The sequence below is a fragment of the Kitasatospora sp. MAP5-34 genome (assembly GCF_029894335.1).
Taxonomy (GTDB): domain Bacteria; phylum Actinomycetota; class Actinomycetes; order Streptomycetales; family Streptomycetaceae; genus Kitasatospora.
In genome coordinates, this window is sequence record NZ_JARXZC010000047.1 from 1 (window position 1) to 57671 (window position 57671).

Here is a 57671-nt window from a genome sequence, read left to right on the forward strand (position 1 = left end):
AGCGTCCCCGGCTTCACGTCCGCGTCCGCATCCGGGATGGTGACGGTGTCGTCGGTGGCGGTCCAGGATTCGACGAGTTCGCGGATCTCGGTCAGGCCGGTGTCCTGGCCGACCGGGGAGGCGCCGGCCCGGCAGAGCTTGATGCCGTTGTACCGGGCGGGGTTGTGGGAGGCGGTGAACATCGCGCCGGGCAGGTCCAGGCGGCCGGAGGCGTAGTACAGCTGGTCGGTCGAGCAGAGCCCGATCTCGACCACGTCCGCGCCGTACGCGGCCGCGCCCTCGGCGAACGCCCGCGACAGGGACGGCGACGACGGCCGCATGTCATGGCCGACCACGATCGCCGACGCGCCGGTCACCCGCACGAACGCCGCACCGAACGCCCGCGACAGCGACTCGTCCCACTGGTCCGGCACCACACCCCGGACGTCGTACGCCTTCACCAACTGCTTAAGGTCCCGCACTACCGCTCCCACCAGGATCTTCCGGGTACTCGACCGAACGAGGGCAGCGTACCTGGCGGCAAGGGTGCGGAAAGTTCAGTTCTCCGGGGAGCGAAGCACCCGGAGGTGCCCTCGGCGGCCGGCTTCGCCGGGGCCGGCCTCGGGGGGGCGGCCCGGGCGCGGGGCGCGGTCCTGCGGGCGGGCGGCTTCGCGGACGGCGTTGGCGAGGGCTTCGAGGTCGTCGCTGGAGCGGCGGACCGGGCCGACGTCGGGGGCGAGCCGGACGACCTCCCAGCCGCGCGGGGCGGTGAGGCGCTCGGCGTGCTCGGCGCACAGGTCGTAGCAGTGCGGCTCGGCGTACGTCGCGAGCGGGCCGAGGACGGCGGTGGAGTCCGCGTAGACGTACGTCAGCGTGGCGACGGCCGGTCGGCCGCACGCGGTCCGCGAACAACGACGTACAGAGCTCACGAGGGTGGACGGTACCGCACTACCGGCCGGGCCGCGAAGACCCGCCCCCGGCGAGTGTCCCGTGTCGCCCACGCGGGGCTGTCGGGATGGTCCACTTCCGGGGCCGCAAGGGCTACTCTCGACACTGATATGGAGAGCTCTGCACACCGATCACCGGCAGATCCACCGCAGCGGCGCAAGCATCGCGACCGCCACGGGCGCGGCCTGCGCGGACCGCTGGCGCCGCCTCAGGTGCCGATCTCGCTCACCCGCTCCGAGCTGTTCGACGACTACGTACGCGAGTCGGTGGAACGTCTGGAGCGGCGCTGGCCGCAGCTGGTGGACGTGGAGTTCGCCGTCCAGGAGGTACCGCTGCCCGAACGGGGCGCGGCCGATCCGGAGAGCGTTCCGCTCGGCCGGTTGATCCCGGCGAAGCAGGGCAGCAAGAGCCGGATCGTGGTCTACCGCCGCCCGGTGGAGATCCGCGCCAAGGCGCGGGAGGACCGGGCGGCGCTCGTCCACGAGATCCTGATCGAGCAGGTGGCCGACCTGCTCGGGCTCTCGCCCGATGCGATTGATCCTCGGTTCGACGAGGACTGAACCCGCAGCCGTAGCAGGGGCACGAGGGGGTGTGCGAGATCGGAGGCTGCGGGTCGTTGCCTTCCGATTCGCGCAGTTCCTCGCGCCCCTGAGGTACCCAGGTGCCTACTTGATCAGGACCCCCGGGTCCTGATCGGCCTGGGGTACCTGGACCGTGCTGTGGTCGTCGCGGAGGGGCTGGATGGTGAACATCGGGATGTTGTTGACGTTCACCGCGAGCATCCGGGCCGCGACCACCGGGCCGCCCGACTCGGTCTCCACGGTGAGCCCGAAGACGCCGTTCAGGCCGGCGGGCTCGGGTACCTGCATGCCGACCGTCGCGCCGGCCGGGATGCTGACCTCCTGGGAGGCGGGGGTGCCGCCGCCGCTGCCCGCCGACACCGACACCTTGACCTTCGCCGCGTCACCGCTGGAGGTGAGGTAGAGCGTGCCGGCGCCGCCGCCCCGGTTCTCCGCGATGCCGGCCCGCTGCCCGATCAGTGCGCTGCCGGTGATCCAGGCCGCGTCCGACTTGCCGTTCTGACTGCGGTCGACCCGGATCGAGGCGACGATCGGGGTCGGGTGGGCCGGGTCGCTCGGGGTCAGCCGTAGTGCGCCGACCTCGCCCCGGTTGACCTGTTGCGTGGTGCCACCGACAACCTGCTGCAGGTCGGTGGCGGCGATCATGCCGGCCTTGACGTGGATGGTCTCGTGCCCGGCGGGAGTGAACCAGCCGTTCTTGCCCGAGATCTGGATCTTCAGGTCGGCGTCGTCGTCACCGGGGGCGACGATCACCAGGCGCGCCGCCGACATGTCGGCGGGCAGCCCGGGCAGGACCACCGAGGAGGTGGGTTCCACCGAGGCGGGGATCCAGTCGGCACCCTTGGTGCCGTCCGTGGCGTGCACCGCCGCGCCGACCCGGCCGCTGCGGGCGATCACGTGCAGCGCCAGGTCGTTGACGTTCTGGGCGAAGGTCGGCAGCCGCAGGTCCTGCGAGCTGCCGGCCGGGAGGGTGATGCCGGTGGCGGCGTCGTTGTCGATCGGGCCCTTGTCGCCGTACAGCTTGAGGTCCACCACCGCCGGGACGCTGTCGGCGTTGACCAGGCTCACGTAGTCGACCCGGTCGCCCGCCGTGCTGACGCCGGAGAACCAGAAGCTGGTACCGGCCGGGGTGCAGTTGATGCCGGACATGCCGACACCCGACTGGTCGGTGACGGTGGTGGTCTGGGTGACGCTGAAGCCCGGGGCGTACCCGCCGGTGGCGACAGCCAGCGTGCCGGGGGCGGTGTCACCGGTGGCCGCCGGTCCGGTGGCCGGGACGCCGGGCTTGGTGAGCACCAGCCGGGAGCCGCTCGGCGCTCCCCCGGGCGTGCCGGAGGGGGCGGGCGAGGCCGCCGGGGTGGCCGGGGGCTGCGCCACGTCCGAGAGGTAGCCCGCGCCGCCGGTGGCCTTGGCCCCGGCCGGGCTGAACAGGGTGTACGAGGTGCTGCCGGTGAGGCCCTGGAGGGGCTGCGGGCAGACCAGCGAGGTGCGCTCGACCTGCGCGGTGGTGGCGGCTCCCTTGACGGCCGCGGCCGCCGGGGTGACCGGTGGGCGCAGCTCGGCGATGCCGAACACCGCGGCGAGCACCACGGCGGCGGCCAGCAGCGACTGGCCGGTCCGGGCGCCGCCGCCGGTCAGCGCGGTCGCCTTGAAGGACGGCCGCTCACCCCCGGACTCGTCGCGGGAGATCTTCAGCTTGGGGGCCTTGAGGCTGGGCTTCTTCATGAGGGCGGGTCAGCTCCCCGTTCCGTTGTGGTGCGGGTGACCGCCGTTGCCGTACGTGCCGTCCGGGTCCTGCGGGTCGTAGTACTGCTGCTGCTCGGGGTAGTGCTCCTGGTACTGCTCGGGCTGCTGCTGGTACGGCGGCTCCTGGTACGGCTGCTGCGCGTACGGGTCCGCGTACTGCCCCTGGTAGGGCTCCTGGAACTGCGGGTACTGCTGCTCCTGGTAGGGCTGCTGCGCGTACGGGTCGGTGTACTGCTGCTGGCCGTACTGGCCCTCGACGTGCTGCTGGGCGGCGTACGGGTCCCAGGTGTACTGGTCCTGGCTGTACTGGTCCTGGCCGTACTGCTCCTGGCCGTACTGCTGCTCCTGGTACGGGTCTGCGGCGGCGTACGCGGGCTCGGGTTCGGCCTCGGGCTCGGCCTGCTGCGGGATGACACCCGCGTACACACCGCCCTCGGGTTCGCCGGGCTCGCCCTCGCCGTCGGCGCGTTCGGCCATCCGGCGGGCGCGGCGGCTGCCGGGCAGCGGGGCCTGTGCCTGGGCGGCGGCGGCCAGCGCGGCGGCGGCGACCACCTCCTCGGGGAGGTCGTCGTCGTTGTGGTTGCGGCGGCCCGGCAGGGCGAGCACCAGGACGGTGGTGCCGAGCAGCAGCTGCAGCCAGACCCAGCCGGTGTGCAGCAGGCTGCCCGACCGGGTGACGTCCAGTTGTCCGCCGGTGGCGGGCAACTCGAAGCCCTGGGCCCAGCCGTCGACGGGCGCGGTGGCCTTGAGAGCGGTGCCGTTCAGGGTGGCCTGCCAGTCCGGGTCGGCGCTCTCGGCCAGGCGCAGCACGCGCCCCGCCGGGCCGGCCGGGATGGTGGTGTCGATGTCGTGGACTCCGGACGGGACGGCGACCGGGACGCCGCCCGGCGTGGTGATCACCGCGCGGGTCGCCGGGAGGCCGGTGACCTGCCAGAGGGCGACGCCGTTCTCCTGGTTGAGCTTGGTCAGGCCCGGAGTGGTGTCCAGGACGTCGCTGACCTTGGCGATCATCGGGTCCTTGACCTCGACGTACCCGACTCCGTACCCGGCCAGGGTCTTGGCCTGCTCGCCGCCCGAGCCGGCCAGCAGACCGCCGACCAGCTTGGTGAGCGCGCCCTGCGCGGCGTCGGAGCTGTCCACGGTGCCCTCGGCCTGGCCCAGGGTCAGGCCGGCGCCACGGACCACGGTGAAGTGGACGGCGGTGGCGGCGGCGTCGCCGGTGAGGACGAGGGTGCGGGGGCGGCCGTTGGTACCGGCCTCCTCCGCGATGAACGCGGGGACCTGGGCGTCGGCGGCGCGGCGCAGCGGACCGTCGGCTCCGGTGCCGGCCCACCAGACGGCGGTGCCGAGCGGGGCCAGCACGGCGCTGGCCACCACCAGGGCGGCGACGGGCTGACGCCAACCGAAGGCGATCCCGGCCACTCGCGCGTTGGCGCCGTCGGCGCCGATCGCGGCGGCCGCGAGCAGGGCCACACCGGCGAGCAGCGTCGAGGGCCCGGCCCAGGCGGCGACGGCGGGGCCGCCGGAGGCCGGCGTGACGCCGGTGCCCGCGACGGCGACGCTGAAGAGCAGACCGGCCGCGGCGGCACCCCAGGCGGCGAGCACCGCGCGGCGGCGGTCGGCGCGCAGCAGGGCGGCGAGGGCGGTGAGCACGACACCGGCGGAGAGCCAGACCGGCGGGACGCCGGAGCCGCCGGGGTTGACCAGGATCAGCCCGAGCGGGGTCGCGGCCGAGCCGTTGAAGCCGGGCAGCCCGGCCTCCAGCAGCAGCCGGGACGGGTGCGCCAGGACTCCGAGCGACCAGGGGGCGAGCACCAGGACCGGTACGCCGAGGATCACCAGCACCCGCAGCCCGAGCAGCCGCAGCGCGGCGACGCCGGAGCCGAAGGCCCCGCCGCGCAGCACCGCGTGCAGCAGGGCGGCGAGCGAGAGCGGTACGGCGATCGCCCAGGTCAGCGGGACGAAGGCGGTGCTGATCGTGAGCATCAGCACCGCCATCCAGGCGCTCCGCCAACCGGGGCGGGCGCCTCGGGCGGCGGTCTCCTTGCGGATGCCGAGACCAGCGGTGACGGCGGCGGCGCGGGCCAGCGGCGGGAGCAGCACGGCCAGTACGGCGGTGCCGATCCGCCCCTCGGCGAGCGCGCCGGCGGTGGCGGGCAGCAGGGCGTAGGTGGCACTGGCCCAGGCCCGGACGATCTTGGACGCGATCAGCGGGCGGGAGACCAGGTAGGCGCTGACGGCCGCGAGCGGGATGGAGAGCACCAGGAGCAGGGTGATCGCCAGATCCGCGTGGTCGAACAGCAGCCAGGAGAGCACCGAGAGCACCGCGAGGTACGGCGGCGAGGCGGCGGTGGAGCCGGTGCCGACCGGGTGCCAGCTGTCTGCGTACATGTTCCAGATGCCCGCCGCGCCGTCGGAGGCGGGGAGCAGGGCGCCGCCGAACAGGCTGCCGCTGCCGATCAGGTTGCGGCAGGCGATCAGGGCGAAGACCAGCAGCGCGGTGAAGAGCAGCGGGGCCGGGCGGCGGGAGAGCTTCTTGAGCAGCGTGAACTGCTCCACCACCAGGTCGTCGGCGTCGTCGTCGCCGGGGCCCGACTCGGCCGTGCCGTGGCGTCCGGCGCCGGACTCGTCGCCGCCACCGCCGATGCCGAGCGCACCGATGGCCTGTTCGACGGCGAGCCGGGTGGTGGCGCCGGGGGCGGGGAAGAGGGTGCGGTCGTCGAGCGCGTCACCGCTGCGGGTCCTGGCGCGGCGTTTGCGGGCGGCCAGGATCCGGGGCAGCCGGACGAGTTCGTGCCCGAGACCGGCCAGTTCGTCGAAGGCCTGGCGCGGGTCCTTGCCGATCAGGTCACCGAGGACGCGCAGCAGCGTGCCCAGGACCAGCCGGAGCAGGACGTACGGGAAGAGCAGGCCCCGGGAGTTGGCGAGCAGCGTGAAGACCGCGCCGGCCTTGTCGAGCCGGTGCGGGTGGGCGGCGCCGCAGTCGATCGAGCGGCGTTCGCGGCTGGCGGCCTCGGCGTGCCGCAGGATGGCGTCCGGGGCGACCACGACGCGGTGGCCGGCGGCGTTGACCCGCCAGCAGAAGTCGGTGTCGTCCCGCATCAGCGGCAGCGCCGGGTCGAAGCCGCCGAGCTCCTCGAAGACGTCGCGGCGGACCAGCATGCCGGCGGTGGAGACGGCGAGTACCGGGCGGACCTGGTCGTGCTGACCCTGGTCCTGCTCACGGCGGTCGAGACCGGTCCAGCGGCGTCCCGAGCGGGCGATGGTGACGCCGACCTCGAGCAGCTGCCTGCGGTCGTACCAGCTGCGCAGCTTGGGGCCGATGACACCGGCACTCGGCGTGGAGTCGGCGACCTGGAGCAGGCGGCGCAGCGCGTCCGTCTGCGGTTCGCAGTCGTCGTGCAGCAGCCAGAGCCACTCGATCGGCTGAGTTTCGCGCGGTCCGCCCTGACCGAGGTCGTGCTCGGCGCCCAACGGGTCGCCGAAGTCGTCCCAGCCACCGGTGACCGGGTCGTACCCGGACGGGTCGAGGCTGTACGGGAGGTCCTCGGGACGCAGCGGCGGGCTGCTCTGGACGGCCTGGGCGACGGCGGTGCCGAAACCGGCCCGGCGGCCGAGGATCAGCGGGCCGGACGGCGGCAACCAGTCACCGAGGGTGTCCTGGAGCAGTTGCGGAGAGGCGTCGGTGGAGCCGGTGTCCACCGCGAGGACACGCTGAACCTGCCGGTCCTGGCCGAGCAGACCGGCGAGGGCCTGCGGGAGCCAGCGGGCGCCGTCGTGCGAGACGATCACCGCCGTGACGAGGTGGCGCGGGTACGCGGGCGGCCTGGCAGCGGAGAAACCGCTCTGGTGGCTGTGGACAGTCATCGAGTGCGCAGGCCCCAGGTTTCGATAGATGCAGCCGGTGGATGCAGCCGGTTGATTCAGGGTTGTCGGCAGTCCTGATGCGAGGCATCCGGATGGCGCACCACACTAACCGCTCCGGGTGTACGCGGTCCTCCCGGAGTCTGCGCAGCGGCCGGTGCGCGGGGGTGGGGCGGGTGTCGGCACCGGTTCGAGTGCTGGTGAAGACGCCGGCGGAGACGCTGGTGAAGATGTTTGGTGGGGGAATGCGTCGGGGAATGCGAAAGCGCCCCACCGTCGTGGTGAGGCGCTGGCACAACTGCGGTGGTGGAGCCGGTCAGACGGCGCTCTTCTTGAGACGGCGGCGCTCCCGCTCGGAGAGGCCTCCCCAGATGCCGAAACGCTCGTCGTTGGCCAGCGCGTACTCGAGGCACTCGGAGCGGACCTCGCAGGCGAGGCAGACCTTCTTGGCCTCGCGGGTGGAGCCGCCCTTCTCGGGGAAGAAGGACTCGGGGTCGGTCTGGGCGCACAGCGCGCGCTCCTGCCAACCGAGTTCCTCGTCCTCCTCCTCGATGCCCTCACCGATCAACAGCTCAAAGAGCTCGCTCATTTGGCGCGCCTCCTCTGCCCCTTGTGGCATCCCCGTGGTGTTGCCGTTGCCTGGAGCGGCGGAACGACACGAGTGAAATTACATGTGCGTCACTCTGGCTCAGTCAAGCCGAGCTCTGGTATTGGGCCAAGGATTCACTCCCCGGAACCAAGGAACTACGATAAGTATACATATTCGGACATTTGGCATTTTCAGCCCTGATTAAGGCTCAACCGTCCGCAACCACCCACCGGCTGACTTGCAGTCAACACGGACCTCCGGTGCTCTGACCACCCCCCGAACGGGGGGACGTCGAACAGTGGTGGCCCGGTTGCCGGGTCATCGGGCTGCTTTCCCGGCGATCTTCGCATTGAAACCTAGAGGGTGATTTATCACCCCATCCGGTGGTTCGTCGCTGATGTGACCCGAATGTCCCCCGACTTGGCTTGACACTGCCGCCCCTCTTGCGGTCTGCTTGCTCCCATGTCAGAGTTCGCCACCCACCGAAGCCGCCAGGTCGTGCTTCGTCGTGCCGTGAACTCGCTCTGTTGTCGCCTCTGTCGCTGTATCTAGGCGCTCGCGTCCCACCGCGCGCCGCCCAGCGAACATCGAGGCCGCCCGCGCGACAGTCCCCCCTGAACTTCGCGGATCGGCTGATCCCTCACCCCCAGCCATCCGAGGACCATGTCATGCGAACGCCCCGCATCCGTAAGCGCAACCGGGACCGCAACCGTGATCAGCACCGTGATCACCACCAGGCTCAGCGCCGGTCCGGCCACATCGCCGCGCCGCGCCGCGCCTGGACCGACGGCCTGAGCGACGTCAGCATCGCCGGCGACCCGCTCGCCTTCCCGCACCTGGCCCGCACCGACCTGCCGCAGCACCCGACCACCGTCGCCGGGTACGCGCGGCTCGTCCGCGAGATCGCCGCCGACACCGCCCGCTGGGCGCCGCTCGTCCGGTACGACGCCCTCACCCGCTGGTACTCCCGGCTGGAGACCGGCCCCGGCTACGAGGTCTGGCTGCTCAGCTGGCTGCCCGGCCAGAGCAGCGGTTTCCACGACCACGGCCGTTCCTCCGGGGTGATGACGGTCGTTCAGGGCGAACTCGTCGAGCGCTCGCTCACCCGCGCCGGCGAGGACTCGCGGGCCCTGCTCCCCGGCGGGCAACGGGTGTTCGCCTCCGGCTACCTGCACGAGGTCGTCAACGCGGCGCTCGAACCCGCCGTCTCCATCCACCTCTACTCGCCCGGCCTGGTGGAGATGAACCAGTACGCCTCGGCCGTCCCGGAGTGGCAGCCCGAAGCCTTCTGACCCACGCCCTGCCTGGCAGGATGACCTCATGCGCATCGTGGCACTGGCAGGCGGAATCGGTGGGGCACGCTTCCTGCGCGGCCTCAAGAACGTGATCGGACCCGAGGACGAGATCACCGTCATCGGGAACACCGGCGACGACATCCACCTCTTCGGGCTCAAGGTCTGCCCCGACCTGGACACCCTGATGTACACCCTCGGCGGTGGCATCAACGAGGAACAGGGTTGGGGCCGGGCGGACGAGACCTGGTCCATCAAGGGCGAGATGAAGGCGTACGGCGTCGGGCCCGAGTGGTTCGGGCTCGGCGACCGGGACTTCGCCACCCACATCGTCCGCACCCAGATGCTGGCCGCCGGCTACCCGCTGAGCGCCGTCACCGAAGCGCTCTGCGAGCGCTGGCAGCCGGGGGTGCGGCTGCTGCCGATGAGCGACGACCGGGTCGAGACGCACGTCCGGATCACAACTGGCGACACAAGCGGCTCCGCCGCGGGGTCCGGCACCCGGGCGGTGCACTTCCAGGAGTACTGGGTCAAGCTGCACGCCGCCGTCGACGCCGAGGCGATCATCCCGGTCGGCGCCGACACCGCGAAGCCCGCCCCCGGCGTGCTGGAGGCCATCGCGGCGGCGGACGTGATCCTGCTGCCGCCGTCCAACCCGGTGGTCAGCATCGGCACCGTCCTCGCCGTGCCCGGCATCCGGCAGGCCGTCAGCTCCTCCCCCGCGCCGGTCGTCGGACTGTCGCCGATCGTCGGCGGCTCGCCCGTACGCGGGATGGCCGACAAGGTGCTCGCGGCGGTCGGCGTGGAGACCACCGCCGAGGCGGTCGCGCTGCACTACGGCTCCGAACTCCTCGACGGCTGGCTGGTGGACACCGCCGACGCGGCGTCCGTCGCGGCGGTCGAGGCCGCCGGGATCGCCTGCCGGGCGGTGCCGCTGCTGATGAGCGACGCCGAGGCAACCGCCGCGATGGCGCGGGCCGCGCTGGAGCTGGCCGAGCAGGTACGGGCGTGAGCCTGGAGATCCTCCCGGTCGGCGGGATCCCCGAGATCACGGCCGGTGCGGACCTCGGGGGGCTGATCGCCAAGGCCGGCGAGTTCGAGGACGGCGACATCCTGCTGGTCACCTCGAAGATCGTCAGCAAGGCCGAGGGCCGCCTGCTGCAGGCCACCGACCGGGAGGCGGCGATCGACGCCGAGACCGTCCGGGTGGTGGCCCGGCGCGGGCCGGTCCGGATCGTCGAGAACCGGAACGGCCTGGTGATGGCCGCCGCCGGGGTGGACGCCTCCAACACCGCCCCCGGCACCGTGCTGCTGCTGCCCGAGGACCCGGACGCCTCCGCGCGCGTCCTGCGGGCCCAGCTGCAGCAGCTGACCGGCCGTCGGCTCGCGGTGGTCGTCACCGACACCTTCGGCCGCCCCTGGCGGAACGGGCTGACCGACGTCGCGATCGGCGCCGCCGGGCTGGCCGTCCTGGAGGACCACCGGGGGCGCGTCGACAGCCACGGCAACGAGCTGGCGATGACCGTCACCGCGACCGCCGACGAGCTGGCCGCCGCCGCCGACCTGGTCAAGGGCAAGGCCGCCGGCACCCCCGTCGCCGTGGTCCGGGGCCTGCCGCACCTGGTCACCACCGAGGACGGCGACGGCACCCGGCCGCTGATCCGTCCCGCCGCCGACGACATGTTCCGGCTCGGCGCCTCGGAGGCCGTCCGTGAAGCGGTGACGCTGCGCCGGACCGTCCGCTCCTTCACCAACGAGCCGGTCGACCCGGCGGCCGTCCGACGCGCGGTCGCCGCCGCCGTCACCGCGCCCGCCCCGCACCACACCACGCCCTGGCGCTTCGTCCTGCTGGAGTCCGCCGACGTGCGGGAGCGGCTGCTCGACGCGATGCTCGCCGCCTGGCAGCACGACCTGGCCGAACTCGACGGCTGGGACGAGGCGAAGATCGCCCGCCGCACCGCCCGGGGCAACGTCCTGCGGGACGCGCCGTACCTGGTCGTCCCGTGCCTGGTCACGGACGGCTCGCACGACTACCCGGACGAGCGCCGCGCCGCCGCCGAACGCGAGATGTTCACCGTCGCCATAGGCGCCGCCGTCCAGAACCTGCTGGTCACGCTGGCCGGCGAGGGCTACGGCTCCGCATGGGTGTCCTCGACGATGTTCTGCCGCGACACCGTCCGCGCCGTCCTGGACCTCCCGGACGGCTGGGACCCGATGGGCGCGGTGGCCGTGGGCCGGCCGGCCGAGGCACCTCGCTCACGCGAGGCTCGCACGGCGGACGCGTTCATCGCCGTACGGTAGGCACACCGGGGGTGGGGGGTGCTGCGCGACCGGGGCTCTACGAAGGTGCGTGGTTGTTCGCGCCCCTGACGTAGTTGCCGTCAGCGGTGACGGTGGTCGTTGGGGGCGAGGCGGGGGCCGTAGCGGGGGGCGTGGGCGCCGGTGAGGGTGATCAGGCGGCAGACACGGTAGCGGTGGCCCTTGTAGGGGGCGAGGAGGGCGAGCATCTGGTCGTCGTCGCTGCGGGGGCGGCCGGCCAGAGCCCAGCCGACCAGGTTGGGGAGGTGGTAGTCGCCCACCGAGACGGCGTCCGGGTCCCCGTTGCTGCGCTGCAGGGTCTCCGCCGCCGTCCAGACGCCGATACCGGGTACGGCAGTGAGGCGGGCGAACGCCTCCTCGTGGGCGAACGCGGACGCCTGCTCCAGGCGGGGCGCCAACCGGGCCGCGCGGACGATGGTCGCCGCGCGCTTCGGGTCCACGCCCGCGCGGTGCCACTCCCAGCTCGGGATCAGCGCCCACTCACGGGCCGACGGCGGGACCCGCAGGCCCTCGGCCGGGCCCGGCGCAGGCGTACCGAAGTCGCGCAGCAGGGTCCGCCAGGAGCGGTACGCCTCGTCGCTGGTGACCTTCTGCTCCAGGATCGCGGGCACCAGCGACTCCAGCACCAGCCCCGTCCGCCCGAGCCGCACCCCGGCGTGCGTGCGCTGGGCCTCGCGTAGCGGCCCCGGCGGCAGCACCAGCCCTGACGGGTCGTCGGCCGCGCCGAGCAGCGCGGGCAACTGATCGAGCAGCCACTGCGCCCCCGGGCCCCACGCCTGCGCCTCCACCTCGCCCGCCCGGGCGGCCATCCGGAGCGTGCCGGGCCCGGCGGGCGTCCGCGAGGCGCGCCAGAGCGATCCGTCCCCGGCGGTCCGGTACGCGGGGTCGGCCGGGCCGCGCCGCAGCGGGAGCAGCGTCCGGGGCAGGTCGAGCGGGAAGTCGGGCCGCCACCGCAGTACCGCGCCTGGCATCCGTCCTCACCGCCACCTGGTGTCGTCTGGTCGGTGTGAACGATACGCGCGTCCTCGGTAGCAGCGTCGCGGTACCAGCTCGTCGGTACCAGCTCGTCGGTACCAGCTCGTCGACGGAGGCGGTAGCAGAGGCGGCGAGCTGAGAGAAGCACATGAACAAGACATTGCAGGCAAATCATTTCTGACGCCACGCCAGTTTTCAGCTGCCGCCTCCCCTGCCGGGGTCGCGTCCGGAGGTCGTAGGCTGGACAGCACCATGACTGCGCCTTTCGCTGCCGACGCCCGCACCCCCGCCGAGCTGCTGCACGCATATCTGCGCGCGGGGGCCTCCGATGCGGATCCCTCACGTCCCCTGGTCACGTTCTATGACGACGCGACCGGCGAGAGAGTCGAACTCTCCGCCAAGACCTTCGACAACTGGGTCGCCAAGACCGCCAACCTGATCCAGGACGAACTCAACGCGGGCCCCGACGACCGGGCCGCGCTACTCCTCCCCGCCCACTGGCAGAGCGCCGTCTGGCTGCTCGCCTGCTGGTCGGTGGGTGTGGTGGCGCTGCCCGGGGGCGACCCGGCCGACGCCGACCTGGTGATCAGCGGACCGGAGGGGCTGGAGTCCGCGCACGCCTGTTCCGGCGAGCGGGTGGCCCTCGCGCTGCGCCCGCTGGGCGGCAGGTTTCCGCAGCGCCCGGACGGCTTCCTCGACTACGCCGCCGAGGTGCCCGGCCAGGGCGACCGGTTCGCCCCGTACTCCCCCGTCGATCCGCTCTCCCTGGCCCTGGAGACCACGATCGACGGGCTGCCACTGAAACTGACGGGCGAACAGACCGTCCAACTCGCCCGCGAGGGCGCGCTGCGACTCGGCCTCGACACCGGCAGCCGGGTGCTCAGCACGCTCTCGTACGACGACTGGTCAGGTCTGGAGGCCGGGCTGCTGGCTCCGCTGGCCGCCGGTGCCTCGGTGGTGCTCTGCCGGAACTCCGGCGAGCTGACGGAGGAGCAGTGGGAGAAGCGGATCGAGTCCGAACGGGTGACTCTGCGGTTGGGCTGAATCTGGCCGGGCCGACCCGGGGGCAGGGATCCCCGTCATGGCCGAGGACGATGACGAGAGCGTGCCCCCCGACCTTCCGAGGCGGGGGGCACCGCAGGTTCCTGCCGATCACGGCGGGCGTACTGGCATTCCTACTGGTCACAGGGGTGCGCTGGCCTGGCCTGCTACGGGTACGGGTACGGGTAGAGCAGACTGAACGGCAACAGCAGGACCGACACTGCCCACCCGCGCCCTACTGGCGCTTCCGGCGCCGTGGGCGACGCGGGGTCCGTGGGTGACGCGGGCAGCGCGCAGTCGTCGGCCTCCGGAAGTCCTACGACAGGCCCGACGCTGGAGGGCCGGACCGCGACCCAGGATGCCTGCACCATGCACTGAAGGCCCGGGCTGCTACCGGTCGAGAGCCAGCCGGCCGTCGGTCTCGACGTACTCCTCGCCGGTGCACGGGCAGCGCCAACGCCCGCCGCCCGCGTCCTGCAGGGGCTCACCGGCGCGGCCGACCCACTTGATCCACCGGGCCGGGACGCCGGCCACCAGGGCGAAGTCGGGCACGTCGCGGTGGACCACGGCACCGGCGGCGACCAGGGCCCAGCGGCCTACCGTCACCCCGGCGACCAGCACCGCCCGCCCACCGATCGAGCAGCCCTCACGCAGGGTCACACCCTGCGCGTGCCAGTCGTCGCCGCGCTTGAGCTTGCCGTCGACATCGACCGATCGCGGATACAGGTCGTTGGTCAGCACCGCCGCCGGGCCGATGAAGACCCCGTCCTCAACGACCGCCGGCTCGTACACCAGCGCGTGGTTCTGCAGCTTCACCCGGTCGCCGATCCGCACGCCGGGGCCGACGTAAGCACCACGCCCGATGATGCAGTCGACACCGATCTCGGCGTTCTCCCGCACCTGGGCCAGATGCCACACCGTGCTGCCGGCCCCGATCACGGCCCGCTCGTCGACATCGGCGGTCGATTCGACCCGGGCCGACGCGACTGGTTCCGACCCGGCCGAAGCTGACGCACTCTCAGATATGCCCATGGCGCCGAAGATAGCGGGCAGGGTGCACGTGGGGGTGCGATTCAGCCCTTTCGGCACAAGGCCCCGGCCAGGGGCGTGGAACCGTGGGCGGGCTACTTCGGGTCAGCCACCGGCGCGACCGGTGCCATCGGCGTCGGCGCCGCGCTGGCGATCACCCGGCGGGCGAGCGAGCGCGGCGAGGTGAGGAAACCGAAACCCCAGGTCAGGTGCATGGTGACCAGCGCCACCGGCAGCTGCAGCCGGGCCTTCCACGACAGTCCGCGCCCCTCGACCACCGAACCGCCGAGGATGCCCAGCAGGTACCCGCCCGGCAGCACGAAGAAGGCGGGATGCACGGCGGCACCGAGCACCAGCCCGGTCAGGACGCCGAGCAGCGCGGCCGGGGGTGCCAGGTAGCGCAGGTTGACCGAACCCCGGTGGTAGCGGGTGACCACCCGGCGCCAGCGCCCGTAGTCCTTGTACTGCTTCGCGAGCGCGCGCACGCTCGGGCGGGGCCGGTAGGTCACCTTGAGCTGCGGGGTGAACCAGATCAGACCGCCGTCCTGGCGGATCCGGTAGTTCAGTTCCCAGTCCTGGGCGCGGATGAACTCCTCGTTGTAGCCGCCCAGCTTCTCCAGCACCTCACGGCGGAAGACCCCGAGGTAGACGGTGTCCGCCGGAGCGGCCAGGCCGCCGGTGTGGAAGGCCGCGTTGCCGACGCCGATCTTGGACGTCATCGCCGCCGCGACGGCCTTCTCCCACTCGGTCTCGCCCTCGGCGTGCATGATGCCACCGACGTTGGCAGCCTCCATCTCGCCGAGCAGCCGGACCGCCGTGGTGATGTAGCCGGGGGTCAGCAGCCCGTGGCCGTCGACCCGGACGACTATCGGGTGGCTCGAGCCCCGGATCGCCGCGTTCAGGCCGGCGGGGGTACGCCCGGTCGGGTTCGCCACCGTACGGACCCTGGGATCCTCGGCGGTCAACTCGGCGGCGATCGCGTCGGTCCGGTCCGTGGACGGGCCCAGCGCGATCACCACCTCCATGTCGCCGGCGTACTCCTGTTCCAGGATGTGCCGGACGGCGGTGCGCAGGTGACGTTCCTCGTTGAGAACCGGCATGATCACGGAGACCGCCGGCAGCTCCTCAGCAGCCTTGATGTTCATCGAGGCCAACCGTACCGGCGGCCGCCGTACGTTGTCAGGTCCGGGTTGCCCTCGTATGCGTCGTCCCGGAGGCAACCTGGTGTCGACTCTGTGCAGACTCCGGGCGCAGGGCCTGAGCCGGGCCTGGTTGCCGCGCTCCGAAAGACCGTTTCACCGCCTCACCCCTCACGTCCCGGCCTGCCCTGGTCGCAGCGCGGGGAGGCGCACCAAACGTCCGAGAGACCGGCCAACAGCCCGGAGGCCGGGCGCTGTGTGCGCCCGGCCTCCGGGTGGGGTTCGGTGCCGGTTGGAGCGGAAGTGCCCGCCTGCGGGTCGGCCCGGTCGGCCGGTCGGTGGGCCAGGCGGTCGGTGGGTCGGTGGGTCGGTCAGTCCGTCGCGATGGCCGCGAGGACGTTCATCCGGCCCGCCCGGAAGGCCGGGAACAGGGCTGCCAGCAGGCCGACCAGGGCCGAGGCCAGCAGGATCACCACGATCGTGCCGGTCGGTATGGTCAGGATGGCGAGCCCCTGGCCGGAGAGCACCCGCTGCGCGGTGATCCCCCAGGCGAGGCCGAGGCCGGTGCCGAGCAGCGCGCCGAAGACCGCGATCACCACGGACTCCAGTCGGATCATCCGGCGCAGCTGACGGCGGGAGAGCCCGATCGCCCGGAGCAGGCCGATCTCACGCGTCCGCTCGACCACCGAGAGGGCCAGGGTGTTTACCACACCGAGCACGGCGACCACGATCGCCAGGCCGAGCAGGCCGTAGATCATGTAGAGCAGGCTGTTGACCTGGCCCTGGATGATCGCCTTGTAGCCGGCCTGGTCCTTGACCGTGAGCTGCGGGTACGCCTTGAGCGAGTCCTGCAGGGCGCTGAGCGCCTGCGCCTTGCCCTTGTCCGTGCCGTCCGCCGCCTTGCCGAAGACCGCGACATCGCTGGGCAGCTCGGACGCCGGGACGGCCTTCCCGACGGTGTCGATGGCGGTGAAGAAGTTGCCGTCGAAGAGCGAGTTGCCCTTGGCGGTGATGAGACCGATCGCGAGGCTCTGCTTACGACCGTGGGAGTACTCGATCGCCAGCTTGTCGCCGACCGAGAGGTGGTGCTTGGCCGCGAACGTCTCGTCGACCGAGATTCCGCCGGTGTTGACCGACTCGGCCGTGCCCGTCTTGACGGGCAGCAGGAAGTCGGTGGTGAAGGTCGGCGAGACCGCCGCCACGGAGGTTTCGGTGGTGGCGCCGTCCGGAGTGGTGAGGATGACGGGGAGGCTCTTCTGCTCCGTCAGGTGGGCCAGGCCCGCCGTGGACTTGGCCGCCGTCACCATCGCCGGAGTGAGCAGGGCCCGGTTGGAGGTGACGATGTAGTCGGCGCCGACGGACTTGTCGATCTGCGAGCTCGTCGAGCTGACCATGGACGAGGTGAACACCGAGGCGCCGGTGACCAGGGCCAGGCCGATCATCAGGGCCGCAGCGGTGGCACCCGTCCGGCGGGGGTTGCGCATCGCGTTGCGCTGCGCCAGCCTGCCGGACGGACCGAAGAGCTTCGGCAGCGCGGCACCGAGCAACCGCACCACCGTGGTGGCGAGCAGCGGGCCGAGCACCACGAAGCCGATCAGGCTGAGCACCACGCCGTACCCGAGGTAGGCGCCGCCGGTGGCCGCCTTGGTGGCGCTCGCCGCAGCGAGCAGCAGGGCCGCGCCGCCCAGCGTCAGCACCAGGCCGACGACGGCGCGGATGCGGTTGGCCCTGGCCTCGGCGGGGGTGCCGTGGTCGCGCAGGGCCGCCATCGGGGAGATCCGGCCGGCCCGGCGGGCCGGGATCCAGGCCGCCAGGACGGTGATCACTATGCCGACCGCGTACGCGGCGACCGGGACGGACCAGCCGATCTCCAGGCTGGCCCCCGCCAGGTTCATCCCGACGGCCTTCATCAGCTGGATCAGCAGCACCGCGAGGCCGAGGCCGGCCCCCAGGCCGAGCGTGGAGCCGAGCACCCCGAGGATGAGCGCCTCGACCAGCACCGAGCGGTTGACCTGGCGGCGGCTGCCGCCGATGGCGCGCAGCAGCCCGATCTCGCGGGTGCGCTGAGCGACCAGCATGGAGAAGGTGTTGATGATCAGGAAGCCGCCGACCAGCAGCGAGATCCCGGCGAAGCCGAGCATCGCGTACTTCATGAAGTCGAGGAAGGAACCGACGCCCTTGGCGTTGTCGGCCTTCTGCTCCTGCGCGGTCTTCACCAGGTACCCGGAGCCGAGGGCGCTCAGCGCGTCGGCCTTGAGCTGGTCGTTGCTGCGGCTGCCGTCGCCGTAGACCTCGACGGAGGTGTACGCGTTGCTGCCGAGCAGTGTGCGCTGCGCCGTCGCGGTGTCCACGAAGGCGAGGGCCGCACCGGGGTTGGTGGTCTTGAAGGTCGCGATACCGGAGATGGCGAAGTCGTAGCTACCACTGTCGGTGATCACCCGCAGGGCGCTGCCGAGGCCGAGACCGGCCTTCTTGGCCGTGTCGGCGTCCAGCACGATCTGGCCGGGGCCCTGCGGGACATGGCCGGAGGTGATCTCCAGCGAGTTACGCGGGGTGTCGACCCAGTTGCCGGTGATGGTCGGGGCGCCGCTGGTCGGGCCGACCTGCTTGTCGGTGGCGGGGTTGACCAGCGTGGCGTTCGGGGTGAAGACCTCACCCACGGCGGTTTTGACGCCGGGCAGGGCGGCGATCTTCTGTGCGGTGGCGAGCGGGACGGTGGCGAGCTTGCCGGGCTCCGAGGAGCCCTTGGTCACCTTGTCCTGTTGCGGCTGGACGGAGATGTCGGAGGCGGTGGTGGCGAACAGCTTGTCGAAGGTGCCGGTGGCGGTGTTCGAGAACACCAGCGTCCCGGAGACGAAGGCGACCGACAGCACGATGGCCATCAGGGAGAGCATCATCCGGCCCTTGTGGGCGAAGAAGCTCCGAAGTGAGGTCTTGAGCAGCATCGGATCCCGCCCGTCAGCTGGTGCGCTTGCCGTCGAAACGGCGCATGCGCTCGAGGACGGAGTCGGCGGTCGGCGCGTGCATCTCGTCGACGATGACGCCATCGGCGAGGAACAGCACGCGGTCGGCGTAGGAGGCGGCGACCGGGTCGTGAGTGACCATCACCATCGTCTGGCCCAATTCGTCGACCGAACGGCGAAGGAACGTCAGCACCTCGGCGCCGGAGCGGGAGTCGAGGTTACCGGTGGGCTCGTCACCAAAGATGATCTCGGGACGGGCCGCCAGCGCCCGGGCCACCGCGACGCGCTGCTGCTGGCCGCCCGAGAGCTGGGTCGGACGGTGCTTCAGCCGGTCGGCCAGGCCGACCGTCGTGACCACCTGGTCGAGCCAGGCGGCGTCGGGTCTGCGGCCGGCGATGTCCATCGGCAGCGTGATGTTCTCCAGCGCGTTGAGCGTCGGGAGCAGGTTGAACGCCTGGAAGATGAACCCGATCTTGTCTCGCCGGAGCCGGGTGAGCTGCTTGTCCTTCAGCCCGGTGATCTCCGTGTCACCGATCCAGATCCGCCCCTCGGAGACTGTGTCGAGGCCTGCCAGACAGTGCATCAGTGTCGACTTGCCGGAGCCCGAAGGCCCCATGATCGCTGTGAACCGGCCGCGCTGGATGTCGACGTCGACCGCGTCGAGCGCGGTGACCCTGGTCTCCCCCGCGCCGTAGGCCTTGGTCACCTGCCGAGCGGAGGCGGCCGTGACAGGCTGGTCGCCGGGAAGCTGTGGGTCCTGTACGGCTGTCGCTGCCGTCGTCACTGGAATCTCCTAGGATCTGTGGTCCACCCGTTACCCCAGAGCTTGGCTGAAGCCCCATGTCCCCCGACATGGTGCAGGCTTCCGTCTTTTCCCTGGAGCTAGCCCCACCCCCGGTGCCTGAGAAAGCGCACGGGCCCGACCGGGCGTAGTGCCTGAAAAAGCGCAGGCGCCTGAAGAACGCATCCCCGAAATGTCGGTGCGCCAGGTCGGAACGGTGAGGTAAGAACCACGTTAGGAGACCCCCGCCAACGGATCGTCATCCGCCGGGAGGAGCCGGGCCAACGGTAGATGTACGGGTCGAAGACCCCACCCCCTAGGGGTCCCCGACCCCCGTCTCGGGGTAGTCCGGGGCCACCCTGCGACCGCGAGCTCACGCCGGTGCTCCGACGGCGCCGCGAAGGCGTCCACGCCCGCCCCGCGCGCCGCTTCTCCGCACGCTTCTCCACCTCTCCGCGCGTCTGCCTGCGCGTCTCCCCGCTTCTTCGCGCCTCTCGCCGGGGCCAGGGCCGGGTACCGGGGCCGGTCATGACCGCGCCCCGTTCGGGCCGGTCAATGTTGGTTCCCGGCGGTGAAGATTCGGCGGAACCATCCGACCCGTGCATCAGAACTGCTACAAGGACCGTCCTGGGCGGTCCCCGACCGCTACGGCCGGTCGCTTTCGGGCATCCTTCCCCACATGAACACGTGGCAGGAGGACCGCCCGGGCGGCGGTGGCGGCTCGTACGGTCAGGGCAACGGCGGGTACCCGGGTGGCGGCGGCGCCGAGCCGCCGCTGCCGCCCGGGCTGAACCCGCGCGGGCCCGGCGCCCCGACGCCGCCGCGCCCCCCGGCGCCGCCGCAGCAGCCGGCGGGCGCCCCGGGCTACCCGCCGCCGGGCGCGGCCCACCAGTCCGGCGGCCCGGGCAACCCCAGCGGCCCCAGCGGCCCCAGCGGCCCCAGCAACCCCAACCGTCCCGGTGGTCCCGGCGCGTCGCTGCGGACCCCGGGCGGCGACCGTTCGCGCCGGTCGCGCCGCCGGAGGATCAAGGTGGCCGCGCTCGCGCTGGTCTCGGCGCTGCTGGTGACCGGTGTCGGCACGTACTTCTGGGCCGACTCCAAGCTCAACCACGAGAACGTGCTCGCCTCGTACCAGGGCCGCCCTGCCGCCGGTAAGGGCACCAACTGGCTGATCGTCGGTTCGGACAGCCGGGACGGCCTGACCGACGGACAGAAGCAGGCCATGCACACCGGCACGGACTCCGGTAAGCGCAGCGACTCGATGATGATCCTGCACATCGGCAGCAGCGGGAACACCCTGATGAGCATCCCGCGCGACTCCTGGGTGCCGATCCCCGCCCATCTGAACACCGACGGCAGCGGGAAGACCGTCCCGGGCACCACCTCGAAGATCAACTCGGCCTTCAACAACGGTGGTGGCCGGCTGCTGGTGGAGACCGTCGAGACCAACACCGGCATCCACATCGACCACTACGCGGAGATCGGCTTCGCCGGTTTCGTGGGCATCGTGGACTCGGTCGGCGGTGTGAACATGTGCATCGACCAGGACATCTCCGACAAGGACTCGGGGCTCAACCTGAAGGCCGGCTGCCAGACGCTGAACGGCACGCAGTCGCTCGCGTTCGTCCGGCAGCGGCACCAGATGGCCGACCAGGACCTGGGCCGGATGCGCAACCAGCAGAAGTTCCTGAGCGCGCTGGCGCACCAGGCGGCCTCCCCCGTCACGGTGCTCGACCCGTTCACCTTCTACCCGCTGGTCAGCTCGGGCCTGGGCACCCTGATCGTGGACAACGACGCCGGTCTGACCGACCTGGGTTCGCTCTTCATGGCGATGAAGTCGGTCACCGGCGGCAGCGGGAAGAGCATCACCGTCCCGATCGGCAACGCCGACTACCACACCTCGACCGGCGAGTCCGCGGTGAAGTGGGACCCGGTGAAGTCCAAGCAGGTCTTCGACGCCATCAAGAACGACACCACCATCCCGTAAACACCGGGCCGACCGCACGGGAGAGCGACTCCGTACACCCGTACGGCGCAGCTTGCGGCAGCTTCCCGTGCGCCTTACGCGCGCCGGGCACTCCGTGCGCCCACTCTGGACCGTGAGTGGCAGTGGGTGGGCGGCGCGGCGGTTCCGGGGTGCACGGGTCCCGGAACCGCCGCCCTTGCTGCGCAGCCCCGCGCGCGTCGCCGAGCCGGGCACTGAGCCGGGCGCCGAGCCGGGCGCCGAACGGCGGGAAGCCCCCTCGCCGGTGCGGCGAGAGGGCTTCCGGAGTCGGCGGTGGCTGCCGTTACGGCAGGTTCCGCGACATCACGATGCGCTGGATCTGGTTCGTGCCTTCGTAAATCTGGGTGATCTTGGCGTCCCGCATCATCCGCTCCAGCGGGTAGTCGCGGGTGTAGCCGTATCCGCCGAGCAGCTGGACGGCGTCGGTGGTGATCTCCATCGCGGCGTCCGAGGCGAAGCACTTGGCGGCGGCACCGAAGAAGGTGAGGTCGCTGTCGACCCGCTGGGACTTGGCGGCGGCCGCGTAGGTGAGCTGGCGGGCGGCCTCGAGCTTCATCGCCATGTCGGCCAGCATGAACTGGACGCCCTGGAAGTCGCCGATCGGCTTGCCGAACTGCTTGCGCTCCTGGACGTAGCCCTTGGCGTAGTCCAGCGCGCCCTGGGCGATGCCCACGGCCTGGGCGGCGATGGTGACGCGGGTGTGGTCCAGGGTCTTCATCGCGGTGGCGAAGCCGGTGCCCTCGGCGCCGATCATGCGGTCGGCCGGGATGCGGACGTTGTCGAAGTAGACCTCGCGGGTCGGCGAGCCCTTGATGCCGAGCTTGCGCTCCGGGGCGCCGAACGAGACGCCCTCGTCGCCCTTCTCGACCACGAACGCCGAGATGCCCTTCGAGCGCAGCGTCGGGTCCGTCACGGCGAGCACCGTGTAGAACTCCGAGACGCCCGCGTTGGTGATCCAGCGCTTCACGCCGTTGAGCACCCAGAAGTCACCGTCGCGCACCGCGCGGGTCTTCATGCCGGCCGCGTCCGAACCGGCGTCCGGCTCGGAGAGGCAGTACGAGAACATGCCCTCGCCGCGCGCCAGCGCGCCCAGGTACTTCTGCTTCAGCTCCTCGGAGCCGGAGAGCTGCACCGGCAGCGAGCCCAGCTTGTTGACCGCCGGGATCAGCGAGGACGAGGCGCAGACCCGGGCGATCTCCTCGATCACGATGACGGTCGCCAGCGCGTCCGCGCCGGCGCCGCCGTACTCCTCGGGGACGTGGACGGCGTGCAGGTCGTTGGCCTGCAGCGCGTCCAGCGCCTCCTGGGGGAAGCGGCCCTGCTCGTCGACCTCGGCCGCGAACGGGGCGATCTTCGCCTCGGCGAGTGACCGCACCGCCTCACGGAGCATGTCGTGCTCCTCGGTGAGCCGGAAAAGGTCGAAGTCCGCTCCTGAGGTGCCCGCCATGATGCTCGCCCCTAATTCGACTAGTTAATTACCGTTAAGTAGATCCTAATTCTATGGTTGTCGACTGCCTACCCCGCACGTGACATGCGCGACACCTCCCAGGACTAGCGAACGCCGTCACCGAGGGTGTCGCTCGTTGATCACACCGGTCTCACGATCCGAGGCGGCCCGTCCCGCCCGCCGCGGCCCGCTCGGTACGGCTTCGTCAGCAGAGGTCGGGCCGCCGGGCCGCCCGTCGAGCCACCGGGCAGCGGCTTCGCGCCCCGCTCACCGGCGGATACCATCGGGGCCGGTGCCAGGCCGCAGACCGCACGGCCGGCGAACGGACATAGGGGAAGCGCGTGGCCCTCCGCATCACGGTGATCGGCACCGGCTACCTCGGCGCGACGCACGCCGCCTGCATGGCGGAACTCGGTTTCGAGGTGCTCGGCCTGGACATCGACCCGGAGAAGATCGCCATGCTGGCGGCCGGCCGGGTCCCGATGTACGAGCCGGGCCTCGCCGAGCTGCTGGTCAAGCACGTCGCCGGGCACGAGGGCTCCTCCGGGCGGCTCCGCTTCACCTCCTCCTACCAGGAGGCCGCCGACTTCGGCGACGTGCACTTCATCTGCGTCAACACCCCGCAGAAGAAGGGCGAGTTCGCGGCCGACATGTCGTACGTGGACTCCGCGCTCGACTCACTCGCCCCGCACCTGACCCGCCCGGCCCTGGTGGTCGGCAAGTCGACCGTCCCGGTCGGCAGCGCGGGCCGGCTGGCCGAGCGGCTGGCCGCGCTCGCCCCCGCCGGGGAGGCCGCCGAGCTGGCCTGGAACCCGGAGTTCCTGCGCGAGGGCTACGCCGTCGGCGACACCCTGCACCCGGACCGGCTGGTGGTCGGCGTGCGCGGCGGGCGGGCCGAGCAGCTGCTGCGCGAGGTGTACGCGACGCTGATCGACGAGGGTGTGCCCTTCGTGGTCACCGACTACCCGACCTCGGAGCTGGTCAAGGCCGCCGCGAACTCCTTCCTGGCCACCAAGATCTCCTTCATCAACGCGATGGCCGAGGTCTGCGAGAGCGCGGGCGCGGACGTCAGCCAGCTCAGCAAGGCGCTCTCCTACGACGAGCGGATCGGCGGCAAGTTCCTCAACGCCGGGCTCGGCTTCGGCGGCGGCTGCCTGCCCAAGGACATCCGGGCGTTCATGGCCCGCGCCGGAGAGCTGGGCGCCGACCAGGCGCTGACCTTCCTGCGCGAGGTCGACTCGATCAACATGCGGCGCCGCTCCCGGATGGTCGAGCTGGCCCGCGAGCAGTGCGGCGGCGGCTTCCTGGGCCGCCGGGTCGCGGTGCTCGGCGCGGCCTTCAAGCCCAACTCGGACGACATCCGGGACTCCCCCGCCCTCAACGTCGCCGCCCAGATCCAGCTGCAGGGCGCCCAGGTCACGGTCTACGACCCGAAGGCCATGGACAACGCCCGCAAGATGTTCCCCGGCCTGGCCTACGCCGACTCGCCGCTCGAGGCCGCCGAGGGCGCGCACGTGGTGCTGCACCTGACCGAGTGGCAGGAGTTCCGTGAGCTGGACCCGGCCGAACTGGGCGCGGTTGTCGCGGAACGCCGGATGCTCGACGGCCGGAACGTCCTGGACGTCGCCGCGTGGCGCGCCGCAGGGTGGACGTACCGGGCGATGGGGCGGCCTACCGTCGAGTGACGGGGTAGGGGCTGCATGAAGTCGGAGGGGTGCGGGTTGTTGCCTTCCGGTTTCGCGCACGCAGTTCATCGAGCAGAGCCCCGCGCCCCTGGCTGTGGCTGAGCGGCTGCCTACGGAATGGGCGCGCCCGGGGGGCTGTTGTGGACTGTCATGACGTACGGAGACGACGCGACGGTCCGACGGATCCTCACCGGCACCGGCGACACCTGGGCGGTGGTCGGCCTGTCCAACAACACCCGGCGGGCCGCCCACGGCGTCGCCCGGGTCCTGCAGCGGGCGGGCAAGCGGGTCGTGCCCGTACACCCGAAGGCGGAGACGGTACTCGGCGAGCAGGGCTACGCCACGCTCGCCGAGATCCCCTTCGAGGTCGATGTGGTGGACGTGTTCGTGAACTCGGGGCTGGCCGGTGAGGTCGCCGACCAGGCGGTGGCGAAGGGTGCCAAGGCCGTCTGGTTCCAACTCGACGTGATCGACGAGGAGGCGTACGCGCGCACCCGCGCCGCCGGTCTCGACATGGTGATGGACCGCTGCCCCGCGATCGAGCTGCCCCTGCTCTGACCGGGCCCGGTTGCCCGGTTCAGACCGCCAAGCGGATGCGCTCGCCCTCGGCGGGGTCGCCGTAGTGGGCCCAGATGGTGTTCAGCTCGTACTGGTAGTACATCGAGTGCAGGCCGAAGAGGAAGACCAGGAGCAGCCCGATCCACGGGTTGCAGCTCGCCTGCATCCCGGCGGCGCGCTGCATCTGTGCGATCCGCTTGCCGGTGTTGAAGACGGAGATGAACGGCGGCACGATCAGCACCCAGCCGATCAGGATGGCGAGCAGCGAGGTGAGCGGGCTGGAGTCGATGCGGGCGTCGAACTCCTTGGCCTCGCGGTTGATCTTGTAGTACCAGACGTAGTGGTAGATCCCGAGGGTGATCAGCGGCCAGATCAGCCACACCAGGACGAGGTTGCGGTACTTGCCGGCACGTCCGGTCACAGGGGTCTCCGTGGGGCGCAGGGGAGCAGGTCTCCCGCTCAGTCTGGTTGCTCGACCCCTCCCCCGCCCGGTCCGGTGGTCCGTCCGGGCGGGGAGAGGAGGCGTCAGCCGTCGAGCTGAGTGATGGTGGCGATGGAGGGCTTCCGCGTGCGCTGCAAATCGCGGGCGACCGACTCGGCGTCGCGGAGCACCCGCACCGCATTGTGCCAGGTCAGCTTGGCGAGATCCGCTTCCGACCAGCCCCGGCCGAGGAGTTCGGCGATCAGGTTGGGGTAGCCGGCCACGTCGTCCAGGCCGGACGGCGTGAACGCGGTGCCGTCGAAGTCGCCACCGATGCCGATGTGGTCGACCCCGGCCACCTCGCGCATGTGGTCCAGGTGGTCCGCGACGGTGGCCGCGGTGGCGAGCGGGCGCGGGTTGGCGGCCACGTACGCCCGCTGGCAGTCCATCCCGGCGGGGGTGGTGTCCAGGTGGTGGAAGCCGTGCGCGCGCATGTTCTCGTCCGCGCCGAGCGTCCACTCGACGGCGGCGGGCAGGATGAACTTCGGTACGAAGGTGGCCATCGCGACGCCGCCGTTGGCGGGCAGCTGCGCGAGTACGTCGTCCGGGATGTTGCGCGGGTGGTCGCAGACGGCGCGCGCGGAGGAGTGCGAGAAGAGCACCGGCGCCTCGGCGACGCGCAGCGCGTCCCGCATGGTGTCGGCGGAGACGTGCGAGAGGTCGACCAGCATGCCCAGCCGGTTCATCTCCCGGACGACCTCCTCGCCGAACCGGGTCAGTCCGCCCGCGACCGGCTTGTCGGTGGCGGAATCGGCCCAGGGCAGGTTGTCGTTGTGAGTGAGCGTCATGTACCGCACGCCCAGCTGGTGCAGCGCGCGCAGGGTGGCGAGGGAGCAGTCGATGCTGTGCCCGCCCTCGGCACCCATCAGCGAGGCGATCCGGCCCTCGGCGCGGGCCGCCTCCATGTCGTCGGCGGTGAAGGCCAGGCGCAGCCGGTCCGGGTAACGGTCGGTCAGCGCCCGGACGAAGTCCATCTGCTCCAGCGTGGCACTGACCGCGTGGTCGCCCGCCAGGTCGGAGCGCACGTACACCGACCAGAACTGCGCGCCGACCCCGCCCGCGTGGAGCCGGGCGAGGTCGGTGTGCAGACGGGCGCTCTGGTCGAATGCCAGGTCGAGCGCGTCAAGGTCGTAGCCGACCTGTTCGCGCATCGCCCACGGGAGGTCGTTGTGGCCGTCCACCACCGGGGTGTCGCGGAGGACGGCACGGGCCTGATCGATCAGTTCGGGGGTCGTCATGACCCCTGTTCTACTACTTGCCGAAGCTACTTGCCGAAGCCGAAGGAGGCGGAGCCCGCGACCTTGGCGCGGAGCTTCTTGCCCTTCTCGGTGGCCTGGCTGTTCAGCTCGGCCTGGAACTCCGTCATCCGCTCGGTCAGTTCGGGGTCGAAGGCGGCGAGCATCCGGACGGCCAGCAGACCGGCGTTGCGGGCACCCGCGATCGAGACGGTGGCGACCGGCACACCGGCCGGCATCTGGACGATCGACATCAGGCTGTCCATGCCGTCCAGGTAGCGCAGCGGCACCGGGACGCCGATCACCGGCAGCGGGGTGACGGAGGCCAGCATGCCCGGCAGGTGGGCTGCCCCGCCGGCGCCCGCGATGATCACCTTGAGGCCGCGCTGGTGGGCGTTCTCGCCGTACGAGACCATCTCGCGCGGCATCCGGTGGGCGGAGACGACGTCGACCTCGTACGGGATCTCGAACTCGTCGAGCGCCTGGGCGGCGGCCTCCATCACGGGCCAGTCGGAGTCCGAGCCCATGACGATGCCGATGAGGGGAGCAGTGGGGTTGCTCATTCGGTGATCGTTCCTCGCAGGTAGGCGGCCGCGTGGCGGGCGCGCTCGCGGACGTCGTCGAGGTCGTCCCCGAAGACGTTGACGTGGCCGACCTTGCGGCCGGGCTTCACGTCCTTCCCGTACATGTGGATCCGCAGGCCCGGGTCACGGGCCATGCAGTGCAGGAAGGCGTGGTACATGTCCGGGTAGTCGCCACCGAGCACGTTGACCATGACGGTCCACTTGGCGCGCGGGCGCGGGTCGCCGAGCGGCAGGTCGAGGACGGCCCGCAGGTGGTTCTCGAACTGCGAGGTGACGGCGCCGTCCTGGGTCCAATGGCCGGAGTTGTGGGGCCGCATGGCCAGCTCGTTGACCAGGATGCGGCCGTCGCGGGTCTGGAACAGCTCGACCGCGAGGTGGCCGGTGATGTCCAGGTCGCCGGCGATCCGCAGCGCGAGCGCCTGCGCCTCGGCGGCGAGCGACGGGTCGAGGTCGGGGGCGGGGGCGGTGACCTCGGCGCAGACGCCGTTCTCCTGCAGGCTCTCCACCACCGGGTACGCGACCGCCTGGCCGCTGGGCGAGCGGACCACGTTGGCGGCCAGCTCGCGGAGGAAGTCCACCTTCTCCTCGGCCAGTACCGGAACCCCGGCGAGGAAAGGCGCCTGCGCCTCCTGCTCGTCGCCGACGACCCAGACGCCCTTGCCGTCGTACCCGCCGCGCACCGTCTTCAGGACGACGGGGTATCCCTCGCCCTCGTTCGCGAAGGCCGTGACGTCGGCCGGGTCGGCGACCAGGCGGTGGCGCGGGCAGGGGACGCCGATGGAGTCCAGCTTGGCCCGCATCACGCCCTTGTCCTGGGCGTTCACCAGCGCCTCCGGGCCCGGGCGGACGGCGATGCCGTCGGCCTGCAGGGCGCGCAGGTGCTCGGTGGGGACGTGCTCGTGGTCGAAGGTGATCACGTCGCAGCCGGCCGCGAAACGGCGCAGCGTCTCCAGGTCCCGGTAGTCACCGAGGACGACGTCGGAGACGACCTGCGAGGCCGAGTCCTGCGGAGTGTCCGCAAGGAGCTTGAACCTGACGCCGAGCGGGATGCCCGCCTGGTGCGCCATCCGGGCCAGCTGCCCGCCGCCGATCATGCCCACCACTGGAAAATTCGCACTGCCCGTGAAAGTCACGCTGCCCAGGATATCCGGGCCGGTGGGAGCCGGTGCACCGGTGGACGTGGGGTGGCCGGGCGCGACCCGGCGCCGGGCCCTCCGCCGGGGCCCTCCGCCGGGGCCCTCATGGAGGGCTCATGGAGAGCGAGTAGCCTGGATGGCCGGACCCCGAGAAGCACTGTCCGATCATGTGCGCAGACGAGGGGCCCCTTCGCGCTGCGCCATCGCGCGAGCCACCGGCACGCCATCTCGCATGCGAGTACAGGAGACAACACCAGTATGACCACCACCACCGAACCCAGCCCCTCGCTGTTCAAGCGACTTCGGGGACTCTCGGATGAAGTGATCAAGTTCGGCGTCGTCGGCGTGGTCGGCGTGGTCGTCAACGCCGGGGTCTTCTGGGTCTGCCTGCAGGGTTCGGGTGCGGTCAAGTCGCTCTCCGGCTTCATCGCCACCGCGGTGGCGATCGGCACCAACTACCTGGGCTACCGCTACTGGCTGTACAAGGACCGGGACGCGGCCTCGCGCAAGCGCGAGATCACGCTCTTCCTGATCTTCAGCGGCATCGGGATGCTGATCGAGAACGGCATCCTCGCCTTCTCGGTGCACGTCCTCCACTACACCTCGTCGGGCAGCCAGCTGATCGCCAAGAACGTGGTCGGCCTCGCGGCAGGCACGATCTTCCGCTTCTTCTCGTACCGCACCTGGGTCTTCAAGGCGATACCGGAGCTGGCGGAGCCCGAGGCCACGGCGTCGCCCGAGCTGCAGTACGCGAAGTAGTAGCCGACCCGCCGGGCACGGCCAGGCGCGAGGCACGGCAGAGGGGCGCGAGGTTCTGCACTGAGCAGAGCCGCGCGCCCCTGCTGCTTTTACTCGCTCCTGCGGCTCCGCCCCAGACCCCTCTACTCGTTCCTGCGGCTCCGCCCCAGGAAGAGCGCGAAGACCGGCGGGTGCAGTGCCAGTAGTTCCAGCCGTCCGCCGTCCGCCTCGGCGATGTCGCGGGCGACGGCGAGGCCGATGCCGGTGGAGTTCCGGCCGCTGACGGCCCGTTCGAAGACGCGGTTGCCGAGTTCCGGCGGCACGCCCGCGCCCTCGTCCTGGACCTCGGCCACCACCGAGTTGCCGAGCGGCCGGACCCGGAGCGTGATGGTGCCCGCGCCGTGCATCAGCGAGTTCTCGATCAGGGTGGCCAGCACCTGGGCGACCGTGCCGGGGGTGCTCGTCACCAGGACGCCGTGCGGGCCCTCGATCCGCAGGCGGCGGCCGGTCTCGCGGAGCGAGGGGCCCCACTCCTCGACCTGCTGCTTGATCACGTCGTCCAGGTCGAAGGTGACGGCGGTCGGGTTGAGCGGGTCGCGCTGGTTGGTCAGCAGCCGCTGCACCACGTCGGTGAGCCGCTCGACCTGCTGGAGCGCGATGGTCGCCTCCTCCTTGACCGTGTCCGGCTCCTCGGCAAGCGCGGTGATCTCCTCCAGCCGCATCGAGAGCGCGGTCAGCGGGGTGCGCAGCTGGTGCGAGGCGTCGGCGGCGAGCCGGCGTTCCGCCGTGAGCATCCGGGCGATCCGCTCGGCGCTGGTGTCCAGCACCTCGGCGATCCGGTCGAGTTCCGGGACGCCGTAGCGGCGGTCGCGCGGGCGCGGGTCGCCGGAGCCGAGGCGCTCGGCCGTCTCGGCGAGGTCGATGAGCGGGCGGGCGAGCCGCCTGGCCTGCCAGACGGCCAGCGCCACCGCCGCCTGGACGGCGAGCAGTGCCACCACTCCCAGCACCAGCAGCATGTTGCCGATCTCGTGGTCGACGTCGCTGCGCGACTGGACCACGGTGACGACCTCGCCGCTCGCGCCGGTCTCGGAGGCCATCAGGGCGGGCCCGGTGACGGGCCGCCCGGCCGTGATCAGCGGCTGGCCCGGGATGTCCACCGTGACGAACGAACCGTCGGTGACCTGTGCGGCGAACTTCTCCCCGGTGACGGGCTCCCCCGCCGCCAGCCGGCTCTCCACCAGCCCGAGGACCCGGACGGACGCGGCGTCCACCCGGTCGTTGGCGGCGTTGACGATGCTCTGCTTCTCGACCAGTGCGAGCGGCACGCAGAACACCGTCACGACCACCAGTACGACGCCCAGCAGCGAGTTGATCATCCTGCGCTTCACGTCGCTGCTCTTCTCGGGTCAGGTAGCGGTGTCCGTCAGTTCTTCTCGAAGCGGAAGCCGACGCCGCGCACGGTGGCGATGTAGCGGGGGTTGGCCGCGTCGTCGCCGAGCTTCTTGCGGAGCCAGGAGATGTGCATGTCCAGGGTCTTGGTCGAGGTCCACCAGGTGGTGTCCCAGACCTGACGCATGATCTCCTCACGGGTGACCACCCGGCCGGCGTCCCGGACGAGGACTCGCAGCAGCTCGAACTCCTTGGCGGAGAGGGTGAGTTCCTCCTCGCCGAGCCAGGCGCGGTGTGACTCGATGTCAATCTTCACGCCGTGCGCGCCGGTGGTGAGCTGGTCGACGTTGCCACGGCGCAGCAGGGCGCGGACCCGGGCCAGCAGCTCGGCCAGCCGGAACGGCTTGGTGACGTAGTCGTCGGCGCCGGCGTCCAGGCCGACCACGGTGTCCACCTCGTCGGCGCGGGCGGTGAGCACCAGGACGGGGCAGCTCTTGCCGTCCGCGCGCAGTCGGCGGCACACCTCCAGGCCGTCCATCTCGGGCAGGCCGAGGTCGAGGACCACGAGGTCGACCTCCTCGGTGAGCCCGGCGTTGAGCGCGGCGGGGCCGTCCTCGCGGACGAGTACCTCGTAGCCCTCACGTCGCAGCGCACGGGCGAGCGGTTCGGAGATTGCCGGGTCGTCCTCGGCCAGCAGCACACAGGTCATGGGGCGATGGTAGTCCGCCGGGGGCCTGGTGATCAGTCCCCCTGGGCAGCCCGCGCACGGGCGGCCCGTTTCGTCCGCGCGGTGGTGGCCGGGCCGGCCCGCCGCGCGGACCGGGCGGGTGCTGTGAGGTAGTTCACAGAGAGTGACCGGCGCCTCGGTGGGTTCGGCGGCGGCGAGTCAGGCCGATTCCCCTCATTTGCCGAAGATTCTGCAATTCGATCTTGGCTTCCAAGGAACATGTCCGGCGATACCATGGATTGGTGTACAGAGTGAGCTGTCGCCTTTGCTCAACTGATACGTATATCGCGGTGTTTGTCCGCTGATGTCAGCTAAAAGTGCGACGTACAGTGGTTCGGTCCCCGTGTCATGTACTGCGGTCCACCGCTGCCACCAGCAGCTGGGAGGTACGCCGCAGTGCTCGGACAAGTCCGCCTTCACCCCCCTTGGCGGGCCTGTCCCACGCAGCAAGGAACCAGATTCATGGCGTCAACGACCCTGGACGTCGACTCTCCGCAGTCGACCTCCTCAAGTGGCGGCAAGACCTTCCTCGGTCACCCCCGCGGCCTCGCCACCCTCTTCATGACCGAGACGTGGGAGCGCTTCAGCTACTACGGCATGCGCGCTCTCCTGGTGCTCTACCTGGTCGCACCGGTCTCCAAGGGCGGACTCGGCTTCAACACCGCGACCGGCCTGGCCATCTACAGCGTCTACACGGCCATGGTCTACCTGCTCGCCCTGCCCGGCGGCTGGATCAGCGACCGGCTCTGGGGCGCCCGCAAGACGGTCGCCATCGGCGGCGGCATCATCATGGTCGGCCACTTCCTGCTGGCCGTACCCGCCGAGCTGTCGTTCTTCGCCGGCCTCGCGCTGATCGCCATCGGCTCCGGCATGCTGAAGTCGAACATCTCGACGATGGTCGGCCACCTCTACCCGGACCGCAACGACGCCCGTCGTGACGGTGGTTTCACCATCTTCTACATGGGCATCAACCTCGGCGCGTTCCTCGCGCCGCTGGTGATCGGCACGGTCGGCCAGAAGGTCAACTGGCACCTGGGCTTCGCGCTCGCCGGTGCCGGCATGGCGATCGGCCTGATCCAGTTCCTGTTCGGCAGCCGCCACCTGAGCAAGACCAGCGACATCGTCTGCTCGCCGCTGCCCGCCACCGAGCGGACCGCGATCCTGCGCAAGGCCGGCCTCTGGCTCGCCATCGCCGCCGCCTGCTACGCCGTCGTCGGCCTGTCCGGCGTCTTCACCATCAACTGGGTGCTGACCCCGCTGTCGCTGGCCGGCATCGCGCTGCCGATCCTGGTCTTCACCCGGATGCGGCGCGACCACGCGCTGAGCCAGGACGACAAGAACAAGGTCAGCGGCTTCATCTGGTTCTTCGTCGCCGCGGCCGTGTTCTGGATGATCTACGACCAGTCCGGTTCGACGCTCACCGTCTTCGCCTCCGACAACACGGCGGGCACGCTCTTCGGCCTCGGCTTCCCGTCGAGCTGGTTCCAGTCGCTGAACCCGCTGTTCATCATGGCGCTCGCGCCCGTGATGGCGTGGCTCTGGGTGTCGCTGGCCAACAAGGCGAAGAACCCGAGCACCTCGCGCAAGTTCGTCTACGGCCTGGTCGGCATCGGCCTCTCGTTCGCCGTGATGATGGCCGCGATGGCCGCCGCCTCCGGTGGCGTCAAGGTCTCGCCGCTCTGGCTGGCCATGGTCTACCTGGTCCAGACCGTCGCCGAGCTCTGCCTCTCCCCGGTCGGACTGTCCGTCACCACCAAGCTGGCCCCGCAGAAGTACGCGAGCCAGATGATGGGCATCTGGTTCCTGGCGGTCACCGCCGGCGACTGCGTCGCGAGCCTGCTGCAGCAGTTCCTCGGCGACTCGTTCCTGAGCACCACCTCGTTCGCCATCCAGGGCGCGGCGGCCGCACTGGCCGGCTTCGCGATCTGGATGGGACGCAAGCGGATCGGTGCCCTGATGGGCGACGTCCACTGACGCACCGATGAGTAGGTGAGTACGTAAGTACGCGAGAGGGCCGGTACCCACAGGTACCGGCCCTCTCGCGTACTCGGGTGGGCTCAGAGTTCGCGCTGACCGCCCCGCCAGACGGCGGCGGTCAGCGGGACGCCCGGGCGGTAGGCCAGGTGGACGTGGGAGGGGGCGTCCAGCAGCAGCAGGTCGGCGCGGGCGCCGACGGTGATGCGGCCGACGTCCGTACGCCGCAGGGCCTGGGCGCCGCCGGCGGTGGCGGCGTGCACCGCTTCGTCCGGGGTCATGCCCATCTCGCGGACGGCGACGGCGACGCAGAAGGCCATCGAGCTGGTGAAGCTGGAGCCCGGGTTGCAGTCGGTGGAGAGCGCGACGGTGGCGCCCGCATCGAGCAGGCGGCGTGCGTCCGGGTAGGGGGCGCGGGTGGAGAACTCCGCGCCGGGGAGCAGCGTGGCGACGGTGTCGCCGCTCGCCAGCGCGGACACGTCGGCGTCCGTGAGGTGGGTGCAGTGGTCGGCCGAGGCCGCGCCCAGCTCGACGGCGAGCTGTACGCCCGGCCCGTACGAGAGCTGGTTGGCGTGCACCCGGGGGATCAGCCCGCGCTTGGCCCCTGCGGTCAGGATCGCGCGGGCCTGGTCGCCGTCGAAGGCGCCGTTCTCGCAGAAGACGTCCACCCAGCGGGCGTGCGGGGCGCAGGCGTCCAGCATCTCGCCGGTCACCAGATCGACGTAGCCGGCCGGGTCGTCCGCGTACTCGGGGGCGACCACGTGGGCGCCCAGGTACGTGGTCTCGGGGGTGTGGGCGGCGGCGATCCGCAGCGCGCGGGCCTCGTCGGCGACGGTCAGGCCGTAGCCGGACTTGCACTCGATCGTGGTGGTGCCCTGGCGCAGCGCCTCGTTGACGAAGCGGGTCAGGTTGGCGTCGAGCTCGGCGTCGGTCGCGGCGCGGGTGGCGGCGACGGTCGTCCGGATGCCTCCGGCGGTGTACGCCTGGCCGGACATCCGGGCGTTGAACTCGGCGGTACGGTCGCCGGCGAAGACCAGGTGGGCATGCGAGTCGACGAAGCCGGGGAGCAGGGAACGGCCCTCGGCGTCGAACTGCTCGTCGGTGGCGGGAGCGGCGGCGGCCGCGCCGACCCAGGCGATCGTGCCGTTCTCGACCACCACGGCGGCGTCCTGGACGAGACCGAGCAGCCCGCTGCCCTGGGCGGGGTCGTTGGTGACCAGGCTGCCGAGGTTGGTGAGGAGGAGGCTCACTGAGCGCCTTTCGTTACAGCGGGTAGTGCGGCGGAGGTTCGTTTCGGGTGCGGCATCGGGGTCTTCCGGTTTCGCGCAGGCAGTTCATCGAACAGAGCCCCGCGCCCCTGAAAAACTCCCCCCGCGCCCTTAGTACTGGAGGGCGGTGATGGAGTCGCGGAGCGCCTTGGGTACGTCCGGGACGAGTTGGTGGGTGCCGTCGCGGACGATGTGGCGGCCGCCGACCACCACGTGGCGGACGTCGGCGGCCGAGGCGGCGAAGACCGCCGTCTCCGCGCCTAGGGCCGGGCGGGGGCCGGCCGTGCGGACGGAGTCGAGGGCCACCACGGTGAAGTCGGCCAGTGATCCGGCTTCGATCCGGCCGGCTTCGGGCAGGCCGAGGGAGGCGTGGCCGTCCTCGGCGCCCGCCCGGAGCAGCGCGTTCGCCGTCCAGTGGCCGCGGGTGCGGGTCCGCAGGCGCTCGTCCAGTTCCAGTGCCCGCGTCTCCTCGAAGGGGTCGATCACCGCGTGGCTGTCGCTGCCGAGCGTGATCGGGCAGCCCGAGTTGGCCAGCTGCCGGGCGGGGCCGATGCCGTCCGCGAGGTCGCGTTCGGTGGTGGGGCACATGCAGATGTTGGTGGAGGAGTCCGAGAGCAGCCGGATGTCCTCGTCCGTCAGGTGCGTCGCGTGGACGGCCGACGTACGGGGGCCGAGCACGCCGTGGTCGGCGAGCAGCCTGGTCGGGGTGACGCCGTGGGCGGTGAGGCAGGCGTCGTTCTCGGCGGTCTGCTCGGAGAGGTGGACGTGCAACGGGGCCTTCGCCATCGCCGCCCAGTGGGCGACGGTGCTCAGCTGCTCGGCGGGCACGGCACGGACGGAGTGGATCGCCGCGCCGATCCGGGCATGCTCGGTCGGCTTGAGCTCGGAGACCCGCTCCGCCCAGGCGTCCGCGTCGCCGTCACTGAACCGCAGCTGCGGCTTGGTCACCTCGGCGCCGAAGCCGGCGGAGAGGTAGCAGGTGTCCAGCAGGGTGATCCGGATGCCCGCTCGCCCGGCCGCCTCGATCAGGGCGTGGCCCATCGCGTTGGGGTCGCTGTAGCGGCCGCCGCCGGGGGCGTGGTGCAGGTAGTGGAACTCGCCCACGTTGGTGATGCCGGCCAGTGCCATCTCGGCGTAGACGGCGGTGGCGAGCGCCAGGTAACTGTCCGGGTCGAGGGCTCCGGCGAAGCGGTACATGGTGTCCCGCCAGGTCCAGAAGGTCCCGGAGCCGACCTGGACGTTTCCGCGCAGGGCGCGGTGGAAGGCGTGCGAGTGGGCGTTCGCCTGGCCGGGCAGCAGCAGGCCGTTCAGCCGGACCGCGCCGGCCGGGCAGGGTCCGCTGTCCGGGGTGACGTCGGCGATCGTGCCGCCGGGGCCGACCGTGATCAGTACGTCCCGTTCAACCACCGGGCCGCCTGTGTGCGGCAGCCAGGCGTGCTCCGCCCAGTACGACGGGTACGGCGTCTCTACTCGCATGCGAGGTCCTCCAGTACGTCGGCGAGCGCCGTCACACCCGTCAGGCAGTCGGTCTCCTCGGCGTACTCCGCCGGGGAGTGCGAGATCCCGCTCGGGTTCCGCACGAAGAGCATGGCGGTCGGGATCACCGAGGCCAGGATGCCCGCGTCGTGCCCGGCGCCGGTCGGCAGCACGGGCACGCCGCCCAGTCGCTTGGCGAGCCGGTCGCGCAGCGGGACGTCGAAGTCGACGACGGGCGTGTACGACTCCCGGGTCAGCTCGACCCGGACGCCGTCCCGCTCGCCGCGCTCGTACGCGGCCTGCCGGATCTCCTCGACCACGTACTCGAGCGTCGCTTCGTCGGCCGCCCGGGAGTCCAGCCAGCCCCGGATCAGCGAGGCGATCGCGTTGGTGCCGTTGGGCTCGACGGCGACCTTGCCGAAGGTCGCCAGGGCGCCGGCCAGCTGCGCCTTCGTCCGGGCGGCGAGCACCGTCTCGGCGTAGGTGAGCATCGGGTCGCGGCGGTCCTCGACGCGGGTGGTGCCCGCGTGGTTGGCCTCGCCGTGGAAGTCGAAGCGCCAGCGGCCGTGCGGCCAGATCGCGCTGGCCACGCCGACGGGGTGCTCCTCGGTCAGGTAGCGGCCCTGCTCGACGTGCAGCTCGACGAAGGCGCCGATCCGGGCGAGCCGGTCGTCGTCCGCGCCGATCGCGGCGGGGTCGTAGCCGGCCGTCTCCATCGCGTCGGGCAGCCGGACGCCGTCGGCGTCGCGCAGCTCGTACGCCTGCTCGCGGCCGAGCACGCCGGCCGTCAGGCGGGAGCCGATGCAGGCCACACCGAACCGGGCGCCCTCCTCGTCACCGAAGTTGACGATGGCCAGCGGCTTGTCGAACTCGGCACCGCGCGAACGGAGTTCGTCCAGCGCGGCGAAGGAGGAGACCACGCCGAGCGGGCCGTCGTAGGCGCCGCCGTCCGGGACGGAGTCCAGGTGCGAGCCGGTGACGACCGCGCCGGGGCCCTGCGGGTCGCCGAGCCAGGCCCACTGGTTGCCGTTACGGTCCAGCTCGTACGTCAGGCCGCGCGAGCGGGCCTGCTCCTCGAACCAGGCGCGGCACTCGGCGTCGGCGGAGTTCCAGGCGAAGCGGCGGTAACCGCCGGATGCGGCGGAGCGGCCCACGGGGAGCAGCTCCGACCACATCCGGCGGAAGGAGTCCTCGGTCACAGCTCGCCCATCGGGATGCGCACCCCACGCTCGTCGGCGACCTCGGACGCGCGGTCGTAGCCCGCGTCGACGTGCCGGATGACGCCCATGCCGGGGTCGTTGGTGAGCACCCGGCGGATCTTCTCGCCCGCCAGCGCGGTGCCGTCGGCGACCGTGACCTGACCGGCGTGGATCGAGCGGCCGATGCCGACGCCGCCGCCGTGGTGGATCGAGACCCAGGACGCGCCGGAGGCGACGTTGACCATGGCGTTGAGCAGCGGCCAGTCGGCGATCGCGTCGGAGCCGTCGAGCATCGCCTCGGTCTCACGGTACGGCGAGGCCACCGAACCGCAGTCCAGGTGGTCACGGCCGATCACGATCGGCGCGGACAGCTCGCCGGAGGCGACCATGTCGTTGAAGCGCTCGCCGGCCTTGTCGCGCTCGCCGTAACCGAGCCAGCAGATGCGCGCCGGCAGGCCCTGGAAGTGCACCTTCTCCTGGGCCATCTTGATCCAGCGGTGCAGCGACTCGTTCTCGGGGAAGAGGTCGAGCACGGCCTTGTCGGTCTTGGCGATGTCCTGCGGGTCGCCGGACAGGGCGGCCCAGCGGAACGGGCCCTTGCCCTCGCAGAACAGCGGCCGGATGTATGCCGGGACGAAGCCGGGGAAGGCGAACGCACGGTCGTAGCCCGCGAGTTGGGCCTCGCCACGGATCGAGTTGCCGTAGTCGAAGACCTCGGCGCCGGCGTCCATGAAGCCGACCATGGCCTCGACGTGCTTGGCCATCGACTCGCGCGAGCGCTGGGTGAACTCGGCCGGCTTGGCGGCCGCGTAGTCCGCCATGTCGTCGAAGTCGACACCGGTCGGCAGGTAGGCCAGCGGGTCGTGGGCGCTGGTCTGGTCGGTGACGATGTCGATCGGGGCATCCATCGACAGCAGCTGCGGGAAGAGGTCGGCGGCGTTGCCGAGCAGGCCGATCGAGAGCGGCTGCTTCCTGTCGCGGGCGTCGGTGGCCAGCTCCAGGGCGTGCGCGAGGCTGGTCGCCTCGACGTCCAGGTAGCGGTGCTCGATCCGGCGGGAGATCCGGGACGGGTCGCAGTCGATACAGATCGCCACGCCGCCGTTCATGGTGACGGCGAGCGGCTGGGCGCCACCCATGCCACCGAGACCGGCGGTGAGGGTGATGGTGCCGGCCAGCGTCCCGTTGAACTTCTTGTTGGCGACGGCGGAGAAGGTCTCGTACGTGCCCTGCAGGATGCCCTGGGTGCCGATGTAGATCCACGAACCGGCGGTCATCTGCCCGTACATGGTGAGCCCGAGCTGCTCCAGGCGGCGGAACTCCTCCCAGTTGGCCCAGTCGCCGACCAGGTTGGAGTTGGCGATCAGCACGCGCGGCGCCCACTCGTGGGTCTGCATCACGCCGACCGGACGGCCGGACTGGACGAGCATCGTCTCGTCCTGCTTGAGCGTCTCCAGCGTCCGCACCATGGCGTCGAACGAACGCCAGTCGCGGGCCGCCTTGCCGGTGCCGCCGTAGACGACCAGCTTGGACGGGTGCTCGGCCACCTCGGGGTCGAGGTTGTTCATGAGCATCCGCAGGGCCGCCTCCTGCTGCCACCCCTGCGTGGTCAGGTTCGTCCCTCGCGCCGCGCGCACCTCGCGCGGACCACTGCCCGCCTGCTGCTGCACCATGCTCCCGGCTCCTTACGGATGGATTCATTCAAGACTGACAAGTCTGAATATATCCAAACAGTCAGCCTTCGGCCAGACCTCGGCCCAGACCTCGGCACTGCACACGACATACGCACAGGTGGAGCGCCCAGGCGGGAGCCACGCCCGGACAGCCACCCGAACAGGGCAGCGGCCGCCCAGGACTGTTCGAAACCTGGCCGTCAGGCGGCCGCATCACCGTCCCAGTCGATGCCGATCTCGGCGAGCCAGCGGCGGTCGTCGACGCCCGGAGCGGCCTCCTCAGCCGGCTGGTCGGCGGGTCGGGGCTGGCGGGGGATCTCCTGGACCGGGCCCAGGCCGTACTTCTCGACGGCGGCGGAGGCGGCCGGGTTCGGCTCGATGACGCCGACGTGGACGGCGCTCTCGTCACCCGGTTCGAGGACGGTGAGCTGCGGATCGGGCGGCCGGCGCAGCGCGATGCGGCGTCCGCAGGTGGGGCAGGACCACTCGTCGGCACCCGTCGCGAGCCTGCCGGTCAGCTTCATCTCATGGATCACACGCATGTTGGACACCCCCGTCCGACCCCGGCGGCGGGGGCCTGCTGATGGGATGCCCGCTAACCGGCCGTCAGCAACCCGGCCAGGCACGAACTACTCCAAGCTGTGTCAATTCCGGGCCGCGCCTGCCCCGGGCCGCGCCACTCCAGGCCCCGCCTACTCGAGGAACAGCCCCCGCGCGGCGGCCGACTGTTCGATCGCCTCCAAGCGGGCCTCGGCGCCCGGGAGTTCGTCGCACATGGCCTGCAGCAGCACCCGGCCGAGCATCATCGGCGCGCACGCGGTGTCGAAGACCAGCCCGGTGCCGACGGCGGCCGGCAGCATCAGGTCGGAGAGCTTGGCGACCGGCGCGAACGCGCTGTCGGCGACGGTCAGAACGGTCAGCCCGCACTGCCGGGCCGCGACCAGTGCGTCCATCAGCTCGCGCGGGTAGCGCGGCAGGGCGAAGCAGAGTACGGCGGTGGCCCCGGCGGCGGCGGCCTGTTCGAGGCGGTCGGCGAGCATGCTGCCACCCTCGTCGAGCAGCCGGATGTCCGGGTGCACCTTGGCCGCGAAGTACGCGAAGCCCGCCGCCTGCGCGGAGGCCGCCCGCAGCCCGAGCACCGGCAGCGGCCGGGAGGCGGCGAGCAGCCTGGCCGCCCGGACGATCGGCTCCGGGTCGGCCAGCAGGTCCGCGAGGTGCCGCAGGTGGGCGATCTCGGCCAGTACCGCCTGCTGGTGCTCGTTACGCACCACGTCGGCGGCGCTCTCCGGCACCCCCTGCTCGCCCGCGCCGAGCTCCCGGAGCTGCTTGCGCAGAGCCGGGTAGCCGTCGAAACCGAGGGCCACGGCGAAGCGGGTGACGGACGGCTGACTGACCCCGGCGAGTTCGGCGACCTCGACGCTGGAGAGGAAGGGCGCCTCGGTGGCGTGCCGGACCAGCGAGTGGGCGATCCGGCGCTGGGTCGGGGTGAGCCGGTGCCCCTCGAACAGCTGGAGCAGCCGGGCGGAGGGGCCGACGGTACCGGTCTCGTCCGTGGCAGTCATCGGTCTCTCCTCCGTGCGGTGGAACTGGGGTGCGCGAACGCGTGCTCAGCGTGCAGCAGGGCAGGCAGGTGGGCAACGACGTCTCGTACGGCGGGACAACGCGGAGCGACCCTGACCGGACCCTGATCTGTCCCTGAGAAGGGCCGCGCCCGATGGGCCGGGACCTCGGGCGACTGGTCCTGAGCGGCGTCGGGCTCACGTACGCAACCGGGTTCTCCCAGGGGCGCGGGGCGCTGCTTCATGAAGCAGCGCCCCGCGCCCCTGTCGCGCTGGCCGTAAGCCGACAGTGCGTCAGGCCAGCGGGCCGGTGACCTGCTGGACGGCGCGCAGCAGGTCACCGGAGGCGACCAGGGCGGCGGCGGCCTCCAGGTCCGGCGAGAGGTAACGGTCCCGGCCGGGACCCTCGACGCCGGCTGCCCGGGCGGCGGCCACGGCGGCGGCGGTGGCGGGGGCCAGCGGGCCGCTGCCGTTGTCGATCCGGATCTCCAGCGCGCGGGCCGAGGCCGTCAGCTCGACGGCGAGGATGCGGCCGAGGTTGTCGACGGCCTGCCGCAGCTTGCGCGCGGCGGACCAGCCCATCGACACGTGGTCCTCCTGCATCGCGGAGGACGGGATCGAGTCCACCGAGGCCGGGACGGCGAGCCGCTTGTTCTCGCTGACCAGGGCGGCCTGGGTGTACTGGGCGATCATCAGACCGGAGTCCACGCCCGGGTCGTCGGCCAGGAAGGCCGGCAGGCCGTGCGAGCGGGCCTTGTCGAGCAGCCGGTCGGTGCGGCGCTCCGAGATCGAGCCGAGGTCGGCGGCCGCGATGGCGAGGAAGTCAAGCACGTACGCGACCGGGGCGCCGTGGAAGTTGCCGTTGGACTCGACCCGGCCGTCCGGGAGGACGACGGGGTTGTCGACCGAGGCGGCCAGCTCGCGGGAGGCGACCAACTCGGCGTGCGCGAGGGTGTCGCGGCCGGCGCCGGCGACCTGCGGGGCGCAGCGGATCGAGTACGCGTCCTGGACGCGCGGCAGGTCGTCCTGGATGTGGCCGGTCAGGCCGGAGTCCTTGAGCACGGCCAGCATGTTGGCGGCGCTGAGGGCCTGGCCCGGGTGCGGGCGGATCGCCGCGTGCAGCTCGGGGGCGAGCACCTTGTCGGTGCCGAGCAGGGCCTCCAGCGACATGGCGGCCGTGATGTCGGCGGTGGTGAACAGGCGGGAGAGGTCCGCGATGGCCATCACCAGCATGCCGAGCATGCCGTCGGTGCCGTTGATGAGGGCCAGGCCCTCCTTCTCCAGCAGCTCGACCGGTGTGATGCCGGCCTCGGCCAGCAGCTCGGCGACCGGGCGCTCGGTGCCGTCCGGGCCGAAGGCGGTGCCCTCGCCCATCAGGGCCAGCGCGCAGTGCGAGAGCGGCGCGAGGTCGCCGGAGCAGCCGAGCGAGCCGAACTCGCGGACGACGGGCGTGATGCCCGCGTTGAGCACGGCGGCCATCGTCTGGGCGACCAGCGGGCGGACGCCCGTACGGCCGGAGGCGAGGGTCTTCATCCGCAGGAACATCAGCGCGCGGACCACCTCGCGCTCGACGACCGGGCCCATGCCGGCGGCGTGCGAGCGGACCAGCGAACGCTGCAGCTGGGCGCGCAGCTCCGGGCTGATGTGGCGGACGGCGAGGGCGCCGAAGCCGGTGGAGACACCGTAAACGGGGCGCGGTTCGGCGGCGAGGGCCTCGATCCGGGCGCGGGCGGTCGCCATCTCGGCGAGCGCGTCCGGTCCGATCTCGACCCGGGCGTTGCCGCGCGCGACGGCGAGCACGTCCTCGGCACTGACATCGGCCTTACCGACCTGGACGAGCGGCGCGTCGGGGTCCACAGCACTGTGCATATCCATATACACAATCACACCAGGTGAATGAAGATATGACAACCTGCTGATGGGGTCGGCCCCTCGGATTAACCAGTCTGCCCCGGCGTGGCGCAGGCTGAGGGGGCGAAATGAGCGGAGGAAGAGGACTGATGGCACGGGCGACGGCGCGACGGCTGGTGGTGCGCCTGGGCGGTGCGGAACGGAGCGCGCGGCCGGATTCGTTGGCGGCCGAGGAGCCGTTGGAGATCCGGGTGGGCGGCGAGGCGCTGACGGTGACGATGCGCACCCCCGGGCACGACTTCGACCTGGTGGCCGGGTTCCTGGTCGGCGAGGGCCTGGTGCACAGCGGCGACGGGCTCGCCGCGCTGCGCTACTGCGCCGGGACGGACGAGGACGGGGCCAACACCTACAACGTGGTCGACGCGACGCTCCGGGGCGGCGGCGCACTGCCGCTGTCGACCCACCGGAACCTGCTGACCACCAGCGCCTGCGGCCTCTGCGGGCGCGACACCGTCGAGGCCGTCCGGACACACGTCCGGTGGCCGGTGGCGGCCGACCCGCTGCGGGTGAGCCCCGAGCTGCTGTACGGCCTGCCGGACCGGCTGCGGGCGGCCCAGCGGACCTTCGAGTCCACCGGCGGGCTGCACGCCGCCGGCCTGTTCGACGCCGCGGGCGAGCTGCTCTGCGCCCGGGAGGACGTCGGGCGGCACAACGCCGTCGACAAGGTGATCGGCTGGGCGCTGCGCGAGGGACGGCTGCCACTGACGGGCCACCTGCTGCTGGTCAGCGGCCGGGCCTCGTTCGAGCTGACCCAGAAGGCCGCGCTGGCGGGCCTCCCGCTGCTGGCCGCCGTCTCGGCGCCGTCCTCGCTCGCGGCCGACCTCGCCGAGGAGCTCGGCCTCACCCTGGTCGGCTTCCTGCGCGGGCAGAGCGCCAACGTCTACACCCGCGCGGACCGGATCGGGTCGGCCTGACCGGTCAGGAGTTGAAGCGGTTCCGGCGGCTCCGGCGGCGGATCAGGAGCACCGCCACGACCACCAGGACGACGACCAGGACGACCGCTCCGATGATCACACCCACGATCCGGCCGAGGAAGCTGGTGCCCGTACTCCGGCCGGTGCGAGTGCCGTAGTGCATGAAGTGCGTGGTCGAGTGCGTGGTCGAGTGCGAATGCGAGCTGGAGTGGGAACTCGAGTGCGAGCTGGAGTGCGAGCCGCCGCTCCGCTCGACGAAGGAGGCTGTCGACACCGAGGCCGACACCGAGGCCGACACCGACGTGCGCGACGCGGCCGACGCCTCCGTGCCGATGGCCGACGTGGCCCCGCCTATGGCCAGCGCCAGAGCGCAGACCACCCCTGCCAGACGTCTTCGCATGTGCCCCACCCTGTTTCCCGACCCGGACCTCGACGGCCGCCACTCTGCCATGGCGCGGGGAGTCCGGAACAGCCCCGGCCGCACCGGTCAGGGCGGTGGGGAGGCCGGGCCGGACAGGGCGACCGCGACCAGCGCCCGGAGCGGGCCCGCGATCTGGCCGAACGGCAGGGTCGCCTCGTCCGCGAAGAGTTCGAGCAGCCAGCCGCCCGCCGGGTTGCCGCCGCCGGCCACCACCATGCCCTTGTACCCGCTGACCACCATCATGGCCTCCTCCGCCGGGTCGTTGCCGGCCGCGCCGGAGCGGAGCGCGAAGGAACCGCCCCGGACCGCGCGGCGGGTCTGCGGGTAGTGGCCGAGGTCGAAGACGGCGTCGGGCGCCTCGATCTGGGCCCGCTGGGTCTCCGCGCCCGTACTGCTCGGGCCGCTGGTCATCCGGTAGACGGCGTGCTGGGCGGTGCGCATCAGCTGGGAACCCGGCGGTACGTACGAGACCCACCAGCCGACCGCGTCCAGCAACCGGGCGGCGGTCTCCGCCACGGTGGCCAGCCGGCCGAGGGTGTCGGCCTGGTGGCCGGCCCGGGCGGCGGTGCTCCGGTCGAGGGCGGACAGCACCACGGTGATCAGTTGCCCGGGGTCGGCGCTGTGGGCGGCGCCCCGGAAGCGACGGCGGTCGCCGGCCCCGACCCGGCCGGGACCGGGCCGGGTGCGGCCGTCGGCGCGGTGGTGCGGGTCGGCCGCGTCGGCGAGCAGCACGGTCGGGTCCGGTGCGTGGCCCGGGCCGTGACTGCGACCGGCCACCACCGGGTGGGCCGCGCGGGCGGCCTTGGCCCGGTACTGGGCCGCGTCGGCGAGCCGGAACAGCCGGTCGGGGGTGGTGACCGGGCCGATCGAGTCCCCCGTCGAGGCGAGGCCGCAGGCGACGCCTTCGCCGTCGGCCAGTTGCAGCGCGCGGGCGCACAGTTCCTCGGCGACCGCGACCACCTCGTCAGCCTTCTGACCCTCCGCCAGCAGACAGAACTCGTCACCGCCGAGCCGGGCCGCCAGGCTGCCGGGGAGCTTCGCGGCGGCCAGCGAGAGCTGGTGGGCGAATCGTTCCAGCAGCCGGTCGCCGACCTCGTGCCCGAGCAGGTCGTTGACCCGCTTGAGCCCGTTGACGTCGCAGACCACCAGGCTGACCACGGTGTTGTCCCGGTTGTGGGCCTGCAATGCGCTCTCCAGGCGGGCGTCGACCGCCCGGCGGTTGGCGAGCCCGGTGAGCGGATCGGTGAAGGCGAGCCGGCGCAGGTCGGCGAGCCGCTCGGTCTGGGCCAGGCCGGCGGAGATCTGGGCGGCGAGCAGCGTCGCGTAGTCGGCGTCCGCTTCGGTGAAGACCGGCAGGCCGACCGTCCGGGCGAGGTAGAGCTCGCCCCACGCCTGGCCGTGCAGGACGATCGGCGCGACCAAGCAGCACGCGCGCCCGCGCCGGCGCAGCCCGGCGGCGCGCTCCCGGCAGAACGCGCCGGCGCCCGGGTGCGCGTGCGGGGCGCTCGGATCACTGGGAGCGGAGTCGTCGGCGGTCTGCACCCAGGCGCGCGGCAGGCGCCGGGTGGTCCAGTGCTCCTCCAGGTACGTCACGATCTCGGGGAAGTCGGCCACCGGATACGACTCGTTCTCCGGCAGCTCCTCCTCACCGGCGGCGAGTTCACCGTGGTTGACCAGGACCCGCAGCCGTCCGGATTCGCGGTCCCAGACCGAGACGGCCGCCATCGTCGCGCCGAGCGCGGAGGTGGCCCGGACGGCGGCGGCCCGGACGGCTTCGAGCGGCGTGAGCGCCCCGGCCATGTCCTGTGCGAGCTCGACCACCGCCTGCAGCCGCAGATCCGTGGCCGACGGCACCTGCAGCCGCTCCGTCATGGTCGCCTCACCGCTCACGGCTCGCCTCATCCCTGGTGCTCCGACCGCCATTCTGGCTCAACATTAGGGCGTTTTGACGCACAATTGCCCGATTTGAGCAACCAAAGCCGCCCGCAGCAGTTGGGTTCAGTCGCTGCGCGTGTGGCGCGACAGCAGCCAGGGCTCGACCAGCCCGAGGCCACGGACCGGGCGCCGCCACATCGGCTGGAGGTGGAAGCGGTGCTGTTCCACACCGTCGACGCGGGTCGGGGCCCGGTCGGCGTCCGCGTCCGCCGCCGAAGGCGGAACCGCGCCGCCCGCCTCCAGCGCGGCGGCGAACTCGCCGTCGACCAGTACGGCGTCCTTGGGCGCGATCGAGGTGAGGCGGCTGGCCAGGTTCACCGTGGTGCCGAAGACGTCGCCCATCCGCGAGGTGACCGCGCCGAAGGCCATCCCGACCCGCAGCTCGGGGATGGACTCCTCCTTGGCGAGCGTCTCCACCAGGGTGAGCGCGATCTCGGCGGCGGTGGCCGGGTCCTCGGAGACGTACAGGATCTCGTCGCCCAGGGTCTTGATCACCCGGCCGCCGTACCCGGCGATCAGGTCGGAGCAGGTGTTCTCGAAGCTCTCGACCAGCTCGCCGAGCTCCTCCTCCTCCAGGCGGCGGGAGAGCCGGGTGAAGCCGACCAGGTCGGCGAAGCCGACGGCGAGGCGGCCACTGGTGATCTCGGTGTCCTCGGCGGCCTGCACGACCCGTCCGGTGACGGCGGCCAGCTGGCGGCGCCAGACGTAGACCAGGAACTGTTCCAGCTCCGGCAGCAGCAGCTCGACCAGCGGGTACGCGACCTCGGCCCTGGTCAGGCCGGGCTCGACGGCCTGGGTGAGGTTGTCGAGGAAGGTGTCCATCTGCCACCCGGCCAGCCGGGCCGTGGTCTGGCCGGTGGACCGGGCCACCTGGATCGCCATCGACTCGCTGAGCAGCCCGGACTCGACCAGCCCGGCGAGCCGGCGCAGGGCGATCACGTCGCCGTCGGTGAGCGCCCGGGACTGGCCGATGTCGGGGAAGCCCATCGCCCGCCAGAACCGGGTGGCCAGCTCCATCGGCACGTCGGCGGCGCGGGCCGCCTGGTAGGGCGTGTACCGGCGCGGCGCGTCGAGGATCAACCGTTCCAGGTCCAGCGCGACCGTCTGGTCCTCCGCCGGTACCGCCTCGTCATCGTTGCCGAACTCGCCTGCCACCGGCCCATCCCCGTGCGGTCGCCGCACTTGCCTCATGTCCAACCTGTCCAGGGGGCGCCCGACCACCGCGCGGGTAGTGGCGCGCCTCACACCGCTGCCAGGTGGAATGTTCGCACGGAATCGCGTAATCCGGGGCATCCGGCCGGGACAACGGCCGATCGGCGGACACCGGGGACGTTTCGGCAGGTCCGGGTCAAACCCCCCCGGGTCGTACGTGTACGACGTCACCGGCCGCCACCGGGTGCCGGGCGCCGTCCGGGGTACGGACCACCAGGCGGCCGTCACCGTCCACGGCGACCGCCTCGCCGGTCAGCTCGCGGTCACCGGGCAGCAGGACGCGGACCGGGCGGCCGAGCGTGGTGCAGCGGGCCGCGTACGCGGGCAGCAGGCCGCTGGCGTGCGGATCGCCCGCAGCGGCGACCCACTCGCCGTACAGCTCCGCGAACGAGCGCAGCAGTGCGCGCAGCAGGGTCTCCCGGTCGGTGACGGCGGCGCCGGCCAGGGCGAGCGAGGCCGCCGTCGGGACGGGCAGCTCGGACTCCCGCAGCGAGACGTTGACGCCGAGGCCCGCGATCACCGCGCCGCCGCTCAGCTCGGTGAGGATGCCGCCGACCTTGCGCTCGGCGCCGTCCACGGTGACCTGTAGGTCGTTGGGCCACTTCAGCCCGATCTCGGTCTCCGACACCCGGCCGAGGGCCGAAGCCGCCGCCACGCCGACCAGGATCGGCAGCCAGCCGTACCGTTCCATCGGCACTCCGGTCGGCCGCAGCAGTACGGAGAGGAAGAGCCCCGAGCGCGCGGGCGCCGTCCACTGCCGCTCCAGCCGCCCGCGCCCGGCACTCTGCGCCTCCGCGACCAGGACGGCCCCCTCGGCCGCGCCCGCCTTGGCGCGGGCGGCGAGGTCGGTGTTGGTGGAGCCGGTCTCGGTCACCACCTCGACCGAGGTCCAGAGGCCGTCCGGGACGACCAGGTCCCGGCTCAGCCGGGCGGCGTCCAGCGGGGGGCGGTCGAGGTCGGTCCACGGGGAGGACCCGGCGTGGCCGAAGCCGCGCAGTCCACTGCGGGGCCGGTCGCCGCGGGGAGCATCGTCGCGCGGAGCTTCGCTGTGGGGCTGCTCGCCGTGGGGCGGGGAGGGCTCGGTCATGCCTCAGAACCTTAGACCGACCGGCAATCGGGGGGCGGCGTCGCAACGCCCGGACTCTCCCCTGGACGGCTTCTCCTCAGTCGCCAATGCTCCGCAGTGGCTCCCTCGTCGGCCCCGCCCGGCCGTAGGCCGCACCATCGTCCCGTAGAACGGTGGTTAACACACTGTGTCGCTGGCCATAACCGGAATCGCTCCGCGCTGGCTACGCTACTCAACGGTAGTTCGTTGCGCCGCCCTGCCCTCACCCCAAGTACAGACAGGTCGCGGCCCATTGATCAGGGAGAGCCACCGGATGACCGAGGCGCCGTACGACCCGCACACCACCGCCGGAAAGCTGGCCGACCTCCGGCGCCGGCTCGACGAGGCGGTGCACTCCGGCTCCTCCGCGGCCGTGCAGAAGCAGCACGCCAAGGGCAAGCTGACGGCCCGTGAGCGGGTCATGGAGCTGATGGACGAGGACTCCTTCGTAGAGTTCGACGAGTTCGCCCGGCACCGGTCCGTCAACTTCGGCCAGGCCGCCAACCGCCCGTACGGCGACGGCGTCGTCACCGGCTACGGCACCGTCGACGGCCGTCAGGTCGCCGTCTTCGCGCAGGACTTCACGGTCTTCGGCGGCTCGCTCGGCGAGGTGTTCGGCGAGAAGATCGTCAAGGTGATGGACTTCGCGCTGAAGACCGGCTGCCCGGTCATCGGCATCAACGACTCCGGCGGCGCGCGGATCCAGGAGGGCGTGGTCTCGCTCGGCCTGTACGGCGAGATCTTCCGCCGGAACGTGCACGCCTCCGGTGTCATCCCGCAGATCTCGTTGATCATGGGCCCGTGCGCGGGCGGCGCGGTGTACTCCCCCGCGATCACCGACTTCGTGGTGATGGCCGACCAGACCTCGCACATGTTCATCACCGGCCCCGACGTGATCAAGACCGTCACCGGCGAGGACGTCGGTATGGAGGAGCTGGGCGGCGCGCGGACGCACAACGCCAAGTCCGGCGTCGCGCACCACCTGGCCGCCGACGAGAAGGAGGCCATCGAGTACGTCAAGAACCTGCTCTCGTACCTGCCCTCCAACAACCTCAGCGAGCCCCCGGCCTTCCCCGAGGAGGCCGACCTGACCATCACCGACGAGGACCTCGAACTCGACACCCTGGTGCCGGACTCGGCGAACCAGCCGTACGACATGCACAAGGTGATCGAGCACATCGTCGACGACGGCGAGTTCCTGGAGACCCAGGCGCTGTACGCGGGCAACATCCTCACCGGCTTCGGCCGGATCGAGGGCCACCCCGTCGGCATCGTCGGCAACCAGCCGATGGACCTGGCCGGCTGCCTGGACATCGCCGCCAGCGAGAAGGCCGCGCGGTTCGTCCGGACCTGCGACAGCTTCAACATCCCCGTCATCACCTTCGTGGACGTGCCCGGCTTCCTGCCCGGCACCGGCCAGGAGTGGGACGGCATCATCCGGCGCGGCGCCAAGCTGATCTACGCCTACGCCGAGGCGACCGTCCCGCTGATCACCGTGATCACCCGCAAGGCGTTCGGCGGCGCGTACGACGTGATGGGCTCCAAGCACCTGGGCGCCGACCTCAACCTCGCCTGGCCGACCGCGCAGATCGCCGTGATGGGCGCGCAGGGCGCGGTGAACATCGTCTACCGCCGCGAACTGGCTCTGGCGGCGGAGGCCGGCGAAGACATTGTCGGCAAGCGCGCCGAACTGCTCGCCGAGTACGAGGACACCCTGCTCAACCCGTACCTGGCCGCCGAGCGCGGGTACGTCGACGCGGTGATCGCGCCCTCCGAGACCCGTCGGCACATCGTGCGCGGGCTGCGGGCGCTGCGTGGCAAGCGCGAGGTGCTGCCGCCCAAGAAGCACGGCAACATCCCCCTGTAATTCCGCCCTGATCTGGGAAGAGGATTGAGCATGACCCCCATTCAGGTGCTGCACGGGCAGCCGACCCCCGAGGAGTTGGCCACCGTCCTGGCGGTGGTCTCAGCCCGGGCCGCCGCCGAGGCCGCAGCTGCGGCCGGTCGCGCGGGCGGCGGCCCGGCCTCCGCATGGAACGACCGGGCCCGGCGGATGCGGCACGCCCCGGCGCCGGGCCCGCACGCCTGGCGGACCTCCGGCTGGGCGGGCTGAGTTGTTCGGGTGCGCGGGGTTCTGCGAGCAGAGCCCCGCGCACCCGAACAACCAGGGCTGCCGGTGGAGCCTCTACCCTTGGCCGCATGACCAACCGCACGCTCGTACTCGCCTCCGGCTCCCCCGCCCGCCTCGGGCTCCTGCGCCAGGCCGGCCTGGATCCGCAGGTGATGGTGAGCGGCGTCGACGAGGACGCGCTGACCGCGCCGACCCCGGGCGAACTCGCCCTGGTGCTGGCCGAGGCCAAGGCCCGGGTGGTCGCCGACGGGCTGGCCGACGGGCAGTTGGTGATCGGCTGCGACTCCGTCCTGGAGCTGGACGGCCAGGCGCTGGGCAAGCCCGCCGACGCCGCCGAGGCGCTGGCCCGCTGGCAGTCGATGCGCGGGCGGGACGGCGTGCTGCGGACCGGCCACTGCGTGATCGACACCGCCACCGGCAAGCAGTCCTCGGCCACCGCCTCCACCACCGTCCGCTTCGGCAACCCCGACGACGCCGAGGTGGCCGCGTACATCGCCACCGGCGAACCCCTGCACGTGGCAGGGGCGTTCACCCTGGACGGGCGCTCGGCGCCGTTCATCGACGGCATCGACGGCGACCCGGGCAACGTCATCGGCCTCTCGCTGCCGCTGCTGCGCCGCCTGCTGGCGGACCTCGGCATCCGGCTGACCGATCTCTGGAGCTGACCCCGGCAAGGGTCCGATTCGGCTGCGGATTCGGACAGATCCGGGCCCGTACATCTGTCGTACCGATCCACCCCCGCCGGCTGCCGGGGTCGATAGGCTGGCGCCGCCGTCGAGTCCGGAAGGAGCGGGGATGACCGACAGCGTGCTCAATGTGCTGCTCGGCCTGGTCGCCAGCGCCATCAGCGCCGGCCTGGGCTGGCTGGCGCAGACCCTGCGCCGCCGACGACGGCTGGGCCGGGTCCAGGAGTTCTTCGGCATGCCCGCCGGTACGCAGTGCCTGCTGGTGGTGAACCACCACACGGCCTCGACGAGTTCGAAGAGCGTGTCACGCAACGACGTGCACGCCCTGATGGAGTTGGCCGCGCTGGTCAAGGAGTGCGGCGCCCGCGCCGACATCGTCGCGCACGACCAGGTACGCCAAGGGCTGGGCGGCCAGGCCGAGTTCTGCCTGGGCGGCCCGGCGAGCAATCAGCGGACGGCCGCGCACCTGGCCTCCTGGCTGCCCGGCGTCGCCTTCGCCGCCGAGCCGGGACGGCCGCACCTGGACACCATCGCGGTCGGTGACGAGAAGTACCGCTTCGAGCTCGACCCCGGGGCGTCCGGCGCCGGAACGTACGTCCTGCTGGCCCGGCTGCATGCCGGACCGGGCAGCCGGCCGGTGTTCCTGATCGCGGGCCAGACCGCGACCGCGAACCACGCGGCCGTCCGCTACCTGACCACCAACCACCGGCAACTCGCCCACCGGCACGACGCCGACGGCACCTTCGCCCTCGTCCTGCGCGTGGTCAACCCGGGGGCGTACGGGCCCGACGTGGTCGAACTCGCCTCCGACATCACCGCGAAGGCGATCGCCCAGCCCGTACCGGTGACCGCGTGAGCCCGCCCGCAGGCCCGGTGTGGCGAAGGCCACGACACCGGTCCGGCGGCTCGAGCCCCCCTCAAGCCGATGCCTGCCGTCGCGCGTAGCGTCTCTACCAGCGGAGCATGCCGCTCTGTGCGCACGTGATCACTGATTCGCGTCACGCTCCGTGTGGGCAAGCTCACCACCTGGGGCTACTCGCCGGTACCACCCCTCCATCCCTAGACTCAACGAGGTTCAAGAAGGGAGCCACAGTGCGCAAGGTGCTCATCGCCAACCGCGGAGAAATCGCCGTCCGCGTCGCCCGGGCCTGCTCGGATGCCGGTATCGCCAGCGTCGCCGTCTACGCCGAGCCGGACCGGGACGCCCTGCACGTCCGCGCGGCCGACGAGGCCTACGCGCTCGGCGGCGACACCCCGGGTACCAGCTACCTGGACATCGCCAAGGTGCTCAAGGCAGCCGCCGACTCGGGTGCGGACGCCGTCCACCCCGGTTACGGCTTCCTGTCCGAGAACGCCGAGTTCGCCCAGGCCGTCATCGACGCGGGCCTGACCTGGATCGGCCCGCCTCCGCAGGCCATCCGCGACCTCGGTGACAAGGTCACCGCCCGGCACGTCGCCCAGCGCGCCGGTGCCCCGCTGGTCGCCGGTACGGCCGACCCGGTCGCCGGGCCGGACGAGGTGCTCGCGTTCGCCCAGGAGCACGGCCTCCCCGTCGCCATCAAGGCGGCGTTCGGCGGTGGCGGTCGTGGCCTCAAGGTCGCCCGCACGCTGGAGGAGATCCCGGAGCTGTTCGAGTCCGCCGTCCGCGAGGCCGTCGCCGCCTTCGGGCGCGGCGAGTGCTTCGTCGAGCAGTACCTCGACAACCCCCGGCACGTCGAGACCCAGTGCCTCGCCGACCAGCACGGCAACGTCGTGGTCGTCTCCACCCGTGACTGCTCGCTGCAGCGCCGCCACCAGAAGCTGGTGGAGGAGGCCCCCGCGCCGTTCCTCACCGACGAGCAGAACGCCGAGCTGTACCGGGCGTCCAAGGCGATCCTCCGCGAGGCGGGTTACGTCGGCGCCGGTACCTGCGAGTTCCTGGTCTCCCAGGACGGGTTGATCTCCTTCCTGGAGGTCAACACCCGCCTCCAGGTCGAGCACCCGGTCTCCGAGGAGGTCACCGGGATCGACCTGGTCCGCGAGATGTTCCGGATCGCCGACGGCGAGGCTCTCGGCTACGACGACCCCGAGGTGCGCGGTCACTCGATCGAGTTCCGGATCAACGGCGAGGACCCGGGTCGCGGCTTCCTGCCCGCCCCCGGCACGGTGACGCTGTTCGCGCCGCCGTCGGGCCCGGGCGTCCGGCTGGACGCGGGTGTCGAGAGCGGCTCGGTCATCGGCCCCGCCTGGGACTCGCTGCTCGCCAAGCTGATCGTCACCGGCGCCACCCGCAAGCAGGCGCTGCAGCGCGCCGCGCGTGCGCTGTCGGAGTTCAAGGTGGAGGGCATGGCCACCGCCATCCCGTTCCACCAGGCGGTCGTCGCCGACCCGGCGTTCGCGCCGGAACTGACGGGCGGCGAAGGCCCGTTCACCGTCTACACCCGGTGGATCGAGACCGAGTTCAACAACACCATCCCCGCCTTCACCGGCTCGGGCGGCGACGGCGACGAGCCGGACCAGCGCGAGACCGTGGTGGTCGAGGTCGGCGGCAAGCGGATCGAGGTCTCGCTGCCCTCGTCCCTGGGTGTCTCCTCCGCTCCGGCGGCGGGCGCCTCGGCAGGCGGCAAGACCAAGCGCCGGGTCGGCGCCAAGAAGTCCGGCCCTGCCGCGAGCGGTGACACCCTGGCCTCCCCGATGCAGGGCACCATCGTCAAGGTCGCCGTCGAGGAGGGCCAGGTCGTCGCCGAGGGCGAGCTGATCGTCGTCCTGGAGGCGATGAAGATGGAGCAGCCGCTCAACGCCCACAAGGCCGGCACCATCGTCGGCCTCAAGGCCGAGGTCGGCGCCAGCGTCACCAGCGGCGCGGCCCTCTGCGAGATCAAGGACTGACCTTCCGGGGCCAGTTGCACTATCCAGGGGCGCGGGGCTCTGCTTAATTAACTGCCTGCGCGAAACCGGAAGACTCCGGACCTGAACTGGACAGCTCCGAACAAGAGGCACCCCGAAGCGCTCATGCGCAGCGGGGTGCCTCTTGCTGCAAGCAGAAGCTCAGCGCACGCGCTCCGCGAGGCGGGTCGGCGGGAGCTGTCCGGGGCGGCGCTGGCCCGGGAGGGGGGCTCCACCGGGGGGTGGGGCCGTCCGCCGCTGGGTGGCGGGGCTCTGGGGGGGCTGGTGGGCCGGGGGCTCGGCGGTGAGCCCGAGCGGGGCGATGACGATCTGCACGCCGCAGTCCGCCAGCAAGTCCAGCTCGCGGGCCGTCGGATCGGCGGCGGCGGCGTGCTCGTCCGTCACCAGACGGGTGATCCCGTCGGTCGGGACGGTCTGGAACATGGTGTCCGCGCCGAGCTTGGTGTGGTCGGCGAGGACGATGACCTCGGCAGCCGACTGCACCAGTGCCCGGTCCACACTCGCGGAGAGCATGTTGGTGGTGGAGAGGCCGCGCTCGGCCGTCAGTCCACTACCGGAGATGAAGGCCTTGGTGACCCGCAGCCCGTGCAGCGACTGCTCGGCGCCGCTGCCCACCAGGGCGTAGTTGGAGCCGCGCAGGGTGCCGCCCGTCATCACCACCTCCACCCGGTTGGCGTGGGCCAGGGCCTGGGCGACCAGCAGTGAGTTGGTGACCACCGTCAGCCCGGGGATCCGGGCCAGGCGGCGGGCCAGCTCCTGGGTGGTCGTCCCGGCGCCGACCACGACGGCATCCCCCTCCTCGACCAGCCCGGCCGCCAGATCGGCGATCGCGCTCTTCTCGGCCGCGGCGAGATGGGTCTTCTGCGGGTAACCCGGCTCCCGGCTGAAGCCGCCGGGGAGCACCGCGCCGCCGTGCCGGCGGTCGAGCAGCCCTTCGGCCTCCAGGGCCCGGACGTCTCGGCGTACGGTGACTTCGGAGGTCTGGACGACGCGGGCCAGCTCACGGAGCGAAACGGCTCCGTTGGCGCGCACCATCTCGAGGATCAACTGGCGACGTTCTGCTGCAAACACAGAACCGACGGTAACCTGAATGACCGTCTGCTTTCAGGCGTTTGCAGCTGGTTACGGGAAATGCTCACCTTGGACCAGCGCGCGACCGTACAATACGCGCCGTCAGCAAGGGGCGCTACGCCCCGCCGTGCGGGTGAACCGGCCGGGAACGACAGAGGCGGCCACCCGATGGGCGACCGCCTCAACTCTGTTTCGCAGCTCAGGAATCCGCGCCGTCCCGCTTACGGATGTGGAGCTGACGGGCGGCCTCGGCGGTGGAGCCGGAGACGGACGGGTAGACCGTGAACGCGCTGGCCACCTGTTCGACCGTCAAGTTGTTGTCCACCGCGAGCGAGATCGAGTGGATGAGCTCGCTGGCCCGGGGGGCGACCACCACGCCGCCGACCACGATGCCGGTGCCGGGACGGCAGAACAGCTTCACGAAGCCGTCCCGGATGCCCTGCATCTTGGCGCGCGGGTTGCCGCGCAGCGGGAGCTTCACCTCGACGGCGTCCATCTTCCCGCACGAGACGTCGGCGGCCGTGTAGCCGACCGTGGCGATCTCGGGGTCGGTGAAGACGTTGGAGGAGACGGTCTTGAGGTTGAGCGGCTGCACCGCGTCACCGAGCGCGTGGTACATCGCGATCCGGCCCTGCATGGCCGCCACCGAGGCGAGCATGAAGACGCCGGTGCAGTCTCCGGCGGCGTAGACGCCAGGGGCACTCGTCCGGGAGACCCGGTCGACCTGCACCTGACCCCAGTCGTTCAGCCGTACCCCGGCCTCCTCCAGGCCCATGTCGGCGGTGTTCGGGATCGAGCCGACGGCCATCAGGCAGTGCGTCCCGCTTATCACCTGACCGTCGGCGAGGGTGACCTCGACCCGGTCGCCGACGCGCTTGGCGCCCTCGGCCCGGGAGCGGCTCATCACGTTCATGCCCCGGCGGCGGAAGACCTCCTCCAGCACCTCGGCGGCGTCCGGGTCCTCGCCGGGGAGCACCCGGTCGCGGGACGAGACCAGGGTGACCTTGGAGCCGAGTGCCTGGTACGCACCGGCGAACTCGGCGCCGGTCACGCCGGAGCCGACCACGATCAGCTCGGCCGGCAGCTCGTCCAGGTCGTAGACCTGCGTCCAGGTGAGGATGCGCTCGCCGTCCGGCTGGGCGTCGGGCACCTCGCGCGGGTGGGCACCGGTGGCGATCAGCACGGCGTCGGCGCGCAGCAACTCGGTCGTACCGTCGGGGGCGTCGACGAGCACCTCGCGGGAGCCGTCCGCAGCCTGGCCACCGGAGCCGAGCCGGCCCTTGCCGCGCAGGATCGTCACCCCGGCGCGGGTGACGGACTGGGTGATGTCGTGCGACTGGGCGATCGCCAGCCGCTTGACCCGGCGGTTGACCTTGCCGAGGTCGACACCGACCACCCGGGCCGATCCCCCGTCGGAGGGCCTGTCGTCGCGGACGGTGATTCCCAGCTCCTCGTACGAGCTGTCGAAGGTGGTCATCACCTCCGCAGTGGCGATCAGCGTCTTGGACGGCACGCAGTCCGTCAGCACCGCCGATCCACCCAGACCGTCGCGGTCGACAACGGTCACCTCCGCGCCGAGCTGAGCAGCGACGAGCGCTGCCTCATAGCCGCCGGGTCCGCCACCGATGATCACGATCCGAGTCACGTGCACCATTGTCCCGCACGCCGGTGGCCGCGCCACGCCGGGGGCTCCGGTAGGCAGGTCGAAGTATCCGGGTCCGGCCGAATGTGACGATGGCCACTCCCCGGGGCTTCCGGCGCCAGGGTCTCCCGTAGGCTGACGCCATGCCCCTCTACGCCGCGTACGCCACCAATCTCGACGCCCGGCAGATGAGCCGACGCGCCCCGCACTCACCCCTGCGAGGCACCGGCTGGCTGGACGGCTGGCGGCTCACCTTCGGCGGTGAACACCTCGGCTGGGAGGGCTCGCTGGCGACGGTGGTCGAGGACGAGAAGGAGCAGGTCTTCGTCTCGCTCTACGACGTCGCGCCGATGGACGAGGAGGGGCTCGACCGGTGGGAGGGCGTGCAGCTCGGCATCTACCGGAAGACCAAGCTGCGGGCGCACACCCTGGACGGCGACATCCAGGTCTGGACGTACGTGCTGAACGACTACGAGGGCGGACTGCCCGCCGCGCGCTACCTGGGGCTGATCGCGGACGCCGCCGAGAGCGCGGGCGCGCCTCACGACTACGTGCTTGACCTGCGGCATCGTCCCTGCTGACGACCGGACGCCTAGCGGCAGGACGGCGCCGAGGGCCATCGTAGGTCCCTCCAAAGGGGTGGGGCGGAAACCGGCCCTTTCCTGTCGTTATGGGTCAACCGGGTAACGATCCGGCATGGCTTGGGTGGTTTGTTCTACGCGCGTAGGCGATTGCCGTCTATCCTCGGCGATGTGAACGCATCTCCTCAGTCGGTCGTCTCCTCCGACCCCTACGCCGCCGCCCAGGCCGCCGCCGCGCGCCTCCGTGAACTGACCGGTGCCGAGCGCCACGACGTCGCCCTGGTGATGGGCTCCGGCTGGGTGCCGGCCGCCGACGCACTCGGCGAGACCGTGGCCGAGTTCCCCGTCACCGACCTGCCGGGCTTCCCCGCCCCCGCCGTGGCCGGCCACTCCGGCAAGATCCGGTCCGTCCGGATCGGCGACAAGCGCGCGCTGATCTTCCTCGGCCGCAACCACTACTACGAGGGCCACGGCGTGGCCACCGTGGTGCACGGCGTCCGGACCGCCGCCGCCGCCGGGTGCGACGTCATCGTCCTCACCAACGGCTGTGGCGGCCTCCGCCAGGGCTGGGTGCCCGGCCAGCCGGTCCTGATCAGTGACCACATCAACCTGACGGCGGACTCGCCGATCGTCGGCGCCAACTTCGTCGACCTGACGGACCTGTACTCGCCGCGCCTGCGCCAGCTGTGCCGCGAGGTCGACCCGTCGCTCGACGAGGCCGTGTACGTCCAGTTCCGCGGCCCGCACTACGAGACCCCGGCCGAGGTCAACATGGCCCGGGTGATAGGCGGCGAGCTGG

Annotated in this window: 46 protein-coding genes and 2 pseudogenes (1 of these 48 running past the window's edge); 18 read left to right on the plus strand and 30 right to left on the minus strand. The window is 71.8% G+C overall.

What is annotated here, in order from left to right:
- Nucleotides 1-461: pseudogene (gene manB, locus P3T29_RS28580) on the minus strand (phosphomannomutase/phosphoglucomutase); the annotation flags it as partial.
- Between the two features lie 75 nt (nt 462-536).
- Nucleotides 537-980, minus strand: a complete 444-nt coding sequence (locus P3T29_RS28585; protein WP_280719563.1) for a DUF3499 domain-containing protein — start codon at nt 978-980, stop codon at nt 537-539.
- Nucleotides 981-1037: 57 nt separating this feature from the next.
- Between P3T29_RS28585 and P3T29_RS28590 the strand changes: the two genes are divergently transcribed.
- A complete protein-coding gene (locus P3T29_RS28590; protein ID WP_280719564.1) occupies nt 1038-1487 on the plus strand; it encodes a metallopeptidase family protein in 450 nt (149 codons plus the stop codon).
- A gap of 105 nt (nt 1488-1592) precedes the next feature.
- Here P3T29_RS28590 and P3T29_RS28595 read toward each other — a convergent pair whose 3' ends face one another.
- The 3 genes from P3T29_RS28595 to P3T29_RS28605 form a co-directional block, all read right to left on the minus strand.
- On the minus strand, nt 1593-3233 hold the full coding sequence (locus tag P3T29_RS28595; protein WP_280719565.1) for a DUF5719 family protein: 1641 nt from the start codon (nt 3231-3233) through the stop codon (nt 1593-1595).
- Nucleotides 3234-3242: 9 nt separating this feature from the next.
- Nucleotides 3243-7121 (minus strand): glycosyltransferase family 2 protein, encoded by a 3879-nt coding sequence (locus P3T29_RS28600; RefSeq protein WP_280719566.1) that lies wholly within the window; start codon nt 7119-7121, stop codon nt 3243-3245.
- A gap of 313 nt (nt 7122-7434) precedes the next feature.
- Entirely contained in the window at nt 7435-7707 is a 273-nt protein-coding gene (locus P3T29_RS28605; protein ID WP_280719567.1) for a WhiB family transcriptional regulator, read from the minus strand.
- A 668-nt stretch (nt 7708-8375) separates the two neighbouring features.
- Between P3T29_RS28605 and P3T29_RS28610 the strand changes: the two genes are divergently transcribed.
- From P3T29_RS28610 to P3T29_RS28620, 3 genes are read left to right on the plus strand one after another with little or no spacing between them, the layout of a single operon-like run.
- Nucleotides 8376-8999, plus strand: a complete 624-nt coding sequence (locus P3T29_RS28610) for a cysteine dioxygenase family protein (RefSeq protein ID WP_280719568.1) — start codon at nt 8376-8378, stop codon at nt 8997-8999.
- A 28-nt stretch (nt 9000-9027) separates the two neighbouring features.
- The gene (gene cofD, locus P3T29_RS28615; protein ID WP_280719569.1) at nt 9028-10011 is read left to right on the plus strand and encodes a 2-phospho-L-lactate transferase; all 984 of its coding nucleotides are present in this window, start codon (nt 9028-9030) and stop codon (nt 10009-10011) included.
- Entirely contained in the window at nt 10008-11300 is a 1293-nt protein-coding gene (locus P3T29_RS28620) for a coenzyme F420-0:L-glutamate ligase (protein WP_280719570.1), read from the plus strand. Before cofD ends, P3T29_RS28620 begins: the two co-directional genes overlap by 4 nt.
- A gap of 80 nt (nt 11301-11380) precedes the next feature.
- On the opposite strand, the gene P3T29_RS28625 is transcribed toward P3T29_RS28620, so the two are convergent.
- Nucleotides 11381-12289 carry a DNA-3-methyladenine glycosylase 2 family protein gene (locus P3T29_RS28625; RefSeq protein ID WP_280719571.1) on the minus strand — a complete coding sequence of 303 codons (909 nt, stop codon included), beginning with the start codon at nt 12287-12289 and terminating at the stop codon, nt 11381-11383.
- A 256-nt stretch (nt 12290-12545) separates the two neighbouring features.
- Here P3T29_RS28625 and P3T29_RS28630 point away from each other — a divergent pair, with 256 nt between their 5' ends.
- Entirely contained in the window at nt 12546-13337 is a 792-nt protein-coding gene (locus tag P3T29_RS28630) for a TIGR03089 family protein (RefSeq protein WP_280719572.1), read from the plus strand.
- A gap of 387 nt (nt 13338-13724) precedes the next feature.
- On the opposite strand, the gene P3T29_RS28635 is transcribed toward P3T29_RS28630, so the two are convergent.
- From P3T29_RS28635 to P3T29_RS28650, 4 genes are all read right to left on the minus strand, one after another.
- Complete coding sequence (locus P3T29_RS28635; RefSeq protein ID WP_280719573.1) at nt 13725-14366, minus strand: acyltransferase; 642 nt, start codon at nt 14364-14366, stop codon at nt 13725-13727.
- Nucleotides 14367-14458: 92 nt separating this feature from the next.
- A complete protein-coding gene (locus P3T29_RS28640) occupies nt 14459-15508 on the minus strand; it encodes a glycosyltransferase family 2 protein (protein WP_280719574.1) in 1050 nt (349 codons plus the stop codon).
- A 365-nt stretch (nt 15509-15873) separates the two neighbouring features.
- On the minus strand, nt 15874-18447 hold the full coding sequence (locus tag P3T29_RS28645) for an FtsX-like permease family protein (protein ID WP_280719575.1): 2574 nt from the start codon (nt 18445-18447) through the stop codon (nt 15874-15876).
- A gap of 13 nt (nt 18448-18460) precedes the next feature.
- Nucleotides 18461-19249: an ABC transporter ATP-binding protein gene (locus P3T29_RS28650; RefSeq protein ID WP_280719576.1), complete on the minus strand. Its 789-nt coding sequence runs from the start codon at nt 19247-19249 to the stop codon at nt 18461-18463.
- A gap of 676 nt (nt 19250-19925) precedes the next feature.
- Here P3T29_RS28650 and P3T29_RS28655 point away from each other — a divergent pair.
- Entirely contained in the window at nt 19926-21233 is a 1308-nt protein-coding gene (locus tag P3T29_RS28655) for an LCP family protein (protein WP_280719577.1), read from the plus strand.
- A 301-nt stretch (nt 21234-21534) separates the two neighbouring features.
- Here the strand turns inward: P3T29_RS28655 and P3T29_RS28660 are convergent, their stop codons facing one another.
- The gene (locus P3T29_RS28660; protein WP_280719578.1) at nt 21535-22698 is read right to left on the minus strand and encodes an acyl-CoA dehydrogenase family protein; all 1164 of its coding nucleotides are present in this window, start codon (nt 22696-22698) and stop codon (nt 21535-21537) included.
- A 341-nt stretch (nt 22699-23039) separates the two neighbouring features.
- On the opposite strand from P3T29_RS28660, the gene P3T29_RS28665 reads away from it, so the two are divergent.
- Both P3T29_RS28665 and P3T29_RS28670 read left to right on the plus strand, forming a co-directional pair.
- Nucleotides 23040-24383 carry a UDP-glucose/GDP-mannose dehydrogenase family protein gene (locus P3T29_RS28665; protein ID WP_280719579.1) on the plus strand — a complete coding sequence of 448 codons (1344 nt, stop codon included), beginning with the start codon at nt 23040-23042 and terminating at the stop codon, nt 24381-24383.
- Between the two features lie 150 nt (nt 24384-24533).
- Entirely contained in the window at nt 24534-24941 is a 408-nt protein-coding gene (locus tag P3T29_RS28670; protein WP_280719580.1) for a CoA-binding protein, read from the plus strand.
- A gap of 19 nt (nt 24942-24960) precedes the next feature.
- Here the strand turns inward: P3T29_RS28670 and P3T29_RS28675 are convergent, their stop codons facing one another.
- From P3T29_RS28675 to P3T29_RS28690, 4 genes are all read right to left on the minus strand, one after another.
- Entirely contained in the window at nt 24961-25362 is a 402-nt protein-coding gene (locus tag P3T29_RS28675; protein ID WP_280719581.1) for a DUF4234 domain-containing protein, read from the minus strand.
- Between the two features lie 104 nt (nt 25363-25466).
- The gene (locus P3T29_RS28680; protein WP_280719582.1) at nt 25467-26660 is read right to left on the minus strand and encodes a dipeptidase; all 1194 of its coding nucleotides are present in this window, start codon (nt 26658-26660) and stop codon (nt 25467-25469) included.
- A gap of 26 nt (nt 26661-26686) precedes the next feature.
- Nucleotides 26687-27220: a 5-(carboxyamino)imidazole ribonucleotide mutase gene (gene purE, locus P3T29_RS28685; protein ID WP_280719583.1), complete on the minus strand. Its 534-nt coding sequence runs from the start codon at nt 27218-27220 to the stop codon at nt 26687-26689.
- The gene (locus P3T29_RS28690; RefSeq protein ID WP_280719607.1) at nt 27217-28335 is read right to left on the minus strand and encodes a 5-(carboxyamino)imidazole ribonucleotide synthase; all 1119 of its coding nucleotides are present in this window, start codon (nt 28333-28335) and stop codon (nt 27217-27219) included. Before P3T29_RS28690 ends, purE begins: the two co-directional genes overlap by 4 nt.
- A gap of 300 nt (nt 28336-28635) precedes the next feature.
- On the opposite strand from P3T29_RS28690, the gene P3T29_RS28695 reads away from it, so the two are divergent.
- Complete coding sequence (locus P3T29_RS28695) at nt 28636-29136, plus strand: GtrA family protein (RefSeq protein WP_280719584.1); 501 nt, start codon at nt 28636-28638, stop codon at nt 29134-29136.
- A gap of 122 nt (nt 29137-29258) precedes the next feature.
- On the opposite strand, the gene P3T29_RS28700 is transcribed toward P3T29_RS28695, so the two are convergent.
- Together P3T29_RS28700 and P3T29_RS28705 are read right to left on the minus strand one after the other, a co-directional pair.
- Entirely contained in the window at nt 29259-30503 is a 1245-nt protein-coding gene (locus P3T29_RS28700; RefSeq protein WP_280719585.1) for an ATP-binding protein, read from the minus strand.
- A 35-nt stretch (nt 30504-30538) separates the two neighbouring features.
- Nucleotides 30539-31213, minus strand: a complete 675-nt coding sequence (locus P3T29_RS28705; RefSeq protein WP_280719586.1) for a response regulator transcription factor — start codon at nt 31211-31213, stop codon at nt 30539-30541.
- A 480-nt stretch (nt 31214-31693) separates the two neighbouring features.
- On the opposite strand from P3T29_RS28705, the gene P3T29_RS28710 reads away from it, so the two are divergent.
- On the plus strand, nt 31694-33205 hold the full coding sequence (locus P3T29_RS28710) for an oligopeptide:H+ symporter (protein ID WP_280719587.1): 1512 nt from the start codon (nt 31694-31696) through the stop codon (nt 33203-33205).
- A gap of 83 nt (nt 33206-33288) precedes the next feature.
- Here P3T29_RS28710 and hutI read toward each other — a convergent pair whose 3' ends face one another.
- The 7 genes from hutI to hutH form a co-directional block, all read right to left on the minus strand.
- Nucleotides 33289-34455 (minus strand): imidazolonepropionase, encoded by a 1167-nt coding sequence (gene hutI / locus P3T29_RS28715; RefSeq protein ID WP_280719588.1) that lies wholly within the window; start codon nt 34453-34455, stop codon nt 33289-33291.
- Nucleotides 34456-34584: 129 nt separating this feature from the next.
- A complete protein-coding gene (locus P3T29_RS28720; protein ID WP_280719589.1) occupies nt 34585-35949 on the minus strand; it encodes a formimidoylglutamate deiminase in 1365 nt (454 codons plus the stop codon).
- On the minus strand, nt 35940-37124 hold the full coding sequence (locus P3T29_RS28725; RefSeq protein WP_280719608.1) for an allantoate amidohydrolase: 1185 nt from the start codon (nt 37122-37124) through the stop codon (nt 35940-35942). Before P3T29_RS28725 ends, P3T29_RS28720 begins: the two co-directional genes overlap by 10 nt.
- Nucleotides 37125-37144: 20 nt before the next feature.
- Nucleotides 37145-38818, minus strand: a complete 1674-nt coding sequence (gene hutU, locus P3T29_RS28730) for a urocanate hydratase (RefSeq protein WP_280719590.1) — start codon at nt 38816-38818, stop codon at nt 37145-37147.
- 200 nt (nt 38819-39018) lie between these two features.
- On the minus strand, nt 39019-39360 hold the full coding sequence (locus P3T29_RS28735; RefSeq protein ID WP_280719591.1) for a hypothetical protein: 342 nt from the start codon (nt 39358-39360) through the stop codon (nt 39019-39021).
- A gap of 150 nt (nt 39361-39510) precedes the next feature.
- A complete protein-coding gene (locus P3T29_RS28740) occupies nt 39511-40380 on the minus strand; it encodes a MurR/RpiR family transcriptional regulator (protein WP_280719592.1) in 870 nt (289 codons plus the stop codon).
- 291 nt (nt 40381-40671) lie between these two features.
- The gene (gene hutH, locus P3T29_RS28745) at nt 40672-42252 is read right to left on the minus strand and encodes a histidine ammonia-lyase (RefSeq protein ID WP_280719593.1); all 1581 of its coding nucleotides are present in this window, start codon (nt 42250-42252) and stop codon (nt 40672-40674) included.
- Between the two features lie 125 nt (nt 42253-42377).
- Between hutH and fdhD the strand changes: the two genes are divergently transcribed.
- Nucleotides 42378-43202: a formate dehydrogenase accessory sulfurtransferase FdhD gene (fdhD, locus tag P3T29_RS28750; protein ID WP_280719594.1), complete on the plus strand. Its 825-nt coding sequence runs from the start codon at nt 42378-42380 to the stop codon at nt 43200-43202.
- Nucleotides 43203-43206: 4 nt separating this feature from the next.
- Here fdhD and P3T29_RS28755 read toward each other — a convergent pair whose 3' ends face one another.
- The 4 genes and pseudogenes from P3T29_RS28755 to P3T29_RS28770 all read right to left on the minus strand — a co-directional run bounded on the left by P3T29_RS28755 (nt 43207) and on the right by P3T29_RS28770 (nt 47857).
- Complete coding sequence (locus P3T29_RS28755; RefSeq protein WP_280719595.1) at nt 43207-43602, minus strand: hypothetical protein; 396 nt, start codon at nt 43600-43602, stop codon at nt 43207-43209.
- Nucleotides 43603-44388: 786 nt separating this feature from the next.
- Nucleotides 44389-45495 (minus strand): annotated as a pseudogene (locus tag P3T29_RS28760) (sensor domain-containing diguanylate cyclase); the annotation flags it as partial.
- Nucleotides 45496-45621: 126 nt separating this feature from the next.
- Nucleotides 45622-46713: an adenylate/guanylate cyclase domain-containing protein gene (locus tag P3T29_RS28765; protein WP_280719596.1), complete on the minus strand. Its 1092-nt coding sequence runs from the start codon at nt 46711-46713 to the stop codon at nt 45622-45624.
- Between the two features lie 193 nt (nt 46714-46906).
- Nucleotides 46907-47857 carry a biotin--[acetyl-CoA-carboxylase] ligase gene (locus tag P3T29_RS28770; RefSeq protein ID WP_280719597.1) on the minus strand — a complete coding sequence of 317 codons (951 nt, stop codon included), beginning with the start codon at nt 47855-47857 and terminating at the stop codon, nt 46907-46909.
- Between the two features lie 292 nt (nt 47858-48149).
- Here P3T29_RS28770 and P3T29_RS28775 point away from each other — a divergent pair, with 292 nt between their 5' ends.
- The 5 genes from P3T29_RS28775 to P3T29_RS28795 all read left to right on the plus strand — a co-directional run bounded on the left by P3T29_RS28775 (nt 48150) and on the right by P3T29_RS28795 (nt 53560).
- Nucleotides 48150-49742, plus strand: a complete 1593-nt coding sequence (locus tag P3T29_RS28775; RefSeq protein WP_280719598.1) for an acyl-CoA carboxylase subunit beta — start codon at nt 48150-48152, stop codon at nt 49740-49742.
- Between the two features lie 30 nt (nt 49743-49772).
- The gene (locus P3T29_RS28780; RefSeq protein ID WP_280719599.1) at nt 49773-49988 is read left to right on the plus strand and encodes an acyl-CoA carboxylase subunit epsilon; all 216 of its coding nucleotides are present in this window, start codon (nt 49773-49775) and stop codon (nt 49986-49988) included.
- A gap of 86 nt (nt 49989-50074) precedes the next feature.
- Complete coding sequence (locus tag P3T29_RS28785) at nt 50075-50671, plus strand: nucleoside triphosphate pyrophosphatase (protein ID WP_280719600.1); 597 nt, start codon at nt 50075-50077, stop codon at nt 50669-50671.
- 130 nt (nt 50672-50801) lie between these two features.
- Nucleotides 50802-51548 carry a hypothetical protein gene (locus P3T29_RS28790; protein WP_280719601.1) on the plus strand — a complete coding sequence of 249 codons (747 nt, stop codon included), beginning with the start codon at nt 50802-50804 and terminating at the stop codon, nt 51546-51548.
- 236 nt (nt 51549-51784) lie between these two features.
- Complete coding sequence (locus P3T29_RS28795) at nt 51785-53560, plus strand: biotin carboxylase N-terminal domain-containing protein (protein ID WP_280719602.1); 1776 nt, start codon at nt 51785-51787, stop codon at nt 53558-53560.
- A 159-nt stretch (nt 53561-53719) separates the two neighbouring features.
- Here the strand turns inward: P3T29_RS28795 and P3T29_RS28800 are convergent, their stop codons facing one another.
- Complete coding sequence (locus tag P3T29_RS28800) at nt 53720-54649, minus strand: DeoR/GlpR family DNA-binding transcription regulator (RefSeq protein ID WP_280719603.1); 930 nt, start codon at nt 54647-54649, stop codon at nt 53720-53722.
- A gap of 199 nt (nt 54650-54848) precedes the next feature.
- Nucleotides 54849-56303, minus strand: a complete 1455-nt coding sequence (locus P3T29_RS28805) for an NAD(P)H-quinone dehydrogenase (RefSeq protein WP_280719604.1) — start codon at nt 56301-56303, stop codon at nt 54849-54851.
- Between the two features lie 131 nt (nt 56304-56434).
- Between P3T29_RS28805 and P3T29_RS28810 the strand changes: the two genes are divergently transcribed.
- Together P3T29_RS28810 and P3T29_RS28815 are read left to right on the plus strand one after the other, a co-directional pair.
- Nucleotides 56435-56872: a gamma-glutamylcyclotransferase gene (locus P3T29_RS28810; protein WP_280719605.1), complete on the plus strand. Its 438-nt coding sequence runs from the start codon at nt 56435-56437 to the stop codon at nt 56870-56872.
- Between the two features lie 171 nt (nt 56873-57043).
- A protein-coding gene (locus P3T29_RS28815) for a purine-nucleoside phosphorylase (RefSeq protein WP_280719606.1) crosses the window boundary here: on the plus strand, nt 57044-57671 show its 5' portion. It continues 194 nt past the right edge of the window; the window shows 628 of its 822 coding nt (coding positions 1-628); the start codon lies at nt 57044-57046; the stop codon falls past the right edge of the window.

Excerpts from the sequence above, each read along its gene's own strand:
- P3T29_RS28590 (WP_280719564.1), top strand. The coding sequence starts at position 1,038 with ATGGAGAGCTCTGCACACCGATCACCGGCAGATCCACCGCAGCGGCGC.
- P3T29_RS28595 (WP_280719565.1), bottom strand. The coding sequence starts at position 3,233 with ATGAAGAAGCCCAGCCTCAAGGCCCCCAAGCTGAAGATCTCCCGCGAC.
- P3T29_RS28600 (WP_280719566.1), bottom strand. The coding sequence starts at position 7,121 with ATGACTGTCCACAGCCACCAGAGCGGTTTCTCCGCTGCCAGGCCGCCC.
- P3T29_RS28605 (WP_280719567.1), bottom strand. The coding sequence starts at position 7,707 with ATGAGCGAGCTCTTTGAGCTGTTGATCGGTGAGGGCATCGAGGAGGAG.
- P3T29_RS28610 (WP_280719568.1), top strand. The coding sequence starts at position 8,376 with ATGCGAACGCCCCGCATCCGTAAGCGCAACCGGGACCGCAACCGTGAT.
- cofD (WP_280719569.1), top strand. The coding sequence starts at position 9,028 with ATGCGCATCGTGGCACTGGCAGGCGGAATCGGTGGGGCACGCTTCCTG.
- P3T29_RS28625 (WP_280719571.1), bottom strand. The coding sequence starts at position 12,289 with ATGCCAGGCGCGGTACTGCGGTGGCGGCCCGACTTCCCGCTCGACCTG.
- P3T29_RS28630 (WP_280719572.1), top strand. The coding sequence starts at position 12,546 with ATGACTGCGCCTTTCGCTGCCGACGCCCGCACCCCCGCCGAGCTGCTG.
- P3T29_RS28635 (WP_280719573.1), bottom strand. The coding sequence starts at position 14,366 with ATGGGCATATCTGAGAGTGCGTCAGCTTCGGCCGGGTCGGAACCAGTC.
- P3T29_RS28640 (WP_280719574.1), bottom strand. The coding sequence starts at position 15,508 with ATGAACATCAAGGCTGCTGAGGAGCTGCCGGCGGTCTCCGTGATCATG.
- P3T29_RS28645 (WP_280719575.1), bottom strand. The coding sequence starts at position 18,447 with ATGCTGCTCAAGACCTCACTTCGGAGCTTCTTCGCCCACAAGGGCCGG.
- P3T29_RS28655 (WP_280719577.1), top strand. The coding sequence starts at position 19,926 with ATGAACACGTGGCAGGAGGACCGCCCGGGCGGCGGTGGCGGCTCGTAC.
- P3T29_RS28660 (WP_280719578.1), bottom strand. The coding sequence starts at position 22,698 with ATGGCGGGCACCTCAGGAGCGGACTTCGACCTTTTCCGGCTCACCGAG.
- P3T29_RS28670 (WP_280719580.1), top strand. The coding sequence starts at position 24,534 with ATGACGTACGGAGACGACGCGACGGTCCGACGGATCCTCACCGGCACC.
- P3T29_RS28680 (WP_280719582.1), bottom strand. The coding sequence starts at position 26,660 with ATGACGACCCCCGAACTGATCGATCAGGCCCGTGCCGTCCTCCGCGAC.
- purE (WP_280719583.1), bottom strand. The coding sequence starts at position 27,220 with ATGAGCAACCCCACTGCTCCCCTCATCGGCATCGTCATGGGCTCGGAC.
- P3T29_RS28690 (WP_280719607.1), bottom strand. The coding sequence starts at position 28,335 with ATGATCGGCGGCGGGCAGCTGGCCCGGATGGCGCACCAGGCGGGCATC.
- P3T29_RS28695 (WP_280719584.1), top strand. The coding sequence starts at position 28,636 with ATGACCACCACCACCGAACCCAGCCCCTCGCTGTTCAAGCGACTTCGG.
- P3T29_RS28705 (WP_280719586.1), bottom strand. The coding sequence starts at position 31,213 with ATGACCTGTGTGCTGCTGGCCGAGGACGACCCGGCAATCTCCGAACCG.
- P3T29_RS28710 (WP_280719587.1), top strand. The coding sequence starts at position 31,694 with ATGGCGTCAACGACCCTGGACGTCGACTCTCCGCAGTCGACCTCCTCA.
- P3T29_RS28720 (WP_280719589.1), bottom strand. The coding sequence starts at position 35,949 with ATGCGAGTAGAGACGCCGTACCCGTCGTACTGGGCGGAGCACGCCTGG.
- P3T29_RS28725 (WP_280719608.1), bottom strand. The coding sequence starts at position 37,124 with ATGTGGTCGGAGCTGCTCCCCGTGGGCCGCTCCGCCGCATCCGGCGGT.
- hutU (WP_280719590.1), bottom strand. The coding sequence starts at position 38,818 with ATGGTGCAGCAGCAGGCGGGCAGTGGTCCGCGCGAGGTGCGCGCGGCG.
- P3T29_RS28735 (WP_280719591.1), bottom strand. The coding sequence starts at position 39,360 with ATGCGTGTGATCCATGAGATGAAGCTGACCGGCAGGCTCGCGACGGGT.
- P3T29_RS28740 (WP_280719592.1), bottom strand. The coding sequence starts at position 40,380 with ATGACTGCCACGGACGAGACCGGTACCGTCGGCCCCTCCGCCCGGCTG.
- hutH (WP_280719593.1), bottom strand. The coding sequence starts at position 42,252 with ATGGATATGCACAGTGCTGTGGACCCCGACGCGCCGCTCGTCCAGGTC.
- fdhD (WP_280719594.1), top strand. The coding sequence starts at position 42,378 with ATGGCACGGGCGACGGCGCGACGGCTGGTGGTGCGCCTGGGCGGTGCG.
- P3T29_RS28755 (WP_280719595.1), bottom strand. The coding sequence starts at position 43,602 with ATGCGAAGACGTCTGGCAGGGGTGGTCTGCGCTCTGGCGCTGGCCATA.
- P3T29_RS28770 (WP_280719597.1), bottom strand. The coding sequence starts at position 47,857 with ATGACCGAGCCCTCCCCGCCCCACGGCGAGCAGCCCCACAGCGAAGCT.
- P3T29_RS28775 (WP_280719598.1), top strand. The coding sequence starts at position 48,150 with ATGACCGAGGCGCCGTACGACCCGCACACCACCGCCGGAAAGCTGGCC.
- P3T29_RS28780 (WP_280719599.1), top strand. The coding sequence starts at position 49,773 with ATGACCCCCATTCAGGTGCTGCACGGGCAGCCGACCCCCGAGGAGTTG.
- P3T29_RS28785 (WP_280719600.1), top strand. The coding sequence starts at position 50,075 with ATGACCAACCGCACGCTCGTACTCGCCTCCGGCTCCCCCGCCCGCCTC.
- P3T29_RS28790 (WP_280719601.1), top strand. The coding sequence starts at position 50,802 with ATGACCGACAGCGTGCTCAATGTGCTGCTCGGCCTGGTCGCCAGCGCC.
- P3T29_RS28805 (WP_280719604.1), bottom strand. The coding sequence starts at position 56,303 with ATGGTGCACGTGACTCGGATCGTGATCATCGGTGGCGGACCCGGCGGC.
- P3T29_RS28810 (WP_280719605.1), top strand. The coding sequence starts at position 56,435 with ATGCCCCTCTACGCCGCGTACGCCACCAATCTCGACGCCCGGCAGATG.